At 64.8% G+C, this 57,671-nt stretch carries 48 protein-coding genes and 1 pseudogene (1 of these 49 running past the window's edge); 26 read left to right on the forward strand and 23 right to left on the reverse strand.

Features of this window, described 5'->3' with window-relative positions:
• The first annotated feature begins 49 nt into the window (after positions 1-49).
• Positions 50-793 carry an endonuclease domain-containing protein gene (locus J7I84_RS04950; protein ID WP_251046153.1) on the forward strand — a complete coding sequence of 248 codons (744 nt, stop codon included), beginning with the start codon at positions 50-52 and terminating at the stop codon, positions 791-793.
• A 65-nt stretch (positions 794-858) separates the two neighbouring features.
• On the opposite strand, the gene J7I84_RS04955 is transcribed toward J7I84_RS04950, so the two are convergent.
• The 4 genes from J7I84_RS04955 to J7I84_RS04970 all read right to left on the reverse strand — a co-directional run bounded on the left by J7I84_RS04955 (position 859) and on the right by J7I84_RS04970 (position 6,369).
• A complete protein-coding gene (locus J7I84_RS04955; RefSeq protein ID WP_214941423.1) occupies positions 859-1,851 on the reverse strand; it encodes a hypothetical protein in 993 nt (330 codons plus the stop codon).
• 155 nt (positions 1,852-2,006) lie between these two features.
• Complete coding sequence (locus J7I84_RS04960) at positions 2,007-3,776, reverse strand: helicase HerA-like domain-containing protein (protein ID WP_214941426.1); 1,770 nt, start codon at positions 3,774-3,776, stop codon at positions 2,007-2,009.
• Between the two features lie 47 nt (positions 3,777-3,823).
• Positions 3,824-4,378: a GNAT family N-acetyltransferase gene (locus J7I84_RS04965; RefSeq protein WP_214941430.1), complete on the reverse strand. Its 555-nt coding sequence runs from the start codon at positions 4,376-4,378 to the stop codon at positions 3,824-3,826.
• Between the two features lie 20 nt (positions 4,379-4,398).
• Complete coding sequence (locus J7I84_RS04970; protein WP_214941433.1) at positions 4,399-6,369, reverse strand: FAD/NAD(P)-binding domain-containing protein; 1,971 nt, start codon at positions 6,367-6,369, stop codon at positions 4,399-4,401.
• Between the two features lie 282 nt (positions 6,370-6,651).
• Between J7I84_RS04970 and J7I84_RS04975 the strand changes: the two genes are divergently transcribed.
• From J7I84_RS04975 to J7I84_RS05000, 6 genes and pseudogenes are all read left to right on the forward strand, one after another.
• Positions 6,652-7,683, forward strand: a complete 1,032-nt coding sequence (locus J7I84_RS04975) for an amino acid ABC transporter permease (protein WP_214941436.1) — start codon at positions 6,652-6,654, stop codon at positions 7,681-7,683.
• Positions 7,683-8,492: an amino acid ABC transporter ATP-binding protein gene (locus J7I84_RS04980; protein WP_285291180.1), complete on the forward strand. Its 810-nt coding sequence runs from the start codon at positions 7,683-7,685 to the stop codon at positions 8,490-8,492. The genes J7I84_RS04975 and J7I84_RS04980 overlap by 1 nt, the downstream gene beginning before the upstream one ends.
• Positions 8,493-8,502: 10 nt before the next feature.
• Positions 8,503-9,570, forward strand: a complete 1,068-nt coding sequence (locus tag J7I84_RS04985) for a transporter substrate-binding domain-containing protein (RefSeq protein ID WP_214941439.1) — start codon at positions 8,503-8,505, stop codon at positions 9,568-9,570.
• Positions 9,567-10,402, forward strand: a pseudogene (locus J7I84_RS04990) (DUF1684 domain-containing protein). Before J7I84_RS04985 ends, J7I84_RS04990 begins: the two are co-directional and overlap by 4 nt.
• Positions 10,399-11,454: an LLM class flavin-dependent oxidoreductase gene (locus J7I84_RS04995; RefSeq protein WP_214941443.1), complete on the forward strand. Its 1,056-nt coding sequence runs from the start codon at positions 10,399-10,401 to the stop codon at positions 11,452-11,454. Before J7I84_RS04990 ends, J7I84_RS04995 begins: the two are co-directional and overlap by 4 nt.
• Before the next feature lie 9 nt (positions 11,455-11,463).
• The gene (locus J7I84_RS05000; RefSeq protein ID WP_214941446.1) at positions 11,464-12,837 is read left to right on the forward strand and encodes an NtaA/DmoA family FMN-dependent monooxygenase; all 1,374 of its coding nucleotides are present in this window, start codon (positions 11,464-11,466) and stop codon (positions 12,835-12,837) included.
• 310 nt (positions 12,838-13,147) lie between these two features.
• Here the strand turns inward: J7I84_RS05000 and J7I84_RS05005 are convergent, their stop codons facing one another.
• The 3 genes from J7I84_RS05005 to J7I84_RS05015 form a co-directional block, all read right to left on the reverse strand.
• Entirely contained in the window at positions 13,148-14,479 is a 1,332-nt protein-coding gene (locus J7I84_RS05005) for an SLC13 family permease (RefSeq protein ID WP_396020036.1), read from the reverse strand.
• Positions 14,480-14,610: 131 nt separating this feature from the next.
• Positions 14,611-15,921, reverse strand: coding sequence for a C4-dicarboxylate transporter DctA (gene dctA / locus J7I84_RS05010; RefSeq protein ID WP_214941452.1), 1,311 nt, complete (start codon positions 15,919-15,921; stop codon positions 14,611-14,613).
• A 55-nt stretch (positions 15,922-15,976) separates the two neighbouring features.
• Positions 15,977-17,119 carry a PrpF domain-containing protein gene (locus J7I84_RS05015; protein WP_214941454.1) on the reverse strand — a complete coding sequence of 381 codons (1,143 nt, stop codon included), beginning with the start codon at positions 17,117-17,119 and terminating at the stop codon, positions 15,977-15,979.
• Positions 17,120-17,247: 128 nt separating this feature from the next.
• Between J7I84_RS05015 and J7I84_RS05020 the strand changes: the two genes are divergently transcribed.
• The 3 genes from J7I84_RS05020 (at position 17,248) to J7I84_RS21440 (ending at position 20,373) form a co-directional block, all read left to right on the forward strand.
• On the forward strand, positions 17,248-18,153 hold the full coding sequence (locus J7I84_RS05020; protein ID WP_214941457.1) for a LysR substrate-binding domain-containing protein: 906 nt from the start codon (positions 17,248-17,250) through the stop codon (positions 18,151-18,153).
• A 79-nt stretch (positions 18,154-18,232) separates the two neighbouring features.
• Positions 18,233-19,696 carry an FAD-dependent tricarballylate dehydrogenase TcuA gene (tcuA, locus tag J7I84_RS05025; protein ID WP_214941460.1) on the forward strand — a complete coding sequence of 488 codons (1,464 nt, stop codon included), beginning with the start codon at positions 18,233-18,235 and terminating at the stop codon, positions 19,694-19,696.
• A 41-nt stretch (positions 19,697-19,737) separates the two neighbouring features.
• Positions 19,738-20,373 (forward strand): GntR family transcriptional regulator, encoded by a 636-nt coding sequence (locus tag J7I84_RS21440; protein WP_214941463.1) that lies wholly within the window; start codon positions 19,738-19,740, stop codon positions 20,371-20,373.
• 259 nt (positions 20,374-20,632) lie between these two features.
• Here J7I84_RS21440 and J7I84_RS05035 read toward each other — a convergent pair whose 3' ends face one another.
• Complete coding sequence (locus tag J7I84_RS05035) at positions 20,633-21,832, reverse strand: ROK family transcriptional regulator (protein ID WP_214941466.1); 1,200 nt, start codon at positions 21,830-21,832, stop codon at positions 20,633-20,635.
• 168 nt (positions 21,833-22,000) lie between these two features.
• On the opposite strand from J7I84_RS05035, the gene J7I84_RS05040 reads away from it, so the two are divergent.
• From J7I84_RS05040 to J7I84_RS05060, 5 genes are read left to right on the forward strand one after another with little or no spacing between them, the layout of a single operon-like run.
• Positions 22,001-23,413, forward strand: a complete 1,413-nt coding sequence (locus tag J7I84_RS05040) for an extracellular solute-binding protein (protein ID WP_214941469.1) — start codon at positions 22,001-22,003, stop codon at positions 23,411-23,413.
• Between the two features lie 19 nt (positions 23,414-23,432).
• Entirely contained in the window at positions 23,433-24,353 is a 921-nt protein-coding gene (locus tag J7I84_RS05045) for a sugar ABC transporter permease (protein ID WP_311381068.1), read from the forward strand.
• Positions 24,350-25,219 carry a carbohydrate ABC transporter permease gene (locus tag J7I84_RS05050; RefSeq protein WP_214941472.1) on the forward strand — a complete coding sequence of 290 codons (870 nt, stop codon included), beginning with the start codon at positions 24,350-24,352 and terminating at the stop codon, positions 25,217-25,219. Before J7I84_RS05045 ends, J7I84_RS05050 begins: the two co-directional genes overlap by 4 nt.
• A complete protein-coding gene (locus tag J7I84_RS05055) occupies positions 25,219-26,298 on the forward strand; it encodes an ABC transporter ATP-binding protein (RefSeq protein WP_214941475.1) in 1,080 nt (359 codons plus the stop codon). The genes J7I84_RS05050 and J7I84_RS05055 overlap by 1 nt, the downstream gene beginning before the upstream one ends.
• A 2-nt stretch (positions 26,299-26,300) precedes the next feature.
• Positions 26,301-27,509, forward strand: coding sequence for a CehA/McbA family metallohydrolase (locus J7I84_RS05060; protein WP_214941478.1), 1,209 nt, complete (start codon positions 26,301-26,303; stop codon positions 27,507-27,509).
• A 104-nt stretch (positions 27,510-27,613) separates the two neighbouring features.
• Here the strand turns inward: J7I84_RS05060 and J7I84_RS05065 are convergent, their stop codons facing one another.
• The 3 genes from J7I84_RS05065 to J7I84_RS05075 are packed head-to-tail and all read right to left on the reverse strand — an operon-like array spanning position 27,614 to position 32,303.
• A complete protein-coding gene (locus J7I84_RS05065; protein WP_214941481.1) occupies positions 27,614-30,337 on the reverse strand; it encodes a glycoside hydrolase family 38 C-terminal domain-containing protein in 2,724 nt (907 codons plus the stop codon).
• Positions 30,334-31,467: a Gfo/Idh/MocA family protein gene (locus J7I84_RS05070; RefSeq protein ID WP_214941484.1), complete on the reverse strand. Its 1,134-nt coding sequence runs from the start codon at positions 31,465-31,467 to the stop codon at positions 30,334-30,336. Before J7I84_RS05070 ends, J7I84_RS05065 begins: the two co-directional genes overlap by 4 nt.
• On the reverse strand, positions 31,467-32,303 hold the full coding sequence (locus J7I84_RS05075; protein WP_214941486.1) for a TIM barrel protein: 837 nt from the start codon (positions 32,301-32,303) through the stop codon (positions 31,467-31,469). Before J7I84_RS05075 ends, J7I84_RS05070 begins: the two co-directional genes overlap by 1 nt.
• Positions 32,304-32,929: 626 nt before the next feature.
• Here J7I84_RS05075 and J7I84_RS05080 point away from each other — a divergent pair.
• Positions 32,930-33,406 carry a hypothetical protein gene (locus J7I84_RS05080; RefSeq protein ID WP_214941824.1) on the forward strand — a complete coding sequence of 159 codons (477 nt, stop codon included), beginning with the start codon at positions 32,930-32,932 and terminating at the stop codon, positions 33,404-33,406.
• Here the strand turns inward: J7I84_RS05080 and J7I84_RS05085 are convergent.
• Entirely contained in the window at positions 33,355-34,389 is a 1,035-nt protein-coding gene (locus tag J7I84_RS05085) for a LacI family DNA-binding transcriptional regulator (RefSeq protein ID WP_214941489.1), read from the reverse strand. The two genes, J7I84_RS05080 and J7I84_RS05085, sit on opposite strands and share 52 nt — an antisense overlap.
• Before the next feature lie 233 nt (positions 34,390-34,622).
• Between J7I84_RS05085 and J7I84_RS05090 the strand changes: the two genes are divergently transcribed.
• From J7I84_RS05090 to J7I84_RS05115, 6 genes are all read left to right on the forward strand, one after another.
• The gene (locus J7I84_RS05090; protein WP_214941492.1) at positions 34,623-35,975 is read left to right on the forward strand and encodes a Gfo/Idh/MocA family oxidoreductase; all 1,353 of its coding nucleotides are present in this window, start codon (positions 34,623-34,625) and stop codon (positions 35,973-35,975) included.
• Positions 35,976-36,067: 92 nt separating this feature from the next.
• Positions 36,068-37,099, forward strand: coding sequence for a DctP family TRAP transporter solute-binding subunit (locus J7I84_RS05095; RefSeq protein WP_214941495.1), 1,032 nt, complete (start codon positions 36,068-36,070; stop codon positions 37,097-37,099).
• A gap of 95 nt (positions 37,100-37,194) precedes the next feature.
• The gene (locus J7I84_RS05100; RefSeq protein ID WP_214941498.1) at positions 37,195-39,114 is read left to right on the forward strand and encodes a TRAP transporter large permease subunit; all 1,920 of its coding nucleotides are present in this window, start codon (positions 37,195-37,197) and stop codon (positions 39,112-39,114) included.
• A gap of 3 nt (positions 39,115-39,117) precedes the next feature.
• Complete coding sequence (locus J7I84_RS05105) at positions 39,118-40,035, forward strand: NAD(P)-dependent oxidoreductase (RefSeq protein WP_214941500.1); 918 nt, start codon at positions 39,118-39,120, stop codon at positions 40,033-40,035.
• Positions 40,032-40,343: a putative quinol monooxygenase gene (locus J7I84_RS05110; protein ID WP_214941502.1), complete on the forward strand. Its 312-nt coding sequence runs from the start codon at positions 40,032-40,034 to the stop codon at positions 40,341-40,343. The genes J7I84_RS05105 and J7I84_RS05110 overlap by 4 nt, the downstream gene beginning before the upstream one ends.
• Entirely contained in the window at positions 40,343-40,861 is a 519-nt protein-coding gene (locus J7I84_RS05115; RefSeq protein ID WP_214941504.1) for a gluconokinase, read from the forward strand. Before J7I84_RS05110 ends, J7I84_RS05115 begins: the two co-directional genes overlap by 1 nt.
• A 92-nt stretch (positions 40,862-40,953) precedes the next feature.
• Here J7I84_RS05115 and J7I84_RS05120 read toward each other — a convergent pair whose 3' ends face one another.
• The 4 genes from J7I84_RS05120 to J7I84_RS05135 form a co-directional block, all read right to left on the reverse strand.
• The gene (locus tag J7I84_RS05120; protein ID WP_214941506.1) at positions 40,954-41,886 is read right to left on the reverse strand and encodes a 3-keto-5-aminohexanoate cleavage protein; all 933 of its coding nucleotides are present in this window, start codon (positions 41,884-41,886) and stop codon (positions 40,954-40,956) included.
• A 21-nt stretch (positions 41,887-41,907) separates the two neighbouring features.
• Positions 41,908-42,672: an SDR family oxidoreductase gene (locus tag J7I84_RS05125; protein ID WP_214941508.1), complete on the reverse strand. Its 765-nt coding sequence runs from the start codon at positions 42,670-42,672 to the stop codon at positions 41,908-41,910.
• A 112-nt stretch (positions 42,673-42,784) separates the two neighbouring features.
• Positions 42,785-43,843: a LacI family DNA-binding transcriptional regulator gene (locus J7I84_RS05130; protein ID WP_311381069.1), complete on the reverse strand. Its 1,059-nt coding sequence runs from the start codon at positions 43,841-43,843 to the stop codon at positions 42,785-42,787.
• Positions 43,844-44,023: 180 nt separating this feature from the next.
• A complete protein-coding gene (locus J7I84_RS05135) occupies positions 44,024-44,968 on the reverse strand; it encodes an alpha/beta fold hydrolase (protein WP_214941513.1) in 945 nt (314 codons plus the stop codon).
• Positions 44,969-45,112: 144 nt separating this feature from the next.
• Between J7I84_RS05135 and J7I84_RS05140 the strand changes: the two genes are divergently transcribed.
• A complete protein-coding gene (locus tag J7I84_RS05140) occupies positions 45,113-46,162 on the forward strand; it encodes an LLM class flavin-dependent oxidoreductase (protein WP_214941516.1) in 1,050 nt (349 codons plus the stop codon).
• 92 nt (positions 46,163-46,254) lie between these two features.
• On the opposite strand, the gene J7I84_RS05145 is transcribed toward J7I84_RS05140, so the two are convergent.
• The 7 genes from J7I84_RS05145 to J7I84_RS05175 form a co-directional block, all read right to left on the reverse strand.
• Positions 46,255-46,782 carry a YbhB/YbcL family Raf kinase inhibitor-like protein gene (locus J7I84_RS05145; protein ID WP_214941519.1) on the reverse strand — a complete coding sequence of 176 codons (528 nt, stop codon included), beginning with the start codon at positions 46,780-46,782 and terminating at the stop codon, positions 46,255-46,257.
• A 548-nt stretch (positions 46,783-47,330) separates the two neighbouring features.
• Entirely contained in the window at positions 47,331-48,116 is a 786-nt protein-coding gene (locus tag J7I84_RS05150) for an enoyl-CoA hydratase/isomerase family protein (RefSeq protein ID WP_214941520.1), read from the reverse strand.
• Between the two features lie 5 nt (positions 48,117-48,121).
• Positions 48,122-49,366, reverse strand: a complete 1,245-nt coding sequence (locus J7I84_RS05155; protein WP_214941522.1) for a CaiB/BaiF CoA-transferase family protein — start codon at positions 49,364-49,366, stop codon at positions 48,122-48,124.
• On the reverse strand, positions 49,363-50,661 hold the full coding sequence (locus J7I84_RS05160; RefSeq protein ID WP_214941524.1) for a DUF3500 domain-containing protein: 1,299 nt from the start codon (positions 50,659-50,661) through the stop codon (positions 49,363-49,365). Before J7I84_RS05160 ends, J7I84_RS05155 begins: the two co-directional genes overlap by 4 nt.
• Positions 50,658-51,518, reverse strand: a complete 861-nt coding sequence (locus J7I84_RS05165) for a fumarylacetoacetate hydrolase family protein (protein ID WP_214941526.1) — start codon at positions 51,516-51,518, stop codon at positions 50,658-50,660. The genes J7I84_RS05160 and J7I84_RS05165 overlap by 4 nt, the downstream gene beginning before the upstream one ends.
• A 48-nt stretch (positions 51,519-51,566) precedes the next feature.
• The gene (locus tag J7I84_RS05170; protein WP_214941528.1) at positions 51,567-52,982 is read right to left on the reverse strand and encodes an MFS transporter; all 1,416 of its coding nucleotides are present in this window, start codon (positions 52,980-52,982) and stop codon (positions 51,567-51,569) included.
• A 182-nt stretch (positions 52,983-53,164) separates the two neighbouring features.
• A complete protein-coding gene (locus J7I84_RS05175) occupies positions 53,165-54,115 on the reverse strand; it encodes a LysR family transcriptional regulator (protein ID WP_214941530.1) in 951 nt (316 codons plus the stop codon).
• Positions 54,116-54,345: 230 nt separating this feature from the next.
• On the opposite strand from J7I84_RS05175, the gene J7I84_RS05180 reads away from it, so the two are divergent.
• The 3 genes from J7I84_RS05180 to J7I84_RS05190 all read left to right on the forward strand — a co-directional run.
• A complete protein-coding gene (locus J7I84_RS05180) occupies positions 54,346-56,001 on the forward strand; it encodes an FAD-dependent monooxygenase (protein WP_214941532.1) in 1,656 nt (551 codons plus the stop codon).
• A gap of 111 nt (positions 56,002-56,112) precedes the next feature.
• The gene (locus tag J7I84_RS05185; RefSeq protein ID WP_214941535.1) at positions 56,113-57,030 is read left to right on the forward strand and encodes an alpha/beta hydrolase; all 918 of its coding nucleotides are present in this window, start codon (positions 56,113-56,115) and stop codon (positions 57,028-57,030) included.
• Positions 57,031-57,041: 11 nt separating this feature from the next.
• Positions 57,042-57,671, forward strand: partial view of an amidohydrolase family protein gene (locus tag J7I84_RS05190; protein WP_214941538.1) — the beginning only. It continues 768 nt past the right edge of the window; only the first 630 of its 1,398 coding nucleotides appear in the window; its start codon is at positions 57,042-57,044; the stop codon falls past the right edge of the window.

A 57,671-nucleotide genomic window follows, 5' to 3' on the forward strand; every position in this document is an offset into this window, starting at 1 on the left:
GGCGCGGGGAAGTAGGCTCGATCAAGGCTCGTAGCTCCTGACTTGATGAATGCGTAGAGAACATCCATCACAGCAGGGCTACGAGCCCTTCAGCTTTCAAGACACGGAACCCGTTTCACCACCAAACACGAAGAGCCCTCACTACGGCCTCTGGCAGCTCCAGCCTGTCGTGCGGCCCCACTACTGGCAAAGCAATGGTCGACGGGCTGTCCGCTGTGTCAGCCACCGCCTTCCCCTGACCCACCAGCCCCGGCACAGGACGCTTGCAGCACTTCCGGATGTCCTGCTTCATGCGCTGCTGTGCCTGCCCGAACTCGAGTCACTGGTCATGGTGGAGTGCGCTTACAACCGAGGGGAAATTGACCGGCCCTTTCTATTGCGCCACCTGAACGGCAACCGGTCCGGCAAGGCCCGGGATGTCATATCCAAGGTTGAACGCGGTGCAGACTCCCTACTGGAAACCCTGGCCCGCGTGCTGTTCAGGGAAGCTGGCATAACCACCGAGACCCAGGTGTGTATCGACGGCATTGGGCGTGTGGATTTTCTGCTGGAGGGATTCCTCATCGTGGAGATCGATGGGCTCGCTTTCCATCTGGATTCACGGCAATTCAAAAAGGACCGCCGCAGGGACAACACGGCAGTGCGCCACGGACTGCCCGTACTCAGGTTCTTCTACGATGACGTGGTTTACGCGCCTGAATCCGTCCTGGCGCAGGTGCGGGAGGTGCTGGCACGCGGTTCGCTGCGCTGGCCGCAGCCGAACCAGCCCAGTTTTCGGCGCGACCGGGCCTGAATCGGTAGAAAACACAGCAGGCAGGGCGCCAAAACTGGGCCAGACTGACCGGTCGAGGTGCGGGCCTAGAAGCTCAGCATCGGGGTGACCTTGACCGTGTCACCCGATACGTCCAGGCGGGTGGTGAAACTGAAGTCCACCTCGGCGTCCAGCGGGTACCACGCCCCGGTGAAGGCGTTCTGCTGGAGTGCCTCAACCTTGGCTTTGCCGTCCAGCGGGGACACCACCCATCGGCCGCCGAACGGCTCCACCGAGACCCCCGGGTACTCGGTCACGGACCACCGGATGCTGCCGTCCTGGACCCGGTTGTTGCTGGCGTAGTAGAACGGGCAGTCCGGCTGCAGCTTCTGTTCCTTGACAGCCTCGGCCGCGCAGCCGTCCAGGAATTCCCTGACCTTGGCGGCAACATCGTTCTTCAGCTTGTCCGTGGCCTGGGTCAGCAGGTTGAGCGGCGCCACCGGGGCGTCCTTGGAGGTGACCGTGGCACGGGTGGCGGGAGCCGAGAAGTACTGCCCGTCCAACGAAGCCTCATACTGGCCGGGGTAGAACACGGCAAAGGAGTTGCGGCCGTTGGGCATATTCACCGGGACACCGTTGACCTGGGCCTCGTTGCCGTTGACCACGGTGATATCAACGGTGGGGAGCCGCGACGGGACAAATGCCCAGGTGTTGAAGAACAGCCACTCCGTGCCGGTCTTCTGCAGCAGGAATTCCGTGTTCAGCCGGCTGCCGTCGATGGTGTACTCCATGGGCACCATGACCTGGTTTCCCGGGCGTTCCTGGGGGTCGCCGATGCTGATGTTGGCGAGTCGGGAAGCGGATGACTGCAGCCCTGGGCCGTCCAGCATGGCGGCGTTGCTGGGCGGCACCGCGGCCCGCAGGATCCCCAGCGCACGGCCGCCGTCCCCGCTCTTCAGCGCGTCCAGGTATTCCCTGACCGGCTGCTGCGGGCTGGCCACGGTATTGTTCACAACGTTGATGGCCACGATGGCTCCGGCGATGGCAAGCATGAGGCCCAGCAGCCATCCGGCCGCGATCCTCACCAACGCTTGACTCATCTGCACGTTCTACACAGTAACGTCACTGCCGACGCACTCTAAAGTTGGTGTCCCCCCTAATCCGGTGGACAACACCTACATAACGGCCGACGGCGGGGCGCCAGGGCACCGTCAACAGGTGCCTTGGGCAGTCTCCCGGCACCCCGGTGGCAGGGTCAGCGGCGCCGCCGCCGGGACGACGTTCCGAACACTCCGCGGAGCAGTTCGCGTCCCAACTGCGTGCCCACGGACCGTGCCATGCTCTTCAGGCCGCCGCCAAGGGCACCCCCGAGAACTCCACCGAGGTCACCCATCATGCCGCCCGGCTGCGGCTGCGGCTCCGGCTCCGGCTGGCGTTCCGGGGACTGGCGCGTGCGGGGCGCCTTGGTCCGGGGCGTTGACTCGCGTGGTTCGTCGTATTGGGGCTCACTGTATTGAGGTTCAGGGGCCTGTGCGGGCCTGCTGCTTGGCCGGCCCAGGATCTCCTCCTCGATCCGCCGGGCCTCGGCGTCCACGTCGTACGCGGCAGGGGCTGCAGGGGTACCGGGTGCACCGGCAGCAGGCTCAGGGACCGCCGGGCCCGTAGGCGCAGCCGCCTTGCCGGTGAGCTTCTCATAGGCCGACGGGTTGTCCACCGCAGTTCCGTACTTGCCCAGCAGCGCAGAACCCGCCACGGTGCTGCGGACCAGGGCGTCCTCGCTGGGGCCCATGACGGACTCGGGGGCCCGCAGCCGGGTGAGGGCCACAGGAGTGGGTGCGCCTTTTTCGTTCATGACGGTAATGACGGCCTCGCCGATACCGGCAGAGGTCATTGTCTCTTCGAGGTCGTAGTCGCTGAGGGGAAAGGTGGACACGGTGGCCTTGAGAGCCTTGGCGTCCTCGGGGGTGAAAGCGCGCAGTGCATGCTGGACCCGGTTGGCCAGCTGGCCGAGGACGTCCGCGGGCACATCCTTGGGGGTCTGGGTCACGAAGAAGATGCCTACGCCCTTGGAACGGATCAACCGGACTGTGGTGGTGATGGCGTCCAGGAAGGCCTTGCTGGCCCCGTTGAAGAGCAGGTGGGCTTCGTCCAGGAAGAACACCAGCTTGGGCTTGTCCAGGTCGCCGGCCTCGGGGAGGTCCTCGAAGAGGTCGGCCAGGAGCCACATCAGAAAGGTGGAGAACAGCATGGGCTTGGTCTGCAGGGTGGGCAGCTCCAGGCAGGTGACCACGCCGCGCCCGTCGGGGGCGGTGCGCAGCAGCTCTGCGGTGTCGAACTCCGGCTCGCCGAAGAACTTCTCCAGCCCCTGCGCCTCAAGGTTCACGATTTCCCTGAGGATCACGCCGGCGGTGGCCTTGGACAGTCCACCCAGCTCCTCCAGCTTGTCCTTGCCCTCGTCGGAGGTGAGGAACTGGATGACGGCGCGGAGGTCCTTGAGGTCAATCAGCTCCAGGCCGTTTTTGTCCGCGAAGTAGAACACCAACTGCAGGCTGGATTCCTGGGTGTCGTTCAGTTCCATGATGCGAGAGAGCAGGACGGGCCCGAAGGAGGTCACTGTGGCGCGGACCGGGACCCCGTTGCCGTCGCCGCCCAGCGCCAGGAACTCCACGGGGAACGTCTTGCCCTCCCACGCCTGGCCGATGCTGTCCGTGCGGGCCCTGAGTTTGTCGCTCCCGACGGCGGCAGTGGCCAGGCCGGAGAGGTCACCTTTGATGTCGGCCAGGAACACGGGCACGCCCGCCGTGGACAGCTGCTCGGCCATCATGTGCAGCGTCACGGTCTTGCCGGTACCGGTGGCGCCGGCCACCAGCCCGTGCCGGTTCATCATGGCCAGCGGCAGCCGCACCGGCGCGTCCTTGTGGAGTTCGCCGTCAATAATGGCGGCTCCCAGTTCGATGGTGGCGCCTTCCAGCGTGTAGCCCTGCTGGATGGTGGCAAGCTTCTCTGCTGTCGTCTTGGTGGCCATGGCGCTAGCTTAGCGGCGGACGGCGCGTCTGGGCCGGAATAAACGGGTCAGTTCTTTTTATACGTAGGCAGGTCCTTGGTGAAGGCCAGGGGCCCGATGGTTTCCGGGTCCGCAGCCAGGTCGAACTGCGGCTGGTATCCGGTGTTGAGGTAGAGGTGGGTGGCTTCCGGCTGGCGCGGCCCGGTGGTCAGGTACAGCTTGCTGTAGCCGCGGGCGGCGGCGAGGGACTCGAGTTCGGCCAGTACCAGCCGGGCCAAACCACGACGGCGGTGGGCCGAGTGGGTCCAGATCCGCTTCAGTTCCGCGGTGGTTTCGTCATACCGGCGGAACGCACCGCCAGCGATCGACTCGCCGTCCTCCTGGATGACGAGGAGGGCCCCGTCCGGTCCCTCGAATTCCGCGGCGGGGTAGCGGTTCAGCTCGTCCGCAGCGGCGTTTCGCCCGAACAGGTCCCCGTAGCGCGTGTCATATTCGACGGCGAGTTCGTCCAGGAGCGGCCGGACGCGCGGATCGTGCATGGGCAGGATGAGGACCGACAGGGCGGCGGGATCCAGGCGCCCGGTGTGGAGAGGGTTTGGACGAAGGTCAGGTTCTGCGGTCACTTGTCATTCCTTGTCACTGTTCAGTTCTTTCCGACGGTGGCTGGTTCTGGAGTTGCTGTTTCTGAAGTTGCTGTTTCTGAAGTTACCGCGGCGGACTGCCCTGCGGCGATGCCGCGGGCAACGCCGAGGATGCTGCGGGCCAGGGCGTCGTTCTCCCGGAACGGCGCGGCATTGGTGTTGGGCCGGGCAAAGGCGCCGGCACCCCAGCCGGATGTTCCCGGCCCGACGCCGAAGAGGGTGGCCTGTGCGTGTCCTTCGGCGTCCACCAGCCGGTGCCCGGAGGAAACCAGCAGCTTGCCGGTGGAATGGATGCCGCCGGCGGTCAGCAGCTGCTGCTCGCTGCCCAGCCCGCTCATGTGCAGCGAGGCGAGGACGGGGTTGAGTGTGCGGGCCACGGACGTTGACGGCAGCCGCGCCTCGATCAGGGCGTCAGCCGTGACGAAGACGCCTGACTGCCGGGACGTGGCACGGAACGTTCCGGTGGCCTCATCGGCGGTGACCTCCAGGCCGGGGCCCAGGAACTGCAGCAGGCCGGCCCGCTGCAGCGCCAGCATCTGGCGGAGCCGGTGCGGCGGCGGACCGGAGTCCACGAAGCTGAAGAAGCCGTGCCACCAGCCGTGGATCACCTGCTGGGACCGGGCGTTCAGCCGCTCCGGCGGAACCACGCGGCCCACCTCCATGTATACGTGCAGGAGGGCCAGGAACAGGGCCAGGGTTTCCGGATGGTCAGGGCTGTCCCGCAACGAGAGGTCATGTTCGATGTAGCCGGCCACCGCATCCTGCAGCTCCTGATGGTCCGCGAACCGGACGCCCTCGAAAGGCCGGTCCAGCCGTTCCAGGTCCAGGTGCAGGCTGGAATCGGGAACCGCGGCCGCAACGAGGGATGCGCGTTCGCCGCTGTTCCAGTCCAGCCCGGAATAGCGGGCAGCAAACTCGTCCCAACCCATTGCCGCGCGCTCCGGGCTGCCGGTCAGGAGTTCGCGGTAGTAGTAATACCCCGCTTCCTTCGCGATGAGCGGCCAGAGGTGCTGCCGGAAGTCCAGCTCACCGTGCTGCTGCAGCAGGGCCTCCACCGCGCCGGCCGTAAAGAAAAGCAAAGGTCCGGGAGCCTGCCCACGCAGCGCGGCGGAGATCTTGGAGTGGTACGGCACCCCGCGGCGCGACCCGGCCCACAGCCGTGGTTCCCGTCCGGACGGAAGGTAGCGCAGCCCGCCGTCGTCCGTCTCCTGGAACCGGCCGCCGCGCCCCTCCATGAGGAGGACCAGCAGGTCCACAAACGCCAGGCCCATCCCGGCGACGATCACGTCCTGCCCGGGGGCAATGGGGGAGTAGTCGACGTCGGTGGTGTAGCTGGGTGCCGCGTGGTAGCCGCGGTGCCGGGCGGCGAAGTCCGCGAAGCCGGCGGAGACGGCGTCCGGGCGGGAGTCGGTGTGACCCAGGGCGGTGACGACGATGTCCGCGTGCAGCGTGCGGCCGTTGGCCAGCGCAACCGCATGCCCACCGTCCGCCAACGGTTCAATGCCGATGGCTGTTGTCCGGTGGACCGTCACACTGCGGCCCAGCGACCGGGCGGCGCGGCGGAAGAACCATTCGAGGTACTGGCTCTGCAGCCGGCGGGTGGGAAAGGTGGTGCCCGTCAGGTTCCGCAGCTGCGTCCACAGCGGCTGCGGAAAGTCCGGAACATCCATGATCGAGCCGTCCAGCACGCCGGCGGCCCACTCAGTCAGGCCCGGACCCGGCGCGGCCGGGCCCTCGCAGTCCACCGACGCGTCCGTGAACATGGTGATGTCCGCTGCCATCGAGTTCAGGAGGAGGCCGGGGTCCTGGTCATACCGCCAGATGCGGCCGGACCCCGGGACGTGCGGCTCCACCACGTGGATCTGCAGCGGGCTGGCGAAGAGCTCGGGCCGGTTGGCGGAGATCCGTTCCAGCACACCCGCCGTGCGCGGTCCGCCGCCGACGAAGACGATGGCCGGGACATTCGCTGGCATGGGTACTCCTGACGGCAGGACGGGGGATTGAGTGCCCATGCTAGGCAGGCGTGACGACGGCGGTCGACCGCTTGGTCACAGCCGTTAACTCCGCGTCACGGCGCGTTACGGGACGCAAAAAACCGACTCATGACGCCGCGCGAAGCCCCGCGAACTATTGCAACCTGCCGCCTTGCTGGGCCGTTCCGGCCGGTCCTAGATTTGCAGGCAGCAAGGGGCCAAACGGTTGCCCCAGGGGCAACGGCCCGCACCGGAGACCAGGTACAAGAAGCGAGGCGGCACATGAGTTCAGCAGCAACAAAGGTGGCGCAGTCACAAGAGCCGCAGCCGGCACCGGCGGCGGAAGCGCTACCGGAACCGGTGGACGTGCCACCGGCTGGCGCACCGCCCCGGCAGGCCCCGGACTATTCGTCCTACCGCGTGGTGGCAGCCAGGCATCCGTGGCGCTGGGTGGGGACGGCCGTCGTCGCGATCGGTGTCCTTGCCGTGGCCTGGTCCCTGGCCACCAACCCGCGCTGGGAGTGGGGCGTAGTGACCCAGTGGTTCACCGCCCAGTCCGTGGTCCACGGGCTGGTGGAAACCCTGAAGCTGACGGCCATCTCCGGCATCCTGGGGTTCGTGCTGGGCTTCATTCTGGCGCTGATGCGGCTGTCCGCGTCGCCGCTGCTGGTCTCGGTGTCCTGGACGTTCTCCTGGATCTTCCGGTCCACGCCGCTGCTGGTGCAGATGCTCCTTTGGTACAACCTGGGCTACCTGTACGAAAAGATCAGCCTGGGGATCCCCTTCACCGATGTCCGGTTCTTCGAGGTGCAGACCACCACACTGATCAGCCAGTTTGCGGCAGCAGTGCTGGGGCTGACCCTGAACCAGGCCGCGTACTCGGCGGAGATCATTCGCGGCGGCATCCTCTCCGTGGACCAGGGCCAGCTTGAGGCTGCAGCTGCCCTGGGCATCCCGGCCTGGCGCCGTTCCACCCGGATCGTCCTGCCGCAGGCCATGCGCGCCATCCTGCCGACGGCGTTCAACGAGATCATCGGCCTGGTCAAGGGCACCTCGATCGTCTATGTCCTGGCTTATTCGGAGCTGTTCTACACCGTGCAGGTCATCTACAACCGCACCCAGCAGGTCCTGCCGCTGCTGCTGGTGGCCACACTGTGGTACATCGTGATCACGTCCGTGCTGAGCGTCTTCCAGTACTACATCGAACGGCACTACTCCAAGGGCGCGGTGCGGAACCTGCCACTGACGCCCCTGCAGAAGGCGCGCAAATTCTTCGCCACCCACGCGGCTGTCCCCACCCGAAGGAACATCTGATGACCCACACGCTTACCGCCCCAACCGCCACCCGCGGCCTGGTGGAGATCACCGGCGTCCGCAAGTCCTTCGGCGCCACGGAAGTGCTCAAGGGCGTCAGCCTCACCGTGGAACCCGGGGGAGTGGCAGTGATTGTTGGGCCGTCCGGCTCCGGAAAGTCCACGCTGCTGCGCACCATCAACCACCTGGAAAAGGTGGACGGCGGCCACATCACCATTGACGGCCAGCTGGTGGGCTACGAAATCCGCGGCGACCGGCTGCACGAGCTGCGCGAAAAGGACATCCTGAAGCAGCGCACGGAAATCGGGATGGTGTTCCAGAACTTCAACCTGTTCCCGCACCTCACCGCGCTGGAGAACGTTTCCGAAGCTCCCGTCGTCGCGCAGGGGCGATCCAAGGAGGAAGCGCGCCGCCGCGGCCTGGAACTGCTGGACCGCGTGGGCCTGAAGGACCGCGCCGGCGCCTACCCCCGGCAGCTCTCCGGCGGCCAGCAGCAGCGCATCGCCATTGCCCGCGCCCTGGCCCTGGACCCCAAGATCCTGCTGTTCGACGAGCCCACGTCCGCCCTTGACCCGGAACTGGTCAACGAGGTGCTGGACGTCATCCGCGGACTGGCCAAGTCCGGGACCACGCTGATCATCGTCACCCACGAGATGGGCTTCGCCCGCGACGTGGCGGACACCGTGGTGTTCATGGACCAGGGCCAGATCGTGGAACAGGGCACCCCGCAGGACATCTTCAGCAACCCCCAGGAACCGCGCACCCGGAGCTTCTTCTCCAAGGTGCTCGAACCGGCCTTCAACATCTAAAGGACTTCCCATGGCTTTCCCAACCCGCGGCCAACGCCGCAGCCGCGCACTCGCGGTGCGCCCCGCCGTCGTACTCCTTGGTACAGCGCTCCTTGGCCCAGCCGCGCTGGCAGGCTGCGCCGATCCCGGCGCATCGGCCGCCGGCAACCCCAGCGGAGGCGCACAGACGACGGCGGCCCGCAACGGCGTCGTGTACAACACGTCACCGGACCAGCAGCGGATCCGGGCCGGGAAGGACGCGGCGCTCGCCGCCAAGGTCCCCGAACTGATCGGCAAGGACGGCAAGCTGACCGTGGCCACCACGGCCGGGTCCATCCCGCTGTCCTTCCACGCCACGGACGACAAGACGCCGATCGGCTCCGAACTGGACATCGCCCAGCTGGTGGCGGACAAGCTGGGCCTGGAACTCGATGTCCAGGTCACGTCCTGGGAGAACTGGCCCCTCAAAACTCAGTCCGGGGACTTTGAGGCCGTGTTCTCCAACGTGGGCGTGAACAAGGACCGGGTGAAACTGTTCGACTTCGCCAGCTACCGGGCCGCGTACATGGGGTTTGAGGCGAAGAAGTCCTCTGCGTATGACATCAAGGGCGCGGATGACATCTCCGGCCTGAAAATTTCCGTCGGTTCCGGCACCAACCAGGAAAAGATCCTGCTGGCCTGGAACAAGGAGCTCGAAACCAAGGGCAAGGCGCCGGCCACCCTGCAGCACTACTCGTCCGACGCCGACACGATCCTGGCGCTGTCCTCCGGCCGCACAGACCTTAACATCGCGCCGTACCCGTCCACCGTGTACCGGGAGAACACGCGGGACGACCTGAAGGTGGTGGGCAAGGTCAATGCCGGCTGGCCGTCCGAGACCCTGGTGGCTGCAACAACGCTGCGCGGGAACGGCCTGGCACCGGTGATCTCCGAGGCCCTCAACGAGGTCATCAAGGACGGCTCCTACGGGAAGGTCCTGGAGCGCTGGGGCCTGTCCGAGGAAGCCCTGCCGGAATCCAAGACCATCACAGCGGAGAACTTTGCGGCCACCCAGGCAACCGCCACGGCCGCCCCTTCGCCGTCAGGAAAGGCATCATGAACGCAGTATCCACCGAAACCGCCCTTGAAGCTTTCGTCGCCGACTGGCAGGAATGGCACACCGCGCACGAGCGGCAGCGCGCCCACCCCCACGGTTTCCTGGCGGTGACGCACCTGCACTGGCTGGGCAGCGAACCAGCGCGGCTGGACGGCGCTCCCGGCACCTGGAGTGTGGAGGCCGACGTCGTCCGCGTGGTTTTGGAGGCGGGTGAAAGTCTGCAGCGGGACGGCAAGGAATTGAACGCTGCAGCCGGGGCAGCGGTTGAATTCGGTCCCATCGAGGAACGCGGCGGCATCAACCTGGTGTCCGGCGACACGTGATTGAGCTCGCCAAGCGCGGCGGCGAGTACATCGTGCGGCCGCGCCATCCGGAGAACGCGCTTCTCCGGGACTACCAGGGCACGCCCGCCTTCTCGCCGGATGCGGCGTACGCGGTGCGGGGGACGTTCGTGCCGTTCGAGGTGCCGCGGCCCACCACGGTGGGCGCCGCCGTCGAGGGCATCCAGCATGTTTATGAGGCGGCGGGCGAGATCCGCTTCAAGCTGGCCGGCCAGGAACTGTCGCTGACGGCGTTCAACGGCCACGCCCCCGGGTCCCTGCTGGTGTTGTTCACGGACCAGACCTCGGGTAAGACCACTTACCCTGCCAACCGGTCGCTCTCGGTGGTGCCGGCCGCGGACGGATCCGTGCTCCTGGACTTCAACCGCGCCGTGAACCTGCCGTGCGCCTACACCGACCTGGCCACCTGCCCGCTGCCGCCGGCCGAAAACCGGCTGCCTGTGGCCATCGAGGCCGGCGAGAAGATTCCCTACGAACGTCAGGACCAGCAGTGAGTACTTCTTCATGGCCAGGCTTCCTGGCAATCGAGCTCGACGGCGCCGGCTGGGTTGGTGCGGACATCGCCCGTGCGGTGCTGGCCGCCGAGTCCGCCGGCTTCCATGCGGCCACGTTCACCGACGCGCCGGCTCCGGGCCGGGCCAACGCGCTGCAGCGGGCGGCGTTCGCGGGGCCGGTTTCCCGGACCATTGCGCTGGTGCCCGAGGTGGACACCGTCTATACGGAGCCGTTCCACATCTCCACCCAGCTGGCCAGCCTGGACTACGTGTCCGGTGGCAGGGCCGGGTGGATCGTGACGGCGGCTGAGTCGCCGGAGGCTGCTGCCGCCGTGGGGCGTTCTTCCGCGACCGGCGCCGCGCTGGGGCAGGAGGCCGCCGCGTCCATCGAGGTGTCCCGCCGGCTGTGGGACTCCTGGGAGGACGACGCCGTGATCCGCGATGTTGCCACCGGCCGGTACATCGACGTGGACAAGCTGCATTATGTGGACTTTGAGACGCCTGCCGGTTTCGCCGGTGCCGGCTACTCCGTCAAGGGACCGTCCATCATTCCGCGGCCGCTGCAGGGACAGCTGCCGGTGCTTGCTGTTGCTTCGTTGATCGGTGACGGCCTTGTACCGGCGGACGCCGTGGATGCCGTGCTGGTCTCTGCGCCAACTGCTGAGCTGCTGGCTGCCGAGGTCCGCGACGTGCGGGCCCGGCTGGGTGCTTCGGTTGCAGTGGTTGCCGAGCTCGACGTCGTCCTCGACTCCCTGGGGCAGGCGGCGGCTTCGCGTCGTGAATCGTTCGACGGCGGCCGGGCGGCTTACGCAGGCACTGCAGCCGGTCTCACCGACTTTCTTGCTGACCTCTTAAAGGAGGCCGACGGCGTGCGGCTGCATCCGGCGTCGCTCTTTGTTGACCTGGAGGAGCTGGGCCGCCTGGTGCTGCCGGAACTCCGCCGTCGCGGCGCTCTCCGCCCGGTGGTGCAGGACGGCGCCTTCCGCGACCTGCTGGGGCTTCCGCGCCCCGTCAGCCGTTACGCATCCGCCACGGCTTCAGCCGGAAAGTAGGGGAAAACCATGACACAGCACACCCATGCTAAATCCGAGGTATTCAAACCGTCCGGCCAGATCCAGTTCGGCGTCTTCTTCCAGGGCGTCAACTCCGGCACCATCTGGAAGGCGCCGGAATCGGGCTCGCAGACCGACTTTGAGTCCTTCCGCCGCATCGCCCAGACCGCCGAGCGCGGGCTCTTCGCGGCGTTCTTCCTGGGCGAGGGTCTGCGCCTGCGCGAGCACCTGGGCCGGCCGCACGCGCTGGACGTGGCGGGCCGTCCGGACGCGCAGACCATGCTCGCAGCATTGGCATCGGTGACGAAGAACATCGGCCTGGTGGCCACCCAGAACACCACGTACAACGACCCCGCAGACCTGGCCCACCGTCTTGCCTCACTGGATCTGATCTCGGGTGGCCGCGCCGCGTGGAACATCGTGACCACGGACAACGCCTGGACGGGGGCGAACTTCCGCCGCGGCGGCTACCTGGACCACGCGGACCGGTACAAGCACGCAGAGGCGTTCGTGGAGACGGCCAAGCGGATCTGGGACTCGTGGGAAACCGCGGACGGTCCTGCCCGGCGGGTCCTCCATGAGGGCCAGCACTACACGGTGGATGTGACGCCGCGGCTGCCGCGCAGCGCCCAGTACCGGCCCGTGCTGTTCCAGGCCGGCGACTCGCCGGAGGGCCGGAACTTCGCCGCCCGGCAGGCGGACGTGATCTTCTCCGCCCACCCCAAGTTCGACGATGCCGTGGAGTTCCGCAAGGACCTGGTGGAGCGGTCCCTGGCCGCCGGGCGCGGGGCGAACGCGGTGCAGATCATGCCGGCCAGCGAGTTCATCCTCGCGGCCACTGCGGAAGAGGCGGCGGAAAAGAAGGAGTGGGTGCGGAGCCTGCAGATCGGTCCGCAGCAGGCCGTCGCCTACCTGGAGCAGTTCTGGGGCCGCGAGCTGTCGGCGTACGATCCGGACGGGCCGCTGCCGGAGATCGATCCCGTGGTGGAGGAAACGTCCGAGACCCGCGGCAGCGGTTTCCACGGGGCCAAGGCCCGGCAGTTGGCGGACCAGTGGCGTGCGGAAGCCAAGGACAAGGGCCTGTCCATCCGGCAGTTCGTCACCTCCAAGACCGCGCGGATCGACTCCACCTTCACCGGCTCCTACACGGCCGTGGCGGACCAGCTGGCCGAGTACGCCCGTGTTGGCGCGGTGGACGGATTCAACATTTCCCCCTGGCTGATCCCCACCGGCCTCGATGACATCGTGAACCATCTGGTCCCGGAGCTGCAGGAGCGCGGCGTGTACCCCACGGAGTACCGCGGCAGCACACTCCGCGAAAACCTGGGGCTGGAAACGCCGGTGCGGTCCGCCGACGAGGCTGCTGAGGCGGTGCGCGCCTGATGCGCTGGCCAGGCTTTGCTGCAAGGGCTGGCTTCGCTGGAAGGGACGACGACGGCGGCAAGGTGAGCGCCGTCGTCGGCCCTTCCGCGGGTGGTGCTACCGTCCGGGCTGACACCCGTGGGACAGTCAGGCTGCAGTTGACGGTGTGGGAGCAGTGGGTCTAGGGCCTGGGTGCCCCTAGTCGGTCTCCGGGCCCTGGCAGTAGAAACAGTTCCCGGCATCGCAGTCTTCGGCTGCGTCCTGCTCGGGTTGGTGCTCGTTCATTCCGTTTCCTTTCAGTGGGGATTTTTGATGTCAGGCGTGTGGCGGGCTACAGGATGCCTGTGGGCACCAGCAGTGCCCATGCCATGGCCGGGGCAACCAGGACAACCGCCCCGGCATAGAACATGAGTTGGCGGTAGACGCGCTGCCGGTCGTCGTCCCGGGCGTTGGCCACCACCAGGGCGCCATCGGTGGAGAAGGGCGAAACATCCACAACCGTTGCTGCGATGGCCAGGGAAGCGACAGTTCCGGAGGCGCTGAGGCTGCTGGTGGCCAGGAGCGGCCCGGCCATGGGGATGAAGGCCGTGAGTAGTGCGGTGGAGGACGCGAAGGCGGAGCCCACACCGATGACGTAGGACAGCACGAGCGCGATGAGCAGTGGTGCGCCCAGGGCCAACGCCTGTTTGGCCAGCGTGTCGATAACACCGATGCGCTGGAGCAGCGAGACATAGGTGATCATGCCCGCCACGAGGAGGACCGTGGACCAGGAGATGCCGCCGATGAACGTGCGGTGCTCTTTGATGTTGACCAGCGCCAGCAGGAGGCCGGCGGAGAGGGCAACGAAGCCAATAGGCAGCTGGAAGCCCAAAGTGCACACGAGCAGCCCCAAGATCAGCACAAGGGTAAGGACCTGTTGGCCGTGGGGCCGGGTTGCCGTGGCGGGGTTTGCAGCACTTCCAGGGCCGCCGCGGGAATCGTGCAGCCGCCGCAGGAGGACGAAGGCGAAGAGTGTCAGCACGGACAGGATGAGGTTGACCGCGAAGCTCGCGGCGAACAATGCGGTCTGGGAAACCGGGAAGCCATTCTTCAACGCGATGTTATGGACCAGCACGCCGGCCACGGACAGCGGAGAAAAGCCGCCGGCGTGGGCGCCGTTGATGATGAACGCCCCCATGAGTACGGGGTGGAGGCGCGACTCGTAAGCGAAGCCCATGGCCGCCGGGGCGAGGAGCGCGACGGCGGCGGGAGAGAATGTGCCCAGGGACGTCAGTACGGCGGCCACGAGGAAGAAAACCCAGGGCAGCAGCATGGTCCGTCCCCGGACAAGGCGAACGCATGCCTGGACAATGATGTCGATGGTGCCGTTTCGTTGGGCCATGCTGAAGAAGTATGTGACGCCGATAATCGTCAGGACGATGGCGGCCGGAAATTCGGCAAGGATCTCGTTGTCCGTCATGCCCAGCATGAAGTAGCCAACGCCGAAAGAGGCCACCAGCCCCATCACGCCAATGTTCAGCGGCCACTTTGTGGCAACGATGAACATCACCACCAGGATGACAAGCGGGATGATTTGGGTGGCTGTCATGGCCTGCTCCGATGTGGTGGTGACCGCTGGTTTGGCGACGACGTTACCCGCCGCCCCGGGCCCAGCAACAGCCAGCCATGGGGAACGGCGCGCCGCGGTGGGTTCAGAAGCCGCTTCAGGAAAACCCCAGATCACTCAAAACCGCGGTTCGCCCGGGGCGTGGCGCCCCGGGCGAACCGTCGTGGTATCCGTGTTTGATGCAGCGGTCAGTGCGCCAGGGCGGGTTCGGCCAACTGCACCTTTTCCGCTTCGGTGGGCACGAAGCCTGCCTGGAGCTCGGACCGGAGCTTGGCCATGTCCAGCTCACCCTGCCACTTGGCGATTGCCACGCAGGAGACTATGTTGCAGACCGTGCTGGTGAGCGCGCGGGCCTCGCTCATAAAGCGGTCGATGCCAACGATCAGGGCCACGCCGGCTACGGGAAGGGTGGGCATGACAGTCAGGGTCGCCACCAGGGCCACGAAACCACTTCCGGTGACGCCCGCCGCGCCCTTCGAGGTCAGCAGCATCATGCCGAGCATCAGCAGGATCTGGCCCCAGCTGAGGTGGATGTCGCAGGCCTGGGCGATGAACATGGAGGCGAGGGTGAGGTAGATGGCCGTACCGGTGAGGTTGAAGGAGTAGCCGGTGGGGACCACAAGCCCTACGACGCTGCGGTCGCAGCCGATCCGTTCGAGCTTCGACAGCAGGCGCGGCAGGACGGGTTCGCTGGAGGACGTGGCCAGGACGATCAGGAATTCATCCTTGAAGTAGCGCAGGATCTGCCACAGGCTGAAGCCGGTCATCTTTGCCAGGACGCCCAGGCCAACCACCACGAAGGCGATGCAGGCCACGTAGAAGGCAAGGATCAGCATGCCGAGGTTACCGATGGAGTGCGGGCCGTACTTGCCCACGGTGAAGGCCATGGCCCCGAAGGCTCCCAGCGGGGCCACCTTCATGATGTAGCCGAACATGATGAAGAGCAGCTTGTTGAAGCTGTTGACCACATCCAGTGCCAGCTTGCCCGGTCCGCCGAGCTTGCTGAAGGCGAAGCCGCACAGCAGGGCAATGACCAGCACGGGCAGGACCTCACCGTCGGCGAAGGCGCCAACAAAGGTGGTGGGGATGATGCTCAGGATGAAGTCCACGGGGTTGCTGCTGGGCAGCTGCGTGGTGTACTTCTGCGCCACCGAGGAGTCCAGGTGCGTGGGATCGATGTGCATGCCGGCGCCGGGCTGGAACAGCGTCACCGCGGCCAGGCCCAGGGCCAGGGCGAGTGCGGTCAGTGCGTAGAAGAGGCCCAGCGAACGGATCAGGGTGGGGCCCACCTTCCTGGTGTCCCGCAGGGAGGTGATGCCTCCGACGATGGTGCAGAACACGATGGGGGCGATCATGAACTTCACGAGTTTCACGAATCCGTCGCCGATGGGCTTCAGGGACGAGCCGAGGTCCGGCCAGAGTGCGCCTACAACGACGCCGAGGGCGACTCCGATGAGTACCTGGACATACAGGTGTCCGAGAACGGATTTGATCTTCATTGAACAACTTCCTGGTTGGTGCGGCCCGGCTGATGACGGGGCAAAGAGGTAGGGGTTAGGCGGACAACTCGGCGGCCTGGGCCACGTCGATGTCCGCGGTGGCGATGTGGCGGGCCGCCCGGTGGAGGGCCACTTCGCTGACGGCGCCGGCGTCATCGGTGATGATTTCGGCGGTGATGACACCTGCGGGCGTGCCTACCCGCAGCAGACGGGGACTTCCGGCGCTGGTGGAGGACGATTGGCCGGCTGCATTTGCTACGACCGATGACTGCAGCGAGGCTGCCAGGGCAACTGCCACGGCTGAGGTCAGGCCGATGGCGGGGTGGGGGGTGAACATGGACAGCATCCGCACCCGCACGTCGTGGCTGCCGGCAGTGATGGTTGTTCCGTCCGCGGCGATGTAGTCGCCGGCAGGCGCCACAACCCCGACTTTCGGGACAGCGTTCTGCGGGGGATCCTCAGGCTTCCGCAGCCCCATGATGAGGCCGGCGGATGCCCGTGCCGCGATAAGCGTAGGCAGCTGCGCGGTGAGGTTGTCCGTCATCGAGGAAAGATCGACTTCGGCCTGGTCGGCTGCGAGGAGCACGGCAGGGGCGCCGGCGTCCACCATTGTGGCACTGAGGGTTCTGCCGTTGACCTGGAGCTGGTCCACCGTGTTGCCGGTAGGCAGGAGTGCGCCGGTGTTCTGGCCCCAGGGGCCGTGGAACGAGAGGCTGACCGGAACACCGGCTGCGCTGCTGCCCGGAACCCGGGCCAGGCCGGACTTGGGAATGTGGCCGCCGGGAGTGGGGACAGTTCCGCTGAGCACGGCGCCGGAAGTCACGTGGCGCATGCGGACCTTGGTCATGCCGTCCCGGGCGGGAACGATGCCTGTCTGGACTGCGAACAGGGCAATGGCCGTGGCGCAGTTGCCGCAGTTGGAACCCAGCTCAACCGTTGGATCGCCGATCCCCACCTGGGCGAAGAGATAGTCAAGGTCTGCCTCGGCGCCGGGGGTAGCCCAGATGACCGCAGCCTTTGACGTGGTGGACGTTCCGCCCCCGACGCCGTCCAGCTGCCGCGCATCCGCTGCGCCGAAAGCGGCTGACAGCAGTGCGGGGATTTCCTCACGGGTGGGGGCGTGGAGGGCCACGTCCCTGGCATCGAAGAGCCAGCACTTGCTGGTGCCGCCCCGGTACCAACGTCCTTTGAGTCCCACTGTGTTTCTCCCTCGTAACTTGCAGGTGCTCTACTTCACAGCACCTTGTACTTCTACGATCCGGGATGGGAGCCTTCAGCACAATCACAAATAAATGGACGACTATCTACTTTTGCTAAACTCAGTGCATGGCAATCCTCGATCTCCACCGACTCCATGTGCTCCGCGAGGTGGGCCGTTCCGGCTCCCTGACCTCCGCTGCTGCCGCCCTTTCCTTCACCACCTCGGCGGTCTCGCAGCAGATAGCAAAACTCGAGCAGGAGATGGGCGTGGTCCTCATCGAGCGCCATCCCCGGGGCGTGGTCCTGACCGCAGCAGGGCACGCCCTGCTGCGCTACGCTGACGACATCGACAGGACCGTTGAAGCGGCCCGTGCCGAAATGGGGGAGTTCGCGGGCCTTCGCCGGGGCCAACTGCGCCTTGGAACCTTCCCCACCGTCGGAGCTTCCTTGATGCCGGACGTGGTGCTTGAGTTCCGCGCGCGCCACCCGGAGGTGGCCGTGACGGTTGTCAGCGCCCGGCGGGACGGACTGCTGGAACGGTTGCGGCGGCGGGAAATTGAACTCACGCTGCTGTGGGACTATCCCTGGCAGCAAATCGAGGACCCTGACTTGACCCTGATCAGGCTGATGAACGATCCAACGGTGCTGTTGGTACCGCGGGACCACGCGGTTGCGAAACTGGCCTCGGTCCGCATCGGTTCATTGAGTGACCAGGAATGGGTTGTACGCGACGAGCACCCCGTGGCTGACGTCCTCAGCCGGGTATGCCGCGATGCGGGGTTCGAGCCGCGGATCGCCTTCGCAGCCAACGATTACCAGGAGACCCAGGGCATGGTGGCCGCCGGAATCGGGATCGCACTGGCACCCAGGCTGGCGCTGACGGCTCTCCGCCCCGACGTCGTGGCCGTCCCGCTCGCCGGGTCCCCGAAGCGCCGCATCCTCCTTGCCCATCTGGCAAACCGTAGGCTCAGCCCCGCCGCGCAGCAGGCAACCAAGGTATTCCGGTCCATCGCCAAGGGCGCGGCTTCCTGACGAAGCGGTGTCGCGGGTGTTCCATGCGACGGCATACTTATGTATACAATCGTGTACAGCGATGGAGCTGAGGAGATTGATGATGATCAAGAGCGATGTTTTGGTAGTGGGAGGCGGCAACGCCGGATTTGCGGCAGCACTTGCCGCAGCCGAGCGTGGACGCAAGGTGGTCCTGCTGGAAAAGGCCGGGGAAGCCGCATCGGGCGGCAACAGCTTCTACACCGCCGGTGCCACCCGCATCTCCCATGGCGGGCTCCAGGAGCTCATCGAATTTGTGGAGCCCGACGAGCGGCACGCCGCCAGCGACGTCCCCGCCTACACTGCTGCCGAATACCTTGCCGATCTGTCCAAGGTCTCTGAAGGGCGCAACGACCCCGAACTGTCCGCGGTCCTGGTCAGCGAAAGCAACCCGACCTTGCGCTGGCTTCAGGGCTTGGGGCTCAAATACCGCCTGATGTATGAGCGCCAGGCGTACCGGACCGAGGACGGCGAGTACCTGTTCTGGGGCGGACTGCACGTGGGCAATGTGGGTGGCGGCAAGGGGCTCATGGCCGACCACCGGGCGGCCGCGGAGCGCATGGGCGTGGAGGTCATCTATGACTGCGCAGCCACCGGACTGATCCAGGAGGACGGCCGCGTGTGCGGGGTCCGGTACCGCACCTCATCCGGAGAAGGTGAGATCCGGGCCGAGTCGGTCATACTGGCTTCGGGAGGCTTTGAAGCCTCACCGGAACTGCGGCGCCAACACCTGGGCGAGGGCTGGCAGAACGCGAAAGTCCGCGGCACGCCGGGCAACACGGGGGAGATGATCCTCGCTGCACTGGAGGCGGGGGCGGCCAGGGGCGGCGATTGGTCCACCTGCCACAGCGTGGCCTGGGACGCCTGGCACCCGGAAAACGAAAGCAATCTGGAGCTCACCAACCAGCTCACCCGCGGCGGGTACCCGCTGGGCATCGTGGTGAACAGCGAGGGCAAGCGGTTCGTGGACGAAGGTGCCGACTACCGCAACTACACCTACGCGAAGTACGGCCGGGACATCCTCGCCCAGCCGGGATCGGCCGCCTTCCAGATCTTTGACGCATCCTCCCGTCCCATGCTGCGGGCCGAGGAATATGACATGCCGGGGGTCTCGGTGGTCACGGCGCCGACACTCGCCGAGCTGGCCCAGAAAGCCGGCATCAGCCCCGAGGGCCTGGAGGAGACGGTGCGGAGCTTCAATGCTTCGATCACTGATAGCGCGCCCTTTGACCCCAACGTCAAGGACGGACGACGCGCCGATACCCAGCCGCCGAAGAGCAACTGGGCCCGCAGCATCGCCATTGGCCCGTTCTACGCTTTCCCGGTAACCTGCGGCATCACCTTCACGTTCGGTGGCCTCAAGACAGACACCTGGGGCCGCGTGGTCACCGAAGATGCGGAGCCGCTTGAAGGGCTCTATGCCTGCGGTGAAGCGCTGGGTGGACTGTTCAGCGGAAACTACCCCGGCGGCTCCGGGCTTGCGGCAGGCGCAGTCTTCGGTCGCCGCGCCGGCTCCATCGCCTAGGCAACACAGCAGCCCCCACCAGCAACGGAAAAGAGGAAAAAGTGGCCAGTCCCATCCACCAGCGGCTCCGCGACGATGTTCTCGCGAGTGTCTTTGCGCCTGACGAGCCGCTCACGGAGGCCAAGCTCACCGAGCGGTACGGGGCATCCCGGACCCCGGTGCGGGAGGCGCTGCAGCGGCTGGAACAGGACGGGCTGGTGGAACGGCGCGGCAAGGCGGTGGTGGTCCGCACGCATTCCGCCGAGGAGATCATTGACATCTATGAGTCGAGGATCATCCTGGAGCAGGCCGCCGCTGCCAAGGCCGCCGTCAAGGCAACCGCTCTGGACCGACAGCTGCTCATGGGGCTGCTGACGCAGATGCAGCAGCTGGATCCCAGTGACGGCCGGGCGCTCGCGGAAACCAACCGCGCCTTCCACGCCCAGCTGTGGCACGCCACGCACAGCCCGTCGCTGATCGGACTGCTGGAACGCCTTGACCAGCAGGTGCGCCGGTATACGCTCACCACCCTGACCTACCCGGGAAGGTGGCCGGTGGTGCTGGCGGACTACGCCGACCTGCTGGCCGCCATCGGGGACGGCGACTCCGAGCGCGCGGGGGAGATCGCCGCCCGCCACATGTCGGACGCTTTGGCCATAAGGCTGAAGATGTACGCCGAAGATCCCAGGACGCTCTAGGCCGCACCGACGGCTCGAATGCGTTCCTTTCAAGCCCGCCGGCAGATGTCCCTGCGTATTCCATCGCAACAGGTACCCCGAAAGTCGGGTGCAGGGGCATCAGCCGGTGCAAAGAGGCGGGGCAGGTTCCAACGGGCCTGCCCCGTCTCGCCCTTCCGGCGCCTTATGCGCCGGGCCGTTTTAGCTGGAACGGATGACGACGGCGGCGTGGTGAGTGCCGCCGCCGACCTTCCGCGGGGGTTGTCGAGTCCATCCCGTGTCATTCCAGCAGCAAGCCCCCGGAACGGGGTGCCAGGACGTGGTCAAGGACGATGCACGCGGCTCCCACCGCCGTGATGTCCTCGCCAAGAGCCGATCCCAGCAGCTCGACTTCGTGAATCATCCCCATGGCCAGGCGGTTGGCAAGGGCTGCGTGGAGGACTTCAAGGTAACGGGTCCCGACGGGGGGCCAGGACGGTCCACCGAAGACAATGCCATCGACGTCGAGCAGGTTTGCAACGTCCTCGACGGCGCGGGCAAGCCGGCCTGCCGCTTCTCCAAGGAGGCACGATGCACTTTCGTTTCCAGCATCCGCCAAAGCCGCCAGCTTGTGGAAGTGATCGGTGATTTGGCGCAGATCCGAATTGTCGACAGGACCAGGCAGGATTCCCTTGCTGACGCCGTCATTGACCAGCTCGACGGGCATGATCGATATGCCCAAGCAGCCTTTGCGTCCGCAGCCGCACAGCCGGCCTCCCTCGCCCGTGGAAAAATGTCCGATCTCACCCACGTTGTTCGAGGATCCACGCACGACTTCGCCATTCATCACCACGGCTGCGCCGACGCCGCTGCCGAGGTAGACAAAGGCAAAATTCTGGTCTGACCTCTTGTCCCGCACCCACAACTCGGCGTGTGCTGCGGCGGCCGAATCCTTGTCGAGGAAGACGGGAAATCCCGTGGCTTTCCCGAGCGATTCCCGCAATTCCACGCGTTCCCACCCCGTAAGCATCGGCGGCCCAACCACGGCGCCCTGATCGAATTCAATGGGTCCGGGTGCGGCTATGCCAACTCCCAGGACGCGCGTCCTGGGTATATCCGTTTCGCTGATCAGATCTTCCACGGCAGCCGCAATTCGTGCCACTGTTTCTTCCGGTCCGGCAACGGCCACGACGGGGAGGTGTTTGCGGTGCACAACCGTACCTGCCAGGTCCAGCAGCACGAAGGTGAGCATGGAGGGATCCAGGTGGGCTCCCACGGCGTATTTGCTTTTGGGATCGATGGTCAGCGTGGTTCGAGGCTTGCCCTGGGGCACGTGAACTTTTCCGCTCTCACGGATCAATCCCAGGTCCAGCAGCCGCCGTGCAATGTTGGACACCGTCTGCGTGGACAACCCCGTTGCGCCGATCAGTTCCACCCTGCTCATCCCGGATTCCGAGCGGCGGACGAGGTCCAGTACAACAGCCTGATTGAAGGCGCTCACACGCTCCAGATTCGATCCGCGCGGCATCCAGACTCCCTAACTCAATTTATTTGACTAAGCCCAATCCTAGACTATAGTGGCCTGTATCACAGGCTGTCTGTTAGTTCGGACACTCCAACAAGTAGCTTCGCAGAGGCGGAGCTCTGTCTCCCAAAGGGATCCCCTGATATGACTAGGACGAGATTTTTTGCGGCTGCAGCAGGTCTGCTCGCGGGCACTGTTGCCCTGAGTGCCTGCGGCAGTTCAGCTGCACCATCCCAGGCAACTGACCAGAATGCGGACGCCAAGGAAGTGACGTTGACCATCACTGCCAACGCTGTCTCGGGCGGGAAAAACGCCGCCGGCGCTGACTGGATCACCAACTACGTCATCCCCAAGTTTGAGGAGGCGGAAAAGGCGAAGGGCGTCACAGCCAAGGTCAATTTCCAGCCAAACGGCGTGGACGACCAGGCCTACAAGACCAAAATCTCCCTCGACCTTTCCACGGGCCAAGGCGCCGACGTCACCTCCATCGACGGCATCTGGCTCGGCGAGTTCGCAGACGCCGGGTACATCAGCCCCCTTGAGGACATTGTCGGTAAGGACAAGGTCCAGGCATGGGACGGCTGGAAGCAGATCAAGCCGGCCGTTCAGCAACTCACCACCTATGAGGGCAAGCAGTACGGTGTTCCGGACGGGACAGACGGCCGCGTCATCTACTTCAACAAGGCCCTGTTCGCCCAGGCAGGCCTGCCGGCTGACTGGCAACCCAAGAGCTGGGACGACATCCTCGATGCCGCGCGCAAGCTCAAGAAACTTCCTGACGTGACTCCCCTGCAGATCAATGCCGGCAAGGCAATGGGAGAGGCGGCAACGATGCAGGGGTTCCTGCCGTTGCTGCAAGGTACCGGCCAGCCGATCAACAAGGACGGCAAGTGGCAGGGCAACAGCCAGGGCGTCCAGGACGTGCTGAACTTCTACTCAAAGGTCTACGGTTCGGAGCAGTTGGGCGACCCTCTGCTCCAGCAGGACGCCAAGGGCCGCGACAAGTCCTTCCAGGAATTCTCGCAAAACAAGTTGGGCATCCTGATCGAAAGTGACTACCTCTGGCGCTCCGTGATCAACCCTGTGAAGGGCGTGTCCCCCATGGCGAACCGGGACAGCGCAGTGGGATGGGCAAAGATTCCCGCCCAATCGTCCGGCAAGGGCCCCAACGGCGCTGACTTTGTCAGCATGTCCGGCGGTTCCGGCGAGGTTATCAACCCCAAGACGAAGTACCCGCAGCAGGCGTGGGAACTGCTCCAGTTCATGTCGTCGGCAGACGCGATCAAGGCGCGCATTGGGTCAACTCCCCAGATCTCAGCCCGGGACGACGTCAACGGAGAAATCCTCAAAGCCGACCCGTTGCTGAACTTCATCTCCACCGAAGTCCTGCCCGTTACGGCATACCGTCCCGGACTTGCGGACTACACGCAGGTCTCCGCTGCACTGCAGGACGCCAGCGGAATGGTGGCCTCGGGCAAGTCGGCAGCAGATGCAGGCAACGCGTATCAAAAGGCATTGGAAGGAATCGTCGGTGGTAACGACAAAACCTTCAAGTGACCCAAAAGTGGAGGCACCGGTGACCGCTCCAGCAGCGGGCACCGGGCCCTCCCGGGCAGTCGCAGACGACGGTGACGTTGCCGGCCTGGGCAAGGCCCGGGCCATGGCCTTCCTGGCACCGGCCCTGCTCCTGATCTCCCTGTTCCTCGTCTTCCCCGCACTGTGGACGCTCTACCTGGGTCTGACGAATTACCGCCTCAGTGGCTCAGCGGCGAAGAACCCGCAGTTCGTCGGCATAGACAACTACATCAATGCGCTCTCAGACGACAGGTTCTTCAACTCCCTGGGGCTGACGCTGATCTTCGTGTTCGGGTCTGCCGTCATTGGACAGTCCGCACTGGGGTTCGCCATCGCCTGGACCATGACCCGGGTCAGGAAATCGGTACGGGCCGTCGTCGAATTCTTCGTGCTGCTGGCCTGGATCATTCCCAGTTCGGTCACCACCTTCCTGTGGTACGCGCTGCTGGACCGGAGCGATGGAACGCTGAACGCGATGCTCTCCACGGGCAACACTGCGTGGCTGCTTGATTACCCGCTGCAGAGCATCATCGTTTTCAACACCTGGGTGGGCACAGCGTTCTCGATGCTCCTGTTCAGTTCCGCCCTGGCTTCCGTCCCGCCGTCCCAGCTCGAGAGCGCGCGCATGGTCGGCGCCGGCGCATGGGCACAGTTCCGCGACGTGGTGTTCCCGCACATTCGTGGACACGTCCTGACCAACACGCTGCTCATCACGCTCTGGACTTTCAACACCTTCACCCCCTACCTGCTCACGGCGGGCGGACCCGATGACCGCTCCAACATCCTGCCGATCTTCATTTACCGGCTGGCCTTGAACGACGGAGCACTCGGGCAGGGCTCGGCGATCTCCCTGATCATGATCATCATCAACCTGGTCATCGCCACCGTTTACCTGCGTCTTCTGAAGGAGAGGAAATCATGACCGCCGTGACTGGCTCCAAGCGAACCGCTCAGGGCGAGAGCCGGCAGATGCTGGGGCACTTCCTCGGGCTGATGGGCAAGAGCGTCTTCACCGCCTTGGTCCTGGCGTTCTTCGTCATACCCGTACTGTGGCTTGTCTTCGCACCGTTTGACGCCCATCCCGGGCTGAACGTGAAGCTGCCGGAGTTCACCTTCAACAACTTCAAGATCCTGTTCGAGAACCCGACCGCAATCGCTTCGCTTGGCAACTCCCTGATCCTGGCCCTCGGCTCGATGGTGGTTGTGCTGGTCCTCGGGTCACTGGCTTCCTACTCGTTGTCGCGGGTCAAAATACCCGGCCGCGACCTGCTGCTCTACACCCTGCTGCTGCTCTCGTCCATCATCACGGGCACAGCGGCCATGGTGCCCACCTTCCTGTTGATGGTGAAACTGGGGCTCATCGACTCCCAGTTCGGCGTCATCCTTGTGCTCAGCGGCGGCATCCTCCCAACAGTGATCTTCATCCTTAAGGACTTCATGGACTCAACCCCCAAGTCCTACGAGGAATCGGCCCGCCTTTACGGTGCCAAGCCCTTGCGGATCCTGTGGGACGTCGTCATTCCGCTGGCCCGGCCCGGCCTCGCCACCATCGCCGTGTGGGCTGTTGTCCAGGTTTGGGGCAACTTCCTGGTTCCGTACATCCTGCTGCGGTCGCCGTCCAAGTCGCCCGCGTCCGTGGTGATGTACACCTTTTACACGGAAGGCGGCCAGCCCAACCTCGCACTGATTTCCGCCTTCTCACTGCTCTTCTCAATCCCCGTCGTCGCAATGTACTTCGTCGTCAACCGGCGTTACGGGTTCCGCTTCCATGGAGGTATCAAAAGCTAATGGCCAGCATCACCACCCGCTCCCTGATCAAGGAGTATCCCGGCGGAGTCCGCGGCGTGGACGAAATGGACGTCACGATCCACGACGGCGAGTTCTTCGCCCTGCTGGGCCCCTCCGGCTGCGGCAAGACCACCTTGCTTCGCACCATCGCAGGCCTGGAAAAATCCACTTCCGGCAGCATCAAGATCGGTGACCGGGAAGTGACCAACATGGAACCGGGACAGCGCCGCGTGGCCATGGTGTTCCAGGACTACGCGTTGTTTCCGCACATGTCCATCGCCGATAACATCGCCTACCCGCTGAAGATCCAGAAGGTCGCCAAGACCGAACGCCATTCCAGGGCCGAAGAAGTAGGTGACAAACTGTCCCTTCAGGGTTTGCTGGAGCGCCGGCCCGGTCAGCTTTCGGGCGGCCAGCAGCAACGCGTCGCCCTGGCCCGGGCGGTGACCAGCCGCCCCGACGTCTTCCTGTTTGACGAACCCCTGTCCAACCTGGACGCCCGGCTCCGGCTCGAGGCCCGGACGTTCCTGAAAAAGCTCCAGCTGGACCTCGGCGTCACCACTGTCTTCGTCACCCACGACCAGGCCGAAGCACTCGCCCTGGCCGACCGGATCGCGATCATGCGATCGGGCAAGATGCAGCAGCTGGGAACGCCGCGGGAAGTGTTCCAGCGCCCGGCCAACACCTTCGTCGCCTCGTTCGTTGGCTCAACCTCCATGAACCTGCTCAAGGGCATCGTTAGTGACCACACCGTGATGATCGGCCGCCAGCGCGTGCCGTTGCCCACGGATGCCGTGGGCAGGGTGGGCGATGGCCAGGAAGTCACGTGGGGAGCCCGGCCGGAATACCTGGGCGTCTCCTTAGGCGCGGCCCCCGGCAGCCTCGAAGGAACTGTCACCGTGTCCGAGAACCTGGGCGCTTCCGCCTTGATAACGGTGGAACTGGCGGAGAGCGGGGAACCGGTCCAGGTTGTGGTCAGTGAGGACCATGAGCCTCGAATCGGAACACGCCTATGGGTCACGTTTGAGCCCCGGCGGACGCTGTTGTTCGATGCTGAAGGTCTGCGGATCGGAGACTGACGGTGCGCATCAGCCGGATGCTGACCCCGGAGGACCGCGCAGGGAACCTCTACTTCGACGTCCCCTTCGAGCTGGGACGCTGCGAATCTTTGGAAGTGCTCCTGGACTACGACAGGTCCCGGGCCGTTATTGACCTGGGCTGTATGGGTCCCGAGGGGTGGCGGGGTTGGTCCGGCGGAGCCAAAAAGCGCTTTGTGATCAGCAGGACCGCGGCGTCCACGGGCTACTGCCCCGGTGAACTTGAATCCGGGGTGTGGAAGGTGGTGCTGGGCCTTCACCAGATTCCGGCTGAGGGCGTCACGGTCGAGTTGACCATCAATACCCCGGCAACAGGGGGAGTGGAAGCCGAGCCTTCCGCCCCCGCGCCGGTCAGCACTGTCCCGGCCAGCCGCCGTCGAAATCTTCCTGCCGCCGCAGGGATGCGGTGGCTTGCCGGGGATTGCCATGCGCACAGCCTCCATTCCGACGGCAGCCTCTCCCTCCGGCAGTTGGCGGGAGAGGCTGCACGGAACGGGCTGGACTTCCTGGCCGTAACGGACCACAACACGGTCAGCCACCATCCACATCTGCAGGGCGTGGGCCAGGAATATGGCATCGCGCTGCTGCCCGGACAGGAAGTCACCACGGTCCGGGGCCATGCGAACGCTTACGGCCGCGTCAATTGGGTGGATTTCCGGCGCCACCCGGACGCTTGGCTTGACCAGGTTGAAGGCGAAGGCGGATTCCTGTCCATCAACCACCCGGTAGCAACTGATTGCTCGTGGCAGTGGCAGTTGTCGCGGAAGCCTACCCACGCCGAGATCATGCATGAGACCTGGCTGCCCAACCGGCGCGATACCAGCATCTGGGCTTGGTTGAGCGCGTGGGGCGAGCCCGTCATTCCGCTCGGGGGAGGGGACTTCCACCGTCTCGAAGACGGGCATCCCACGGGGTTGCCCACCACATGGGTGCAGTCCGCGGACCCCTCCGAAGAAGGACTCCTGGCTGCGCTCAAGACTGGGCCGACGGCCCTCAGCATGGGCATCGACGCGCCGCTGCTGCTGCGCGTCGACGGCGAACTGGTCGCCATCGACGCCGAAGGGACCATCTTGGTGGACTTCGATGGCCGCCGGCAACTTATCCGCGACCCCTATGCAGCCATCGATGCCAGGGGGGCCGGACCGTACCGGCTCGAAACGTCGGACCGCCGGATCCTCGCCCTCACCACGTAGATATCAGCACGTAGGCATCCGCCGCGTGGGGGCCGTAGGACGTCCCCATTCACGAATGCAGATACGCCCCGCCTCTGGTGAAGCGGGGCGTATCTGTCGGGTGGTTACTTGCGGGAAGTGAGACGCAGTGTGCGTATTTCCCACGGATCAAGCTCGAACTTGTACTCACCGTCAGCCTGTTCCGATGCCAACGCCCTGCCCGTCAGGTCAACCGTGGATACTTCGCTGAAGGGGCCGGTAACGACGCCTCCGGTGGGCTGCTCGGCCAACAGCACAAGACGGATTTCGACGTCGTTGCCTACCTGGCGCATGCTGCTCAGCCGGATGCCCTCACCCCTGAGCCGCAGTCCTTCTGTAGGTTCCGGGACAGCGGGGGCCGGGGTTCCCCGGCCGCGGACGGCCAGGCCGGGAGCGTTGAAGTGGTCAGTGAGCCGAACCGCGTCCGCATTGCGATAACCCTGCGCGGAGGCCATAACCGCAAATTCGACGTCCACGAGGGTTCCTGCTTCTTCGGCTCCCGGGATGGGGATCTCTGAGGCAGCCGGTTCGTCACGCAGCGGGTGCACGTTGACGCTGATCGATCCCACGGCGCGCAGCAGTGTGAGCGCCAGTTCCTTTCCATCCACCACCTCATACTCGGTAGCGTCATGCAGGAGCACTGTGGCAGGTCCAGCGGACACGAAGGTGTAGGCGGGAAACGTCGGAAGCGGAAATTCGCCCCCTCCCCCCTCGGCGGTGAGTGAACGGGTGGTAATGCAGAACTGCCCTTCCGATGCGGAAGATTCAACGGCGCTCGGGAGCGGGATGTGCATCCTTAGCCGGTGGTCGGCTGCCTCATTCGTGAACTGGACCCGAAGACGAACAAACGGTTCACCGCGGCGCAGCTCCACGAACGTGTGGACCGGAACGTCGACATGCTCGTTGTCCCGGCTCCCCATGCTGCGGTCGAGGGAACGCGGCCACGAATAGTGCCTGGTCACCTTGACTACTGTGCGTACCGGTCCGCGTTCAACAACCTCCATGGCCACCCGGGAAGGTTCAGTGACAATGCTGTCCAACGCCGGAGGGCCGTAGTTGTAGCTGTCACCGCAGTCCCCGCCGTCAACCAGCCTGCCGATACCGTGCAGGACGGTGCCGTCCACCCCGGTCAGGGTAATTTCCCCATCCGCGCCGATGCGCGCTGAAATGAGTCCGTTGTTCAAGATGCCGTCATGGCAGGTGATGTGCTCCGGTTCGGGGCGTTCTGCCTGGAAGACCCTGAAAGGGGTAATGCCCATGGCCGCGACGGGGACATCGACCAGTACCCGGCGCCTGGGTTGGGCGACGATCCGAACTTTCCAGTCGCCCGGGTGTGCCTCGACGGCAGCTGCCAGTTCGGCCTTGAACGCGACGACGTCGAACACCGGCACTGACGGCACCTCCGCCACATCGAACTCAAGTGAATAGGGCGCCACGCGGTACGTCTCGATGAGCTGGCCGAACAATTCGCGTCCGTGGATCCGGTTCATCATGCGCTCCACCAGGACGGAGGCGTCCATGGTCTCGTCACCGAGCATGGTGGGTGCGTGCCCGGTTTCCTGCACCGGCAGCATTGTGCCGTCGCCGGTCATGGCGGTCACGGGCATTCCCTCCGCCGGAGCAGGCACGTCGAGTTCGACAACGACGTTGCGGTCCGAGGGCAACGTGTTGAACGCGACGAACGCGTCGCTGGGAATGCTTCCGGCCACCGAAAGGGCCACCTCGTTGCGGGCGGCGCGGGCAATCTGAGCTGCTTCGTGCAGCCGGGCCTCTACCTGGTCCACCGTTTCATCGGTGCCGGAGCCCACCACGGAGTCGTGCGCGGTGGACTCGATGATGCGGCGCCAGGACATGCCGATGAATGGTTCAAAGTCGACTCCCATGTGGGCCGCTGCCAGCCGTTCGGCGTCAAGGACCATGCGCTCGGCCGTGGCCATCGCGATCTTGAGGTTGCGGCGGATCGAGAAGACGCCCGGAAGGATGTTGCCCCGGGCATGGGAGCGAAGTTCACCGCGCACTGCCTCCAGGCCTTCGTCCCCGGGGTCGAAGGCCGACACGTACTCTTCCAGCGTGCCGACCCGGATGGGGAAGGCGGGCGAATCGTACGTGTCCACGTGGCGCATCAGTGCCGTGTCGGGCGGCATGTGATCGGTGCCAACCATTCCAAGGATGGGGTCGCCGCGGTATCGATCGGCGGTTTGTTGCCTGTATTCCCCTAACGCGTGCGGGATGTGTTCGGGAATGGCGAGGAGGTCCAGGGCGCTGCCGTATCCGTCGAAAAGGTATTCCACCCGGACGGATGATCCGTCCAGCGCTTCCCACCTGAAGGAATGCCCGGAAACTTTGGCCGGCACTCCGCGCCAGAGGCAGGCGTGTGCAATGCCGGCCCGGCTCAGGATTTGCGGCATTTGGGCGACGTGGCCGAACATGTCGGGAAGGTATCCCACGTTCATGTACCCGCCCAGCCGCCGGGCGCCCGCCATGCCCATTTGGAGGTTGCGGATGATGGTCTCGCCCGAGCACAGGAATTCGTCCAGCAGGATCTGCCACGGACCCAGTGCCAGCTGGCCGCTGGCAACGACGGCGCGGACCCTTTCTTCGTTCTCAGGCCGGATTTCCAGGTAGTCCTCGATCGCGGCGGTCTGGCCATCAAGGGTGAACCGGAACCTTGAGTCTTCCTCGGCCATCTTCAGGACGGTGTCGAACATCTGGACAAGCTTGAAGCGGAACACCTGGAAAGGTTCGTACCACTCCCGGTCCCAGTGCGTGTGGGGCACCAGGACGATGCCGGTCTCCTCCGCCCGGCTCATGCCGAGACCGACTCTCCGCCAATGGAGACCTGCAGGGAATCGGCCAATGCTGCTGCGATCATCTGGGCGACCCTGACGTCTGCCTCCCCTTCGGCGATCCCGGTGGGAGGCTTCTCCTGGCCGTCTGCCATGCGGTGGAATGCGACGAGTTCCTGCTCAAACGCTTCCGTGACGTCCTCGAACAGGCAGTCGGATACCCCGGCCCCGGCCTTCTCTGTGATCTGCAGCGTGGTGGGGGCGTTGAGGAGATAGGGGACGGTGAATTCCAGTTTTCCGCTTCCCGTGGTGTGGTGGACGGTCACGCTTTCGCGGTACACGGGGTAGTCGGCCATATAATGCCAGTTGAAGTGCACGCGGACCCCCTCGGCAGCTGTCGCAGCTATTTCGATGGACCCGGGATCGTCTTGTTCTGCCCAGTAATGGACGGCATCAACTGCCTGCAAGGGGCCTACCAGCGCCCGGACCACCGCGATGTCGTGAATCAGGCTGCCGAGGATGACGTCGGAGTAGAGCCGCCGCAGCAGGCCGGGGCTGTCTTTACCCAGAGCTGCATCCAGCTTTTGTTCATCGGCTTCCACCAGCCCGGACAGCACGTCGGCGGGGACGTCCCGGGCTCCCGGGTGGAGGTTAGCGAAGGCCAGCTGCGCGGATCCGGCGGGGTGGAGCACCTCCACGTTGACGAACCGCGTGTCTTTCAGGCCTGGCAACCGCTCTTTCAGGGTCAGGACGGCGGGGTCGTACTCCTTCATGTAACCAAGCAGCAGCATCGGCCTGCCCTGCCCCTGCTCCGCTTTGCGCAGCAGTTCGATCTCCCCGAGGGAGAACGCCAGTGGCTTCTCGCAGAGCACCGCGACCCCTGCTTCAATGCACTGCAGCGCCGGCTGGCCGTGGGATCCCGAGGTCAACAGCACGACGGCGTCCAGGTCCTCACCGTCCAGCATGTCGGTCAGGTTTTGGTACTGGTGCTCGGCCGGGATGCCGTATTGGGCGCCTACCCGGTCAAGCAGGGCGGGGGAGAGGTCGGCCATAGCAGCAAGGTCGAACAGATCCCATCGCCTTGTGATCAGGGGCAGGTGCACGGACTGGGCAACGGCGCCGAGTCCCACAACTCCGATTCGAAGCAAAGTCATTAGGGGATCCACTTTCTGAGTACGTTGCGGTTGATGGCATGGTGCTTGTCTGCAAGATCGGGATCGTCGTCCGGCTGGGGTATGGAGTCCTGCTCCACCACCAGCCATCCGTCGTAGCCTGTCCGCACGAGGCCGTCCATGAACCCCTCCACGTCCAGGTCGCCGTCGCCCAAGGGCACGAAAGCTTTCCCGGCCCAGACATCAAGCATGTCCCCTTTGTCCCTCACTACGGCGCGCAGGACGTCGGCCCGGGCATCCTTGATATGGACGTGGTTGACCCGTTCACCCCACAGCCGGAGGCTCTCCACTGGATCCCCGCCGCCAAGAATGAGGTGGCCGGTGTCCAGTGTGAGGCCGACGTCCGTGAGGTCAAGGAATCTTTCGATTTCCTCCGGCGTTTCCACGTGGGTGCAGGCGTGGTGGTGGAACGTGGGTTCAAAACCGCGGTCCCGGACAAGGCGTGCCGCGGTGGCGATGTTTCGGGCCAAAGTGGTCCAGCCGTCGATGTCGAGGGCCACGTCCGTGCCTCCCCCCGGATTTGCCCGGCGCCGGTCGGAACCGCTGTCGGCCAGCGTCGGCAGCGGCGGGTGCTCCTGCAGCCCATCAGTGGCTTCTTCAAAGACGTCGAGAGCTGCCGAAAGGGAGGGGATGGCTGCAGCAAAGGCGTGGTCGTCAGTAAAGGGAAGATCGATCCAGCCTCCGGCGAGGGATAGGCCGTGCTGCTTCAACCGGCGGCGGAGTTCGCCGTCCCGTCCGAGAAATCCGACGGGCCCCAAATCGATCCCCGTATACCGGTGCCTGCTCAGAACCGCGCAAACCTCGTCAGGGCCGGGCAAACGTCCTCCAGCTGTTGCGCCTAAGTCAAAGACGCCAAAACTCACGGGTGCACCCGCAACTCCGATCAAGGGAAACTCCTCGCAAGGCCGAAAGGCAAAATCATGCGGTCCCGGTGAGCCGGCAACTTAGGCGGCCGAGGGGGGACCATACCTCGACAAAAGTAATCTAGCCCACACCCGGCACTAAATCAATTTAGTTGAGTAAGAGGGTCGCCGCACCCGTTGAACACAAACCGGGGCACGGGTACTGTGGGCCGACAACTCATCCTCGCCGCGGGGGCGCCCATGGGCGGCAATTCGAATAGCAGCATTGACTACGAATTCCTGACTGTCGGGGGCGTGGCGGGGACCCTCGGGAGGTCACGGACATCCTGCACGACGTACGCTTCCCCGCTGGTGGTGGGGCAACCTCGACCGCAGGACGCTGGACGTTCGAGCAGGACGGGCCTGAAACGGTGGTCACCGACGAGTGGCGGGTCAGCGGGGCGAAAACGCAGGTGTGTGCCGCCGTCGAACCTTCCGTGGTGCTTCCGCTGCGAGTAAGCGCACTGGATAAAAGTCTCTGGCGGTGTGAAGCCGGGCGAACTAGGCTCTCACGCATCACCCGCCTGTGAAGGGAAATAATGATGAAAGTGAGCCACATTCCCCTGCGCCTGGCCACCGGAGCGTTCATTTTGAATGCCGGCTACAGCAAGCGGAACCTGGACAAGGACAGCGCCGCCCAAATGCAGGGCATGGGAGCCAAGGTGTACCCGCAGCTGGCCCGGATGGAGCCGGAAACGTTTGGAAAGCTGCTCAGCTACGCCGAGATGACCTTGGGCGCAACACTCCTGGCGCCGTTCGTGCCCAGCAAGCTGGCGGGGCTGGGCCTTGGCCTCTTCTCCGGATCCCTTCTCACCATGTACCGAAGAATTCCGGAAATGACGTTGGAGGACGGGATCCGGCCAAGCCAGCAAGGCACCGCGCTGGCGAAGGACGTCTGGATGTTCGGAATTGCCCTCGCGCTGATCTTGGACCGGAACCGCGTAAAGGGCTCCTCCCGAACCCGACGTTATCGCGCGTTTGACAGGACGAGGGGTGCGCAGCTGTTGCGCGGCAGGTAGTCGGCCTTAACCTCGATGCGCCGGGCCCCATCGGGCAGCTTCCCGTGCATCCGCCCGAGCACCAGTTCGAGGGCGTGAACTGCAAGCATATCGAGGGGCTGACGAATTACGCTCAGCGGGGGAGTGGTCAGCTCAGTCCAGGGGTTGTCGTCAAAGACGATGAGGGAAAGCTCGTCAGGAATCCCGATGCCCGTTTGGACGAGCCTGCGGACTGAACTTTGCACTTGCGCCGTGTTGGCAACGATGAGCGCCGTAGGCGGCTGACGCATCGCAAGCAATGACCCCACGGCGTCTCCTCCGGCATCCCCTCGAAAAGGTACGTCGCGGACAAGCGTGGGGTCCACAGGTAGGGACGCATGTTGGTGGGCGGCCTTGTAGCCGTTCACCCTGGCGCTTCCGGTGGATGTGGAGAGCGGGCCCGTGATCAGCCCGATCCGGGTGTGGCCGAGGCTTATGAGGTGCCCGGTTGAGCGTTGTGCCGAGTCGAAGTTTTCAATGCTCACGACGTCCACGTCGTCGAGCTCTTCGATGGCGCGGTCGATGAAGACGACGTTGACGCCGAGGTCCCGCAGCCGCCGCCATTTTTCGATGTTTCCCCCGGTGGGAGTGGCAATGACGCCACTGACGGAACGGTCCAGCAAGGTGTCCAGCGAGTCTGCCTCCAGATGTGGGTCCTCCTGGGTGGTCATCAGCACCACCTGGACACCGTGGCTGCGCGCTTCCCAGACAATCCGGTCCGCCAGCCGGGCGAAAAACGGATTCGAGAGGTCGGTGACCACCAGTCCGATGGTGAGTGCATGTCCGGCGCTCAGTTCACGCGCGGCCGCCCTGGGCCGGTAACCCAGGTCATCGATGACCCTCAACACCTCTTGCCTTTTCGCGGGCGCCACCGGTCCAGAATCCGGGTTCAGCACCCGTGAGACCACGGAAACGGACACTCCCGCAGCAGCCGCCACATCGCGAATAGTAGGCGCTTTGCGCACCGCTCCTCCTTGAGACCAAGACCCTCGTCGTTACCTTCGCCATTTCTTCAGCCCGTCTTGTTTCATTACGCCGGGCTGGATGGTGATCGTTGACACAGCTTATCAGCGGCTGGTACAAAAGTGGAACCGGTTCCACTCCGGACAGTTTTCCTTACCAAACACGACAAAGAAGTCATGCCATCCGGCGAGCCGGAGGCGCTTTCTTTGGCCAAGCATCCCTAAGAGAGATTCCCGTGAACCTTCATAAACTCCTCAGCGAGCGCGAGCAGCAGTCCCGTCCCATCCGCGTTGGGCTGATCGGCGCCGGCCGCTACGGGACCATGTACCTGGCCCAGGCCAACAACATTCCCGGCATTCATGTGGTTGCCATTGCAGACATCAACGTCAAGCGGGCCGAAGGGGCCTTCGAACTTGTCGAATGGCCGGCCGCCCAGGTAGCCCCCGATATCGCCACAGCCTTGAGGAACCGCTCCACGGCCATCATCGCCAACGCCGACGAATTGTTCGACGCCGACATCGACGTCATTGTCGAAGCCACCGGTAACCCGATCGTCGGCATCAAGCACGCTTTGAAGGCGATTGAAACCAAAAAGCACATCATCATGGTCACGGTCGAAGCTGATGCCCTCGCCGGCCCCGCCTTGGCCAAGCGCGCAGAAGAAGCGGGCGTGGTCTACTCCATGGCCTACGGGGACCAGCCGGCCCTCATCATGGAACTCGTCGACTGGGCCCGCACCAGCGGCTTTGACGTCGTCTGCGCCGGCAAGGGCGCAAAGTACCTGGAGCACTACCACGAGATGAACCCGGACAACGTCTGGGACAACTGGGAGTTTTCCAAGGAACTGACGGACTCCGGCCAACTCAACCCCTACATGCACACCTCATTCCGTGACGGGACCAAGGCGGCCATTGAGATGGCAGCGGTAGCCAACGGCGCAGGGCTGGCTCCTTCCGATTCCGGCCTCAGCTTCACACCCGGCAACGTTGAAGAAATCGCGACCATCTGCCGCCCTGCCGCCATTGGTGGTTCGCTGGCCCACGAAGGAAGCGTAGACGTCATGTCCAGCGTCAACCGCGACGGCAGCTGGATCAGCCACAACACCCAGGAAGGCGTCTTCGTCGTCGTCAAGGCAACCAACGACTACGTCTCGGGCTGCTTCAACGAATACCCCTGGCACCCGGACCCCACCGGGCAGTACGCAGCCCTGTACCGCCCCTACCACTACGTCGGCCTCGAACTGAACATGTCCATCGCCAACGCAGTCCTTCGCGGCATCCCCACCGGCGGCCCGGTCGGCTTCTATGGCGATGTGGTCGCCACCGCCAAGAAAGACCTCAAGGCCGGCGAATTCCTTGACGGCGAAGGCGGCTTCACGGTCTGGGGCAAGCTGGTCTCCGCCAAGCACTCGGTTGCCACCGGCGCTCTTCCCGTCGCGCTGGCCCACCATGTAGAGCTGCGTAATGATGTGCCCAAGGGGGCCACCGTTGGTTGGGAGGATGTCATCATTGATGACTCCCTGTCCCAGGCGCTGGAACTCCGCCGGGAAACCGAAGCGCTCATCAACACCCCGGTCACCGTCTCCTAAGTGTCCCCTGGCTTCAAGCCAAACCCGCGGCAACGGGCGGCTCCGCCCTGTCTGCCGCAGCACCGCATCCTTCCAATGAAGAAAGGCATCGAATGAACCTCAACACCCGCGCCATCACCGGGGTACTGGCAACCAGCCTGGCCGCCGCCCTGCTGTCCGGCTGTGCAGGCGGAACCCAGGCCGGCCAGACCGGCCCGGTGGCCAAGATCCAGCTCTCCATCCCCGATCCGCTGACCTCCTCCGTCGGCGTGACCGCCCAGCACTTCGCGGACCAGGTCAAGAAGGCCTCCAACGGTTCCGTGCAGGTCACCGTGGTGCCCAACGGCACGAGCTTCAGCGGAGACCAGAATGCGGCCGTCACCCGGCTTCAAGGCGGATCGCTCGACGGGCTCATCCTGTCCACCTCCGTCTACGCCTCAGTGGTGCCCGAGATGAACGGCATCAGCATCCCCTACCTCTTCGCGGACACAAAGGAAGAGGCAAAGTTCCTCGCCGGCGAACCCGGGAAGGTCCTCAAGGACAAACTGGCCGCAAAGGACACGGTGGCGCTCTCCTTCCTGACCCGGACCGGCCGCGAGATCACCAACTCCGTGCACCCGATTGAACAGCCGTCCGACCTGAAAGGGCTGAAGATCCGGGTGCCGGGCAACACGCTCTGGACCGACTTCTTCGGAAAGCTGGGCGCGAGCCCCACCACCATGGCCTTCTCGGAAGTCTTCACCGGCCTGCAGACCGGAACCATCGACGGCCAGGAAAACCCGATTGAGGTTCCTTGGACGAATAAGTTCTCCGAGGTGCAGAAGTACGTCTCAATGACCAACCACATCAACGACGCCTGGGTGCTGGCCCTGTCATCGAAGAAGTGGGATTCGCTGACGGATGACCAGAAGAAGGCGCTCAACGCTGCTTCCGAGGAGACGGCAACCTTCAAAACCGGCTATGACGACGAACAGTCCAAGAAGCAACTGGATGAACTGACTGCCAAAGGCATGAAGGCCAATGAGCTCAGCGCATCCGGACTCGCCGAGTTCAAGGCCGCCTCCGAAAGCCTTTACCCGGAGTTCTCCAAGCTGATCGGCAAGGAATTCTTCGATCAGGCCATCGCCTTCGCTGGCAAGAAGTAGCCAGTACGGGTGGGAGCCCTCCGGCGGCTCCCACCCGTACCAACACTCCACTCCCCACCGAAATCCCGCTCTCAATGTCGACAGTCTGGAAAACCATGAAACCCACCGTTGCTCCCCAGGACTACGGGGAAGCCCTTCCCCTCGAAGCGGAGGAAATCCTTCATTACGACCACGTGCCGGACCGCTGGAGCGGCGCAGCATGGCTCGACAAGGCGCTCGAATGGATTGTGGGAGCGGCGATTCTCGCGGAGCTCGTGGTGATCCTCCTGAACATCACCGTCCGTGTCATCACCGGTGATTCGGTGCTCTGGACGCAGGAGGTGTCCGAGATTGCCCTGCTGACCATCGCTTTCATCGGCGGTGCCATTGCCTACCCGAAGGGCGCGCACATGTCCGTCCAGGCGCTCATCATGCGCCTGCCCGCAACCTGGAAGCCCTACCTCGCAGCACTTGTGGACTGGCTCGTCTTTGTCATGAGCGCCGGCGCGCTTGCCCTGTTCGTGCCCACCCTCGTCCAGCAGCTTGAAGAAAAAACTCCCATCCTGCAACTGCCCGTCTTCTGGGTCAACATGCCCTTCTCCGTGGGCATGGTCCTCATCGCCTGGTTCGCCCTGGTCAAACTGCGGCGCCAGCCCTGGCGTCCCGCCGTCGTCGGTGCCGGAATAGCGGCAGCCCTGGTCGCCGTCGTCCTGGTCTCCCCGCCCCTGTTCTACTACGCCTCCCCGAACGTCCTGCTCGTGGTGGTCCTCGTGGCCCTTTTTGCCCTGCTGTTCCTGGGACTGCCCATTGCCTTTGTCCTGGCCCTCGCCTCCGGAATCTACCTTTACGTTGGCGGCATTTCCGACGTGAGCGCCATCCCGATCGGCATGGCATCCGGAGCCAAGGGCTTCGTCCTTCTGGCCATTCCCTTCTTCATCCTTGCCGGCACGGTCATGAACTCTGCAGGCCTTACCCTGCCGTTGGCCAAGCTCGTTGATGCCTTGATCGGCCACCTTCGCGGCGGGTTGCTGCAGGTCGTGGTGGTCACCATGTACATCTTCTCCGGCATCTCCGGCTCCAAGGTCGCCGACGTCGCAGCAGTCGGCACCACCATGCGCGGCATGCTCGAAGAGCGCAAATACCCGCGGGGCGAGGTGGTGGCGGTGCTGTCGGCGTCGGCCATCATGGGCGAAACCATCCCGCCCAGCATCGTCCTGCTCATCCTCGGCTCCATCACCACCATCTCAACCACCACCCTCTTCCTGGCGGGCTTCCTGCCGGCAGCGTTCCTTGCCCTGGTGGTCATGGCCCTGGTGTTCCTGCGGGCACGCAGGCAGGGAGGGGTGCCAAGCGCCAAGGCCACGTGGCGGGCCCGGGGTTCCGCCACCTTCTTCGCCCTGCCGACGCTGCTGCTGCCTGTGGGAATGGTGGTGGGGATCCTCAGCGGATTCGCCACCCCCACCGAAGTTTCTTCGGTTGCCGTCGCCTACGCCTTCGTGCTCGCGGCAGCGTATCGGCGCGGCAGCAGGCGGCTGCTCGGCGACACCCTGCGGGAAACGACGACGACGGCGGGCATGGTGCTGTTCATCATCGCCGCGGCGTCGCCCCTGGCCCAGACCCTTGCCCTGGCGGGCGTCTCGCAGCAGATCCATGACCTGATGTCCGGGCTGGGCGATTCACCCATCCTGTTCATGCTTTTCACCGTGCTGCTGCTGGTCATCATGGGCCAGCTGCTCGAGGGCTTGCCCGCGGTGCTGATCTTCGCCCCGCTGTTGCTGCCGATCGCCACCGACTTCGGCGTCAACCCTGTTCAGTACGCCATGGTCCTCATCATCTCCATGGGCATCGGCTCCTTCGCCCCGCCGGCGGGGGTCGGCTTCTACGTCGCCTGCGCCACGGCCCGCGAAACCGTGGAAAACAGCCTCAAACACTTCTGGCCGTATCTGGCGGCGGTGTTCATCGGCCTCCTCGTTCTCGCCGCCGTGCCCTGGTTCAGCACCTTCCTGCCCGCCCTCGCCGGCCTGATCCCCTTCTAACCCATGGCGAAATTTTCATCTCCCCTCGGGCCCGGTGTCTCCGTCTCGCTGCTGGGAACCGGCCCCATGGGAGCCCCCATCGCGCGGAACCTCATCGATGCCGGGGTGCCGCTGACCCTGTGGAACCGCACCGTCCAAAAGGCCGAAGCCATCGAAGGGGGGACGGTAGCCCCGCAGCCAGCCGATTCCGCGGCGGATGTTGTCCTCACCGTCCTGCCGGACCTGCCCCAGGTCGAAGCACTGCTCGACGGCGATGACGGCCTGGTCGCGGGGTGGTCGCGGGCAGGGGTGGTCGAACCTGTCCTGGTTATCCACGGCACCGTGTCACCCACGGCGGTCACCGCTTTCGCCGCCCACTGCAAGTCCCGTTACGGCGTCGTAGTCATCGATGCTCCGCTCAGTGGCGGGACCATCGGGGCGGAGCAGGGCCGGCTGAGCATCATGGCGGGCGGGCCCCAGAGCGTGGTCCAGTGGCTGACCCCGCTTTTCGAGCTCTACGGCTCCACCGTCATTTGGTTCGGGGAGGCCGGGGCCGGGTCCATTGTGAAGGCCTGCAACCAGATCGTGGTGGCGGCAACGGTCACGGCACTGTCGGAATCGATGGCGCTCGCGAAGGCGTCCGGACTTGACCTGGCAAAGGTCCAGGCAATCCTCAAGGGCGGACTGGCCAACTCGGAAGTCCTTCAACAGAAAGGCGGCCGCTGGGTCACCGGGGACTTCCACGGTGGCGGTTCTGCCAAGAACCAGCTCAAGGACCTGCGTTTCGTCACGGAGGCGGCGGCGGACACCGGACTCCCACTGCCCCTCGCCACCACCCTTAAAACGGAATTCCAAACACTGGTCACCAAGGGTCTCGGGGACCTTGACCACACAGGGATCTACCTGAACATCATCAGCAATCGAGTAAAGGAACCGTCATGACCATCGTCGTCACAGCAGTATTCACGCCCGAAGACGGCGCCCGCGGCCAGGTTGTCGCAGCCCTCGAGCCCGCCATCGCCGAGGTCCACAAAGAGCCCGGATGCCTCCTGTACGCCATCCACGACGCGCCCAACGGCCAGATCGTAATGATCGAGAAGTGGGAGAGCGCCGAGCTGCTCGACGCGCATGGCGACGGAGACGCCGTCAAGCGGCTCAACGCCTCACTGGAAGGACTCCTCGCCGAGCCCGCTGAGGTCACCCGCTTGGTTCCCATCCCGGCCGGCACTCCCCAGCAGGGCGCCCTGTAATGCCCCAGCGCATCGTGGTCATGGGGGTCTCTGGTGCCGGAAAATCCTCCGTGGGCCAGGCGCTCGCAGCCCAGCTCGGGGCTGGCTTCATCGATGGCGACACCCTGCACCCCGAAGCAAACGTCAGGAAAATGGCGTCAGGCGTTCCCCTCACGGACGACGACCGATGGCCGTGGCTCCAGCTCGTTGGTACCAAGTTGTCCGCCGGCTCGCACGGCGGAACCATTGTTGCCTGCTCAGCCTTGAAGCGAAGCTACCGGGACGCCATCCGCACGGCGGCGCCGGACACCACGTTCATCCTGCTGCAGGCCGACCGGCCGGCACTGCAGCACCGGCTCACCCAACGCCCCGGACACTTCATGCCGGCCTCCCTGCTCACCTCGCAGCTGGAAACCCTGGAGGAGCTGCAGGACGACGAATCCGGGCTGATGATCGAGTCAACGGGAGGCATCGACACGACCGTGGAGCAGATCCGGAGATTGTTGGAGCTGGAAGGGGCGACGACGGCGGCGAGCTGATTGCCGTCGTCGAACGTTCCGCGGGGGCTGCTTCTGCTGTGGCTGGATCGTCCGGGAGGGTCAGCCCGCAGCTGACGGTGCGGGGGCAGCCGTCAGAATCCCACGTTGTCTTTGCCCTTGAGGCCCAGCATCTGGCGGGCTTCGTCGGGCGTTGCAATCTCAAAGTTGAGCGCTTCGAGAATGGTGCGGATGCGGGTGACCTGCTCGGCGTTTGAGCGTGCGAGCTGACCGGGACCGATCCACAAGGAGTCCTCCAGCCCTACCCGGACGTGGGAGCCCATGGCTGCGCCGATGGTGGCAAGCGGCATTTGGTTCTTGCCGGCACCAAGAATGGACCACTGGTAGTCGTCGCCCAGGAGCCGGTCTGCGGTGCGCCGCATGTGCATCAGGTCCTCGGGGTGTGCGCCGATGCCGCCGAGCAGGCCGAAGACGGACTGGACGAAAAGCGGTCCCTTGGCCAGGCCGCGGGAGTGGAAGTGCGCCAGGTTGTTCAAATGGGAAATGTCGTAGCACTCGAACTCGAAGCGTGTCCCGTTGGCATTGCCGATCTCCAGGATGGTCTCGATGTCCTGGAACGTGTTCTTGAAAACCAGGTCACGGCTCTTCACCAGCCCTTCGCGTTCCCAGTCGTGGGTGAAGTCCTTGAACCTGTCCAGCATTGGGTACAGCCCGAAGTTCATGGACCCCATGTTCAGCGAGGCGAGCTCGGGCTTGAACAAGGCCGCCGGTTGCATGCGTTCTTCAACCGTCATGTGCGGTGATCCGCCGGTGGTGATGTTGATGACCGCGTCGGTGTTCCGCTTGAGCTTGTCCAGGATGGGCTCGAAATGTTCGGGATTCTGCGATGGGCGCCCGTCGCGCGGATCGCGGGCGTGCATGTGCACGATGGCGGCTCCTGCTTCAGCTGCGCCGATGGCGGCATCGGCGATTTCCTGGGGTGTGACGGGCAGGTGTTCGGACATGGAGGGGGTGTGGATGGCGCCGGTAACGGCGCTGGTGATGATGACCTTACGTGTTGCTGCCACGGGACGTTTCCTTTCGGGGTCTTAGTAGAGTTTTTCGGTGTATCCGTCGACGGCCAGGGCCTGGCCGTTGACGTTGCGTGCCATGTCGCTGGCGGCGAAGAGGGCCATGTTGGCGATGTCTTCGGCTTCAATCAGCCGGCCCAGCGACGACTGGTCGCGGTACAGGGCGGAGACGGTGTCCACGGGTTCGCCCAGCATGTCCGCCTTTGCGGCGATGACAGCATCGATGCGCGGACCGTTGACGGCGCCCGGGCAGATGGCGTTGACCCGGATTCCCTCCGCCCCGAGCTCAATGGCGAGGGTTTTCGTCAACCCGATCACCGCCCACTTGGAAGCCGAGTACGCGCTCCGCCCGGCCATGCCGAGGCGCCCGGCCGCCGACGAGAGGTTGATGATTGATGCCCCCGGTGCAGAGCGCAGGAGCGGCAGGGCATGCTTGATGCAGTAGAACTGTCCGTGGATGTTGACGTCGAACGTCTCCTTCCAGGCAGTGCTGTCAAGGGACTGGATGGGGCCCGTCGGCCCGGCGATGCCTGCGTTGTTGACCAGGACATCGAGCCCGCCGAATTCCTCCTGGATCCTGGCCATGAGGTCCTGGACCTGCGATTCGTCCGATACGTCGCTGACGGCTGCCTGGAAGCCCTCGGCACGTGCTTTTTCGACGGCGTCGGGGTCGATGTCCGTTACGAAGACGTTGGCCCCGTGGGCCTGGAATTTGGTGGCGATAGCCAGGCCGATGCCGTTTGCGCCGGCGGTGACCAGGACGCGTTTTGAACTGAAATCCATGGTGTTTCCTTGTGTATCGGGCCCGTCCGGACGGGCAGGGGCGTTTTGGGCGTGCGGGATCACGGCGCCGGCAATGCATGCCGATGACCGGGCTGGTGAAGTGGGCGGGCGGTTAGGCGGGCGGCGCGTTACACCCGCAGGTCCTCCCTATGTGGATGCGGTGCGGACAGATCAAAGAGCTGTAGGTGTTGGACGGGGCTTCGATCCTGTGGAGCAGCATCGCGAACGCCTCCTTGGCCATCTCCTGCTGCGGCTGGACAATGCTCGTCAGGTTGATCAAGCCGGAACGGCTGTGGGCCAGCCCGTCGCCCCCCGCAACCGCCACGTCCTCGGGGATACGGAGGCCCTGGGCAAGCGCGTATTCCATGACGCCGATGGCGAGCTCGTCGCTGCCGCAGACCACGGCGCGGGGCGCCTTGTCCTGGGAAAACAGCCGTTCGGCTGCCAGCCGGCCACCTTCGTTATTGACCCGCGTGCTGATCTTCCACTCGCCGCTGATGGTGACGCCGGCAGCGGCCGCAGCACGGACAAAGGCCTGTTCGCGGGTGAGGGACGCGGTGGAGAAGCGGGGTCCAACCACCGTGGCGATGTCCCTGTAACCATGGCCCAGCATGTGGTCCATCAGCAGGGTTGCCGCGGCATCGTCATCAATGCCGACGAAGTCGCCTTGCAGGAAGTCCGCCCTTCGGGACAGGCAGACATAAGGGATCCGGGCGGTCCGCAGCGTGCGCAGGGCCGTGGCGTCCTCCCGCAGGGCGGCGGCCAGGATGACGCCGTCCACGTTGCGGTTCGCGAGGGTGGCGGTGACCTGTGCAAGTGTCGCCGCATCGTCCTGCGTGGTTGCCACAAACACTTCGTAGCCGGACTCGGCGGCAGCGGAAATGATGCCCTGCGCCCACCGGGGATACATGGGGTTGATGATGTTGGGCAGGATGAGCCCGACGACGCGGGTCCGCACCGGGTCGGAGGATGACGATGACTTACGGGGCCTGAACCCCAGTTCATTCGCCACGCCGATGACGCGGCGCCGGGTTTCGACCGACACACCACCCTTGCCGTTCAACGCGTAGGACACCGTGGCGGGGGAGACTCCGGCTGCACGGGCGACAGCCGCGGCCGAAACGGTTGCGGGACGGGGACTCGACGTTCTGCTGACTTTATGGCCGCTCACCGCCTGCCCCCTCTCCATTGACGTGCATCCACGGTGTCCTTGTGACGTCAATTACAGTAGGAGCGCCCGGCAGCGTTAAGCAACGTTAAGTGCTGCAGGGGTACTTCTGCTGGGAGGTACGACGACGGCGGCGCGGTTAGCGCCGCCGTCGTACCTTCTGCTGTAGCCGCTTGGGGACCGTCAGATGCCGGCTACCCGCTGGATGAACTCGACCGTTTCGCGTTCCGTCTCGGCGCGGGTGGTGGGTTCATTGTGCACCTCGTGCCGGACGCCGGGGAAGACGCGGGTGCGGACGTCCGCGTGGCCCGAATCAGCCAGGCGGTTGGCCACGTGGTAGGCGCCTTCGCCGTAGTTGGTCACGGGGTCCTGGTCGCCGGCGAGGATCAGGACGGGGAGGTCCGCGGGGAGCTGTTTGTACCAGTCGTCGGAGGTGACCTGGTCATAGAGGTCCACGAAGCCCTGCAGGAACCGCGCGCTGAGCGGTGCGCCGAAGTTGTTGAAAGGGTCCCTCCCGTGGTCGGCAACCACGTCTGCGTCCAGCGCCACCCAGGCCGTGGGGCCGGCGCCATCGCTGAAGCGGCCCAGGAAGCCGTCGAACAGTTGGGCCACCAGTTCCTGGGGCGCTGGGTCCGCAGCGGATTCGCCGGAGGCAAGCCGCGCCAGTTCGGGACGGTCGATCATCTTCTCGATGCCGCGCATTTGGGCGGCGATGCCACAGAGGATCAACCCCGAAAGCTCCGTCCGCGGGTCCACGGCCATGCCGCGGGCGATCATGGAGCCCCAACTGTGGCCGAACACCACGTACGGAAGTGGGGGGAGCGCCTCTTTGGCCTTGGCCTGGAGGGTGACTTCGTCCGCGACCACCACGCTGGCGGCGTCCTCGCCGGCGTCGCCCCAGGTGCCCTGCTGCATCGCCGTGCGCCCGTGGCCGGAGTGGTCGCCCGCCACGACGATGAAGCCAGCGTCCACCAAGGTGGAGATGAGGTGGAGGTAGCGGCGGGAGTGTTCGCCGAGCCCGTGGATCAGCTGCACGATGGCCTTGGGTTGCCCGATGGGTTCGTAGACCCACGCCTGGATGGTGTCGCGGCCGTTGGCGGACGTGAACTCGATTTCCTGCAGTGACATATCTTCCTCCCGTGCCGGCGCCGTCGCTGGCTTGTGGCGAGCCTATCCACAGTGCCGAGGGGTGCGTCAATGAATTGTTGGTTCATGTGAGGACCCGCCGCCTAGTCTGAAACCAGCCACGTAGTCCGCCTTGGAAGGAAACCGATGCCGCATCCCACACGTCCCCTGCGCAAGCTGGGGTTCCTGACCATTGGTTTATTTGATCCGTCCAACCCGGCCGCGGGGCATGAATCCACGCTGGAGATCATTGGGCTGGGGGAGCGGCTGGGGTTCGACAGTGCCTGGCTGCGCCACCGGCACCTGCAGTTCGGGATCTCTTCGCCGGTGGCCGTGATGGCGGCGGCGAGCCAGCGGACGTCCCGGATTGAGCTGGGCACTGCCGTGACACCGCTGGGGTGGGAGAACCCGCTGCGCCTGGCCGAGGATCTGGCCACCGTTGACCTGCTCGCCGGCGGGCGCATTAATCCCGGGGTGAGCGTGGGCGAGCCGATGCAGTACGACACGGTGAAGCATGAGCTGTACCCGGACACGGCTGATTTGGAGGTCTTCAGCTACGCCCGCGTGGAGCGGTTTGCGCGGTTGGTTGCCGGGGAACCGGTGCGGGAGTTTTCGGGCAAGCAAGGCGTCGTGGAGGAATTCTCCAACCGTGTGGAGCCGCGCTCTCCCGGGCTGCGTGACCGGCTTTGGTACGGGGCCGGCAGCACGAAGTCGGCCGTCTGGGCCGGTTCGAACGGGTTCAACCTGCTCTCCAGCAGCGTGATCTTCCCGGATAAGGACCAAGAGCCGGACTTCGCCGTGGTCCAGCAGTCGCAGATCCGGGCATTCCGAGAGGTGGCTGCAGCCGCGGGACATGGCGAGGCGCGGGTGTCGCAGGGCCTGGTGGTGATCCCGACTGATTCGGCATCGCCGGTCCAGCGTGAAAAGTACCAGCGGTATGTTGACGAACGTACTCCCCGTACTGCTGCTCCACAGGGGCCGCGGGGCATGATGTTCGCGGCTGACCTAATCGGCACCAGTGATGAGATCGCTGAGCAGCTCTACGCGCACGCAGGGTTCCAGGAAGTCGATGAGGTGGCCTTCGCCCTGCCCTTCAGCTTCGACCACGAGGACTATGTCCAGATCCTGACGGACATCGCGGGCAAGCTGGGACCGGCGCTCGGTTGGACTCCAGGAAGCGATCATCTGGCATCGTAGAGGCGGAACTCCTCAGTTCCATTACCACCTGAAACGCCGCAGGTGCACGTCCCGTGGCAACCGGACGTGCACCTGTATCGCGCGCAATTGGGTCAGGGCTGCTCGAAAGTACCGACCAGCCGTGCGCGGCCGATGCCGTGCGAAAAGATGTTGAACCCCAGGTAGGCGGGGCTGGCTTCAGCGGGGATGTCGAGCTTCTCCACATCCAGCGCGTGTACTACCACGTGGTAGTGGTGCACGCCGTGGCCGGAGGGCGGCGCTGCGCCCACGAAGCCGGGTAAGCCTGCGTCGTTCGCCAACTGCACAGCACCCTCGGGCAGACCGGTTTCCGCTGCTCCGGAAGGCAGGGAGGTGGTCGACGCCGGCAGGTTGAAGACAGCCCAGTGCCAGAAACCGCTCCCGGTGGGGGCATCGGGGTCCAGGACGGTGACCGCGAAGCTTTTGGTCTCCGCAGGAAAGCCTGACCACGACAGCTGCGGGGACCGGTCCTGGCCGCCTTCAATGCCCATCTTTCCGCTGCGCTGTGCCGGGGAAAGGGTGTGACCGTCCTCGATGTCGGCGCTGGTTACCTGGAATTCCGGAAGCTGGGGAAGTTCCTCATAAGGGTCACGGGATGTCATTGCGCGTTGTTCTCCTCGTTACTAGGTGGACCCTCCAAGTATTCCCTAAAGGGTGGGTTGACGGGCTCCTTTGGTGTCTAGGCGGCGGTCTCTGAGAAGCAGCTGCTGACGATGGCGCGTTTTCCTCGCACAGCGGCCTCTTGCGATTCTGGATGAAGCGCCGTCTTCAGTGGACCCCCGGACCGGGGTGCTTATGCAGAGCTCGATGAGCGTTTCGCGGTCCGCGGCATAGTTGTCCAAAGTAAGAGTGTTCGGCAGCATGACCGTCCGGTTGGAATCTAAGACCCCTCCATCCGAGTGTGCAGAAAAGCTGTTCGTGCCCTATTCTGGCGCTCCTATACTTGCTGCCTGACGTCAGGTTTGGGTGTGCTTCGGATTGGCATTTCAGGATCGCTATACGGCATTGGCCTTGTCGCAGAGTGGAGGAGACAGGAGCGGCGGAGCGGTTGTCGTTGCGATTGTCGGCGGTCCTTGTGACCGCCATGGCCGCCCCGCCGCATTTTGGGTAGGCGGGTACTACTGCCTACGGTCTATGGGGAGTGGGCCAGCTACCGTTTGTGCCGGGCCAGGAATGCCGCAATACGTTTAGGGAATTCCACGCGGTCGGTGGCCCGCAACGCGACTGCTGTCTGCCGTGATGGCCCGGTCACTTGTTTCAGGGCGCTGTTCACGGCTGCCTTGGCGGTCCTGAGTGAGGACGCCGCGACAGTGTTCCACCCCGTCAGGGTCTCCTCGAGGGTCTTGTCCAGGTCTTCGTCGGGAACCACTGTGCTGACGAGTCCGATGGCCGCCGCCCGCAGGGAGGGCAGCATACGGTCGCTGAAAAGGAGATCCTTTGCCCGCGATGGACCGACCCGTTCGGCCAGTCGGGACGCGAAGGCGGGTGGGACGAGGATTCCGAGGCGGGAGACGGGCATCCCGACCTTCGCGGATTCTTCGGCGAGCTGCACATCGCAGGCGAGGGCGAGCTGACAGCCGGCGCCTGCGGCGATGGTTTCAATGACCGCGATGGTGGGCACGGGCAGCCGCTCGATTGCCTGCAGGGTCCTTTCCATCTGGGCGAACGTGCCGTCCACGTCCTGAGCGCTGGAGTTGTCCCATTCCCTCAGATCGGAGCCGGCGCAGAAGATGCCGCCGCGGCCGCGGAAGACGACGCCGACGAGGGTTTCGTCGGCTGCCAGCCCTACGCATGTTCTTTCGAGGGCCTGCCAGTCGATGAGTCCGAGGGCGTTGAACCGCAGCCCGGTTCCGATCGTGATCGTGGCGATGCGGTCCTGAATGCGAAGGTCCACGGAATCTGAGGTGGCTGTTGGGGTGTTTTCTACCTCGGTCACGGGTGTCATTGGATCGCTCCCGAGAGCTGCATGTCCTTGATGGCATCCTCGTCGTATCCGGCGTTCTGGAGCACCTCGAGGGTGTGCTGGCCGAGCAGTGGGGGAGCTGTCCGGACGGCTGCCGGCGTGCGGTTCAGTTTGATCGGGCAGCCGATGACTTTTAGGGGCCCTGCCGTTGGGTGTTCCAGGTCGGTGATCATCCCGCGGGCGATGACCTGCGGGTCCTCGAGCGCCTGATCGACGGTTTGGATGGGACCGGCCGGGATCCCGGCAGCGTCGAATCGTCCTGTCCATTCCACGGTCGTGTACTGAAGGAGTATGTCCTGGACGATCGGGATGAGTTCTGCCCGGTTCGTGACCCTTAGCGGGTTGGTGGCGAACCGGGGGTCATCGGTGAGGTCCTTTCGTCCTACGGTTGCCGTGAATTTGCGCCAGAGTGCGTCGTTGCCGACGGCGAGCATGACGAAGCCGTCGGCGGTGGTGAAGGCTTGGTACGGGGCGATGGTGGGGTGCGCTGATCCGTATCGTTGGGGGATTTCACCGCTGGCGAGGTATCCGTTGGCCAGGTAGGTCAGCCAGGAGACGGACCCATCGAGGAGGCTGATATCCACCCATTGGCCGTGCCCTGTCCTGTTGCGTTCCTGGAGTGCGGCGAGTACGCCGATCACGGCCCAGCTTCCGGCGATCAGGTCCGAGCCGCTGTTGCCGACCCGGACGGGTGGGCCGTCGGGTTCACCGGTGACGCTCATGATGCCGCTGCGGGCCTGGGCGATCGCGTCATACCCGGCGCGCTGGGACTCGGACCCTGTTTGGCCGTAGCCGCTGATCGAGGCGTAGATCAGGCCCGGGTTGTCTTCGGACAGTTCCTCGTACCCCAGGCCGAGGCGGGCAGCGGTCCCGGGGCGGAAGTTCTCGACCACGATGTCCGCGGTCGCGGCGAGGCGCTTGACCGCCTGGAGGCCGTCGGGGTTTTTTAGGTCGACGGCGAGGCTCTTCTTGTTGCGGTTGACCGAGAGGAAGTAGGCCGCTTCGGTTCCCTGGAACGGCGGGCCCCAGTGCCGGGTGTCGTCGCCGAGTCCGGGTTGTTCGATTTTGATGACGTCCGCGCCGAGGTCCGCCAGGGTCATCGTCGCGAACGGGCCGGAAAGGATCCGGCTGAGATCGAGAACGACGAGTCCCTTTAGGGGTCCTTCAGCGCTCGGGGTGGGAGCGGTCGCGGCGTCGGTAGAGGGGGTGTGGGTGATGGTCATGCCTGTGTCGCCAATTCTTTGTCGCCGCCTGATGCGGTTGCTGTTGCGCTCCCGTGGGCCGTCTGGGACTGGCGGAGCAGTTCGCGTCCGTAGTCGTTGCCGTTGGGGGTGCGCATGAGGGTATGGATGTGGAACTTCTTCGGTTGGGTGTTGCTGAGGAACACGCCGCAGTGGTGGTCGAGTTCCAGGACCAGCACCGGGCTTTGGACGCGGTAGTAGAAGGGGTCCTCATCGCCGTAGCCTCCGATCCAGGAGAACCAGGTGTCCTGGAAATGGTGGGTGATTTCCCGGCGGCGGGCCGCGGCCGGACCGGCGGGGAGGTAGTCGGTGAAGTCCGCGATGATGTCCTGCACCAGGGCCTGGGAGGCCGGGTTCATGTCGGTGACGCGGATGCCTTCGTAAGGGATGACCCTGTTGTCCTGGAAGGCGCCTGCGAGGTGGCGTTCATCGCCGGGGTGCACGCGTCCCTCGGGCATTGCCGGGTCCACCAGCTCGGCGTAGATCTGTGCCTTGGCGCGCAGTTCCGGGGCGAGGTTTTGCATGAGCCGGCGGGCTGGTTCGATCCGTCCTTTGAAGACGGTGGTCCCGGCGAAGGGGCCTTCGTCGATGGTGTTGGGTTCGGCGCCGAAGAAGATCGGCGTGATGACCATTTGGGTTCCGGTGACGAAGCAGTTCAGGGCCAGGTGGTGGCCGAAGAGCTGCCACCCCCAGGGCTGGGTGGGGGAGGGCTGACCGTAGAGCGCGAAGTTGTAGCTGAAGTCGTTCATCAGCGACGGCAGCCCCACGATGTCGCCGAGGAAGCCATTGATCCGCATGAGTGTCCGGGCCAGGTCGTAACCGGGTTCGCTCAAGGAGGCCTTGACGATGCCCAGTACGAGTTCGCGGGTCTCCTGGTCCTGAAATTCGAGGCGGAGCCCGGTGTCGTGCTGCATGAACTCAGGGTTGGCCCAGGTCTGCCAGTGCGGTGAATCGACCGGGTAGCAAACCTGTTCCCGGGCATCTGCGGACAAGTAATTCAACAGATTTATTGCCGCTGCCACCATCGCCGGAACAGGGGCTTCTTCCCCGGGCCGGGCCGGGCCGAGCTTGTAGAGCTCGCCGATAATGTTCCCGTCGCTGGTCACGCCGCGGAAGGGCTCGAAGTACAGGGGTTCCCAGCCGCGGATCAGTCCACCGGTGAAGGCGTCCTTTTTCGCCGCTTCCCGGTATCCGTAGGCGTCCAGTCCTTTGAGTTCTTCGATGCGGGGGTCACCAGGCGGGTAGAGGTACTCCCGGTATTCGGCGGGTTCGCTCATTTCCTGGCCTCGAGCCGGTAGTCGTTGGCGACAATCGGGGTGGTCAGGACGCCGAGCTTGTCGACTTCGACTTCGACGACATCGCCGGGCTGCAGCAGCCACTGGGGGTTGCGGGCGTATCCGACGCCTTCGGGGGTTCCGGTGCAGATGATGTCGCCGGGCCGGAGGGTGAAGGTTTGTGAGATCAGGGACAGGGTTTCGCCGAGGTCGTAAATCATGTTTTTGGTGTTGCCGTCCTGGACGGTGGTTCCGTTGACCCTGGTCTGCACGCGCAGCCCGTCACGGAGGTCTCCGACCTCATCGGCGGTGACGAGCGGGCCGAGCGGGCCGCTGTTGTCGCCGTTCTTGCCCAGGATCCACTGGGAGGTCAGCTTCTGCGCGATCCGGGAGGTGAGGTCGTTGAACGTGGAGTAGCCGAGCACCGCCTGTCGTGCCGTTTCGGCGTCAACATCGACCAGCGGCCGGCCAATGTAGGCCGCGATCTCGCCCTCCCAGTCCAGGCCGTCTTCGTTGGCAGGCACCGGGGCGGGGACCCCGGCCACGGTCAGGGACTGGGTCCAGCGCGCGAACAGTGTCGGGTGCGGGGGCAGTTCCTGGTCCTTGTAGCTTCCCTCGGCCGCGTGGGCGCGGTAGTTCAGACCGATGCAGATAACCCTGGCATCCGGAAGGACCGGGGGGACCATCTGGAGATCCTTGGTGTTGAGCAGCTGCCCGTCGATCGGTTCGACCGCGAGCCAACGGGCCGGATCAGCCCAGAAGTCCTGCAGGGTTGCCAGGACCCTGGCTTTGTCGTCCCCTTCGCTGAGTGCGATCAGGGTGTCATCGGTGCCGGGGGTGCGTACGCCGATCAGTTTCATGATGTGGTGCCTTTCGTGCCGCCGGTATTGGGCGGAAATTTCTTCCAGTTAGGCGGAAATGTCTTCCAGGGAACGGTTCCGGGTCTCGACGCCAGCTATGGCGATGACCACTGCGCCGAGCAGGGCGAAGCCGCCGAGGAGGACGAAGATGGTCCCGACCCCGCCGCTGTCCAGCAGCGGGCCGATGAGGAACGGGGACAGGACGCTGGCGAGCCGGGCGAGGCTGCTGGCTGAGGAGCTGGCGAAGCCGCGCATGCGGGTGGGGTAGAGCTCGGCGGTGTACATGTAGAGGACGGCGGCGGGGATGCTGATGCCCAGGGCGATGAGGCAGCCGGTGGTGAAGAGGACCTGCCAGGAGGTGTCGCCGACCATGGTGGTCATGACCCAGCCGTACGCGCCTGCGACGGTGGCGATGGCGAAGCCGATGAGCAGGGAGGGTTTGCGGCCGATCTTTTCGACCAGCCAGGCGCTGGCGCTGATGACGACGATGACGACGATGCCGATCAGCACGGTCAGGAGCAGCGAGTTGGCGGGGGGCAGGTGTCCGACCTTGACGTACAGGCTGGGCAGCCAGACGGAGTAGCCGTAGATCACGAAGTACGCGGCGAACCAGAGGAAGGCCAGCATGATGGTGCGGCGGCCGTACTGTCCGCTGAACAGTTCCGAGGCCTTGAAGGCCTTGTGGGCGGCGGCGGGAAGCGGGGTTGGCTGGTCAAGTACCTTCCCGCGGGAGGCCGCTTCGGCTTCCATCTTCTGCACGTGGGCGTCGGCTTCCTGGTGGCGGCCGCGTTCGGCGAGCCAGCGGGCGGACTCGGGCAGCGCGAACCAGGCCCAGATCGCCACGAAGAGCGGCAGCACACCGATGCCCAGGAGCAGGCGCCAGGCAAGGTCGGGGCTGACGGATGAAGTCAGGGCCAGCGCAACCAGCGGCGCGAAGAACAGGCCCCAGGAGAACGCGGACTGGTACAGCACACCGACGCGGCCTCGGCTTTTGCGGCCCAGGTATTCATTGATCAGGGTGCCTGCGATGGGGACCTCAGCGCCGAGGCCAAGGCCCTGGATCAGGCGGAAGACCAGCAGGCTGGTGGAGGACCAGGCGAAAGCGCAGGCGACCGAGAGCAGCGCGAAGATGACCATGGCGCCGATGAAGGTCTTTTTCCGGCCGAACCGGTCGGCGAGGAAGCCGATGAGGATCGCGCCGATGAACTGTCCAATGTAGCCGGCGCTGATGATCAGGCCGGCTTCTGCGAAGCTGATCTTGAAGGTCGCGACGACAACCGACAGGACGACGGCGAGGCTGATGGCGTCGAAGCCGTCAAAGAACGTGCCGGTGCCCAGGATCGATGCGATCTTGACGTGGAAGCGGCCGGTCGGGATGCGGTCAATGCGTGCCGCGACCATGGAGGTTGAACCCGGCGCGTCAAAGGACGCGTCCGTGGGGTCTGTGTTCTGTAGGTTTTTCATCTTGATCTCCTTCGATGCAAGACATCATGGGTTGGTGTTCACAGGGCCGGCACGTGTGGGCCGACTGAGGTGACCGGTCGCGGCAGCGGTTATGCCTCCGCTGCTGGCGCCCTTTAGGTGCTGGTGAGTTCCATCACACCAGCCCTGGGTCCATAAATCAAAGAGATATTAGTTATAGAAAGCTATTCAGGGAGTTGATAGCTTGGGTAGCTCCCGGATGCTGCTGCGAGGGCGCCCTGGTGATAGGCGCGGAACTGCTCCCGCAGCCAGGAGACAGCTGGATCATCAAGTTTCCGGGGGTTCCAGACCATGTCGATGCCGAAGGGCCGGAAGGGGACGGGGCTGTCGAGGATGACGAGGTTGCTGCTGCGCGCGTACCGGCGGGCGATACTGCCCTGGATGACTGCCAGGAGTTCACTGTCCTCCACGGTGTGCATCATGGTCAGGAAGTTGTCGCAGATGAAGCGGGGCTGGACGTGGATGCCTTCGGCCGCCAGGAGCTGCATCGCATGAACGCGCAGCCCATCCTGCTCATAGACGGCAAAGGGTGCGCTGGAGAGCGCAGTCCGGGTCAGGGGCATCCTGGCCATGGGGTTCTCGGTCGCTGCGATGATGACCCACTCCTCCTGGTAGAGCCGCTCCCGGGGATGCTCCACCGGAAGGTGTTCCGGAACAAGGATCAGGTCGACCTCCTGGCCGCTGAGGATGGAGCCGGCATCGCGGGGGAGGTCCAGGGCCTTGAAGGAGATCCCGGGCGCGACCGATTCCAGGGTTTTGATGATGGGGCGAAGGGCTGTGATCGCGGTTGACGACGAGGCTCCCACGACAAAGCGCCTGTTTGAGTCGGCGGGCTGGAACGTGGGTTGTTCCAGGATCTGGCTTGCCAGGGCGTTCAGCAGCTCGTCCACGCGTGCCTGCAGGTCTGTGGCGCGCGCGGTGAGCTCGTACTTGTTGCCGATGCGCACCAACAGTGGATCATCCAGCAGGCTCCGCAGCCTGCGCAGGCTGTTGCTCATCGCCGGCTGGGTGATGCCCAGTGATTCCGCGGCACGGCTGACGTTCCGGTGCCGCAACAACGACTGCAGCGGCACGAGCAGATTCAGGTCCACGTTGCCCAAATTTCGCTTCTGCATCCCGGAACACATCCTCCGTTATTAGTGAGATGAATAGTCGACTATGAAAATAATCTCTTGGACTTATGCCTTGACGCAATGGTGAGATGGGGGTCACAAGGAAGAAACACAACCCCGGCTGCCGGGGTGACGGGGAATCTCTTCTCCCGTTGTGTCACCTAATTCTTCTGCCAGATCGAAGTGCCCGTCGGGGTCCCACTCCCGGGTTATCAGTACAGAGAGGTACTTTCATGGAAAACGCCACGCAAACCGCTGGCCGGGTCATTGTTATCGGAGCCGGCCCTGTTGGCCTGAGCGTCGCCGTCGAACTGGGCCTTCGCCATATTCCGGTCACCATCATCGACCCCGTTATCGACCTGGCCGAACGCGTCCACCCGCGGGCCCGGATCGTTAACCTCCGCAGCACGGAACACTTCCGCCGCTGGGGCGTGGCCGACACGGTCCGGGAACACTCGGCCTTCGGGCCCGACTGGCCCACCCAGGTCCAGTTCCGAACCAGCCTCGCAGGTTACCGGATCGCCGCCTTCGAGGACGCCTTCTTCACCACACCCACGGACACCGATCTGTACCCGGAACCGGCCATCCAGATCCGCCAGTCCGACGTCGAATTCGGCATCCGCGAACGTCTCGCGGGCCTGCCCCACGTCGAGAAGCTCTACGGCTACGACGCCATCGAAGTCAGCCAGGATGAGGACAGCGTGCACGTCCTGGTCCGCTCCCGCGACGGCGAGGAGCGCCGGTTGACCGGCTCCTACATCGTCGGTGGTGACGGCGGCCGCAGCATCGTCCGCCGCGCCTTCGGGTTCGAAATGATCGGCAAGACCGCGATCTCCCAGAACGTGCAGGTCCTCTTCGAGTCCAAAGACCTCTACAAGGCCCTGAACCTGGAACCGGCCATGCAGTACTGGTGCCTCAACGACGAATTCCCTGGATTCGTCCAGACCACCTCCCCGGAAGGGGAGTTCATCCTCAGCCTGCACAAGCTCCAAGACGTGAACGCATTCACCCTGGAACAGGCCGAGCGCGCGGTAAAGATCGCCATCGGCGCGGACGTACCGTTCCGCATCATCGGCCTGGACCCCTGGGTCATCCACGCCCGCATCGCCGACAGCTACCGCCGCGGCCGCGCCTTTGTCGTCGGTGACGCCGCCCGCCAGCACTCCACCTACGGCGCGCACGGCATGAACATCGGCCTGTCCGACGCAGCCGACATCGGCTGGAAACTCGCCGCCGTCATCCACGGCTGGGCACCCGAGGCCCTGCTGGATACCTTCACCGCCGAACGCCGCCCCATCGGCGTAGGGGTCCTGGAACAGGCCACCCGCAGCTTCTCCAAATCAGCGGTCGACCTCGTGGTTCCCGGCATCGCCGATCCCGGCCCCGAAGGCGATGCCGTCCGCACCGCCCTCAGCGCAGTAATCCTGAAGGAAAAGGCACCGCAGTTCCGCCACATCGGCACCCAGCTCGGCTACACCTACGCCGGCTCGCCCCTGATCGTCTCCGACGGCACTACCGCGCCCGAATGGACCCCCAACGCCTACGTCCCCTCCGCCGTGCCCGGGTCCCTAGCCCCGCACGCCTGGCTGGCCGACGGCACCTCCATTTACGACAAGTTCGGGCAATGGTTCACCGTCGCCGACTTCGGCCAGGACGACACCGGCACCATCGACGCCTTTATCCAGGCCGCGCAGCAGCAGAACATCCCCGTGACCGTCCTGCGCGAACCCTCACACGAGCTCGAAACCCGGTACGAGGCACGCTTTGCGATCATCCGCCCCGACCAGCACGTCGCCTGGCGCGGCAACGCCCTTCCCTCCCCAGAGGTCTGGGCCACGGTGACAGGCCGTGTGCTGCAGCACGCCACCGAACCGGCAGCAGCCAACTAAAGCCGGGTGGGGTGCCGGCCACCAAGGCGCTCAGCCGGCACCCCACCTGTTACACCGCCACCTGGCCTCAAAACACCTCCGCGGCGAACCAATACCTGATGGAAAGACACCATGACGACACAGCAACCGAAAGTCCTCAAAGGCATCAGCTACGGCAGCGGCGCGGCCGGGGCCCTGAAACTGGACCTCTACCGCCCCGACAGCCCCCAGCCGGCACCGGTGCTGATCTACCTTCACGGCGGAGCCTGGATCACCGGGCTCCGTGACGAAACCCCCGAACGGCTCCACAACCTCGCCGCTCACGGCATCGCCGTTGCATCCATCGACTACGACTTCGTTCACGACGCCGCGTTCCCGGCCCAGCTGAACAACATCAAAGACGCCCTGGCCTGGGTGGAAGCCAACGCGGGCGAATACAACCTGGACCCGCAGCGCATCGCCCTCGGTGGAGCCTCCGCCGGCGGCTACCTCGCCACCATCAGCGGCCTGCTCCTCACCGAAACCGGCCCCTCCGGGGACACCGGCGCCGCAACCAGCATCGGCGCTATCGTCGCCCTCTTCACCAACTTCGACCTGACCTCTGCGCGCCCGAAACCGGTACCGGGCAGCGGATTCACAGTGCCGGCGTTCATCACCAACTCAACCGTGCCCGCATACTTTGGCGGCACACCTCCCACACCGGCGCGCCGGCAGGCCCTGCTCGCCGGAGTCCCCGAAGACGAGCTAAACGATGACATCCTCGCCAACCTCAGTCCCATAGACCGGCTTCACGCCAACACCCCGCCACTGCTGATCATGCACGGAACGGCCGACGGCGTCGCTCCGGTCGCGCAGTCAATCAACTTCCACGACCGCGCACAGCGCATGGGATTGCAGGCTGAACTGCGGCTCCTTGAAGGCGCCAACCATGAAGGGCCTGAATTCGACACCCCCGAAACAGCACAGTACATCGCAGCCTTCCTGACCCACGCCCTGCCCGTGAAACCATCGCACGAGCACGGCCTTCAGCCCTCGACATCGGACAAGTGACGGTACACGCCATGCAGCACTCCCAGCGCACCATCATCGAAAACGTCGCGGTTCTCAGCCTCGACGAACAGGTCGGTGAACTCGACAGCGCCACCATCACCATCGACGCAGGCCGAATCACCAGCATCGAACCAACACCGGAAAATCCTCACTTGGTGCGCGACCACCGGGCCGGTGATGAAGTAATCAACGGCTCCGGCCTGGTCGCACTGCCCGGCTTCATCGACACCCACCGACACACCTGGCAAAGCGCCATCAAACACAGCTACGCCGAGCTCGACCCCCGCGTCTACTTCGCCGAAGTCCTCAAAGGACTCGGCGCCTCCTACCAGGCAGAAGACGTCTACATCGGCAACAAACTCGGCAGCTACGCCGCCCTCAGCGCCGGCACCACCACCCTCTTTGACTGGTCCCACGTCCAAAACTCCCCGGAACACTCCGACGGCGCCATCGCCGGACTGCACGAATCAGGCATCCGCGCCGTCTTCGGCCACGGCTGGCCCACCTCACCCGATGACTCCTGGACCGCCAACAGCACTAGACCCCACCCGGCCGACATCCGCCGCGTCCAGAACCAGTACTTCCCCAACGGCTCCCTCGATGACCGGATCACCCTGGCCATGGTCCTCCGCGGACCCGAA

The sequence above is a fragment of the Arthrobacter sp. ISL-85 genome, from assembly GCF_018613675.1.
In the GTDB taxonomy this organism is placed as follows: Bacteria; Actinomycetota; Actinomycetes; order Actinomycetales; family Micrococcaceae; genus Arthrobacter.

Bases quoted from the DNA above. Each gene is read 5' to 3' on its own strand.
- J7I84_RS05055 (WP_214941475.1), top strand. From the start codon at position 25,219: ATGGCCAGCATCACCACCCGCTCCCTGATCAAGGAGTATCCCGGCGGA.
- J7I84_RS05020 (WP_214941457.1), top strand. From the start codon at position 17,248: ATGGCAATCCTCGATCTCCACCGACTCCATGTGCTCCGCGAGGTGGGC.
- dctA (WP_214941452.1), bottom strand. From the start codon at position 15,921: ATGAAGATCAAATCCGTTCTCGGACACCTGTATGTCCAGGTACTCATC.
- tcuA (WP_214941460.1), top strand. From the start codon at position 18,233: ATGATGATCAAGAGCGATGTTTTGGTAGTGGGAGGCGGCAACGCCGGA.
- J7I84_RS05160 (WP_214941524.1), bottom strand. From the start codon at position 50,661: ATGAGCGAACCCGCCGAATACCGGGAGTACCTCTACCCGCCTGGTGAC.
- J7I84_RS04980 (WP_285291180.1), top strand. From the start codon at position 7,683: ATGACCCACACGCTTACCGCCCCAACCGCCACCCGCGGCCTGGTGGAG.
- J7I84_RS05140 (WP_214941516.1), top strand. From the start codon at position 45,113: ATGCCGCATCCCACACGTCCCCTGCGCAAGCTGGGGTTCCTGACCATT.
- J7I84_RS05040 (WP_214941469.1), top strand. From the start codon at position 22,001: ATGACTAGGACGAGATTTTTTGCGGCTGCAGCAGGTCTGCTCGCGGGC.
- J7I84_RS05185 (WP_214941535.1), top strand. From the start codon at position 56,113: ATGACGACACAGCAACCGAAAGTCCTCAAAGGCATCAGCTACGGCAGC.
- J7I84_RS05050 (WP_214941472.1), top strand. From the start codon at position 24,350: ATGACCGCCGTGACTGGCTCCAAGCGAACCGCTCAGGGCGAGAGCCGG.
- J7I84_RS05135 (WP_214941513.1), bottom strand. From the start codon at position 44,968: ATGTCACTGCAGGAAATCGAGTTCACGTCCGCCAACGGCCGCGACACC.
- J7I84_RS05170 (WP_214941528.1), bottom strand. From the start codon at position 52,982: ATGAAAAACCTACAGAACACAGACCCCACGGACGCGTCCTTTGACGCG.
- J7I84_RS05115 (WP_214941504.1), top strand. From the start codon at position 40,343: ATGCCCCAGCGCATCGTGGTCATGGGGGTCTCTGGTGCCGGAAAATCC.
- J7I84_RS04970 (WP_214941433.1), bottom strand. From the start codon at position 6,369: ATGCCAGCGAATGTCCCGGCCATCGTCTTCGTCGGCGGCGGACCGCGC.
- J7I84_RS04985 (WP_214941439.1), top strand. From the start codon at position 8,503: ATGGCTTTCCCAACCCGCGGCCAACGCCGCAGCCGCGCACTCGCGGTG.
- J7I84_RS04950 (WP_251046153.1), top strand. From the start codon at position 50: ATGCGTAGAGAACATCCATCACAGCAGGGCTACGAGCCCTTCAGCTTT.
- J7I84_RS05110 (WP_214941502.1), top strand. From the start codon at position 40,032: ATGACCATCGTCGTCACAGCAGTATTCACGCCCGAAGACGGCGCCCGC.
- J7I84_RS05070 (WP_214941484.1), bottom strand. From the start codon at position 31,467: ATGACTTTGCTTCGAATCGGAGTTGTGGGACTCGGCGCCGTTGCCCAG.
- J7I84_RS05065 (WP_214941481.1), bottom strand. From the start codon at position 30,337: ATGAGCCGGGCGGAGGAGACCGGCATCGTCCTGGTGCCCCACACGCAC.
- J7I84_RS05155 (WP_214941522.1), bottom strand. From the start codon at position 49,366: ATGACCATCACCCACACCCCCTCTACCGACGCCGCGACCGCTCCCACC.
- J7I84_RS04955 (WP_214941423.1), bottom strand. From the start codon at position 1,851: ATGAGTCAAGCGTTGGTGAGGATCGCGGCCGGATGGCTGCTGGGCCTC.
- J7I84_RS05100 (WP_214941498.1), top strand. From the start codon at position 37,195: ATGAAACCCACCGTTGCTCCCCAGGACTACGGGGAAGCCCTTCCCCTC.
- J7I84_RS04975 (WP_214941436.1), top strand. From the start codon at position 6,652: ATGAGTTCAGCAGCAACAAAGGTGGCGCAGTCACAAGAGCCGCAGCCG.
- J7I84_RS05105 (WP_214941500.1), top strand. From the start codon at position 39,118: ATGGCGAAATTTTCATCTCCCCTCGGGCCCGGTGTCTCCGTCTCGCTG.
- J7I84_RS05125 (WP_214941508.1), bottom strand. From the start codon at position 42,672: ATGGATTTCAGTTCAAAACGCGTCCTGGTCACCGCCGGCGCAAACGGC.
- J7I84_RS05165 (WP_214941526.1), bottom strand. From the start codon at position 51,518: ATGAAACTGATCGGCGTACGCACCCCCGGCACCGATGACACCCTGATC.
- J7I84_RS05080 (WP_214941824.1), top strand. From the start codon at position 32,930: ATGAAAGTGAGCCACATTCCCCTGCGCCTGGCCACCGGAGCGTTCATT.
- J7I84_RS05175 (WP_214941530.1), bottom strand. From the start codon at position 54,115: ATGCAGAAGCGAAATTTGGGCAACGTGGACCTGAATCTGCTCGTGCCG.
- J7I84_RS05000 (WP_214941446.1), top strand. From the start codon at position 11,464: ATGACACAGCACACCCATGCTAAATCCGAGGTATTCAAACCGTCCGGC.
- J7I84_RS04960 (WP_214941426.1), bottom strand. From the start codon at position 3,776: ATGGCCACCAAGACGACAGCAGAGAAGCTTGCCACCATCCAGCAGGGC.
- J7I84_RS05095 (WP_214941495.1), top strand. From the start codon at position 36,068: ATGAACCTCAACACCCGCGCCATCACCGGGGTACTGGCAACCAGCCTG.
- J7I84_RS05180 (WP_214941532.1), top strand. From the start codon at position 54,346: ATGGAAAACGCCACGCAAACCGCTGGCCGGGTCATTGTTATCGGAGCC.
- J7I84_RS05145 (WP_214941519.1), bottom strand. From the start codon at position 46,782: ATGACATCCCGTGACCCTTATGAGGAACTTCCCCAGCTTCCGGAATTC.